Here is a 57,671-nt window from a genome sequence, read left to right as displayed (position 1 = left end):
CTTGGTTGATTTGACAGTGTCGGCGTGCGGCTGAATGTGCTTGCCAGAACCCTGTGCCCGCGTTTCCATGCAGACAAAGTGCCTTGCCGCTTGATCACGACGTATGCTGGCAAAGGAACGGAGTGGCTGGATAAAGCCATCGATCGTGTTATGCTTGCAGGAAGGAGATAGCATGATTCATCGTTCACTGGCGCTTAATACGAATGAAACGCGACGACTGCTTACTTTAGACTTTGCTTGAATCGGCTATGAATACTGCTTAATCGTTGATTAAGTCACAGGAAATGATGAGAAATGTCCGTCGATATTGACCCTATCATCCAGAAATCACAAGAGGCGTGCGCATCGGCCGGCGTCAAACTAACCAAGCGCAAAAATGTACTCGTCGTGTTGCTGCGTTCCTCGATCCCTCTTTCTGCCTATGAAATTGCGGAAAGATATAAAACGCAATTTAATGAATCATTGCCGGTGATGTCGGTTTATCGCATGCTGGACTTTCTGATTCAGGAAAAACTGGTCCACAAGCTTGAAACAGCCAGTCTGTATATAGCATGCGCCCATATTGCCTGTGATCATCAACACGAAACCCCGCAATTCCTGATTTGTGACTGCTGCCATAGCGTCAAAGAGATCGGCATCAAACAGCACATCATGACGGAACTCGCGCGCAGCATTCAAAACACCGGCTTTACGCTGGCTCATCAGCAACTCGAACTGCATGGGCTTTGTGAGCGCTGCCAAAGTGACTCGATGTAATGGCCATGCTTTTGAATGCGTGAAAGAGGTGAGGGATTATTTTGGATTGCATTATTCACGGACCAGTCAAATTTCTTAGAGACTTGGCAGATTCAAGATTAAAGACTATTTTATGGTAGTACCAACAAAGTATTTTACCGGAAAGCGAGGTAAGTAATATGCGAGCAGCAAAACAGGAAGCATTGAAAACGATTGACCAATTGCCTGACGATGCAGATATGAATGAAATTATGTATCGGCTTTATGTGTTGGATAAGATCAGGAAGGGACAAGAAGCTGCGGAGCAGGGGAAAACTGTGACCAGCGAACAACTTAAACGAGAAATAGAGGCGTGGTAATCTGGACTGAGCCAGCGAAGGCCGATTTACGTGCTATCCATGATTTTATCGTCCATGATTCCCGTTATTACGCCAAGAAAGTTGTTCAGAATATCCGCGAGGAAATGGAGGGGCTAGCCCGAATATTTCATAAATTGGCAGAATAGTCCCGAGCTCAACGATGATAATGTGAGGGAATTGCCCCTGTATTCTTATCGAATTATTTATGAGATCAGTAATCAGGCTATATTTATACTCGCTGTGGTACATCAAAGAAGAAAACTAATAAGCGACGATATTTTAAGGGAAGCAAAAGACTAGACCCTTTGATGATATCCCCCAATAGGGCAGGGCTAGTCCGTGCATTTTACGAACGTTCACTTGAGTCTTTTGTTAGACCAGTTGATGCCCGAGCCAGCTTAATCAATGACATTAACGCCTCATTTACGGCCTTCTCGCTAGGAAATGCCTTTGCAACTTCCGGTTCGAGCACAGAAATTGAGGTCGGGTCGCGAATCAAGAATTTTTTATTTTTGCGAACAATAACCCTAATCGCCGTTCTTATTTTTCTTGATTCGCGACCTGACCCCAAATTCCAAATTCTGCACGACCTAACGTTTAAATTAAGGCAGCGGCGTGTCAGTTTCGTCCGCCTTCAACGAGTTGTTAGCTACTAAAAGCACTTGCACCTTTTCGATTTGAGTTCCATGGCGGCAAGTGATGATAGCGTTCCTGATAGCCAATTATGAGTTCTAACTCATTTAGTTCAGGACCACCTTGCACCAAGTCTAGCTCGCAATCATTGATACTGAAGCCGATGCTAAGTAGTGAGGTTGTAAGGCAACTTGCCACAGGATGAGAATGCCTTTTATCGTTTTCGGCGTTACCCGACTGTGCAAACAGACGCTCCGCTTGGCGACAGCTACGCAACATTGCATTAAAGCGCCCAGTGCTTTTTCCGGACTCATGCCCACCAATATAAAGAATTTCTAATGGGTCATTCCGATTTGGGATAGATAGGATTGACGGATGCCTCGCGCCAGCGAGACCAAGCCGGAGAATGTAGATGCACCGATCCCATTCAGGAACCTGCAACTCGGTAGCTGGCACGTATTCGGAAAGCTTGTAGTTCTTAATGAGAAGGTTGCCAGCGCAATAGGCAGCGAACACTTCTACGCTAAGATCTCTATGACGTTCTTCCCGCATATTTTGATGGCTAACTAGAATTAAGCCCTCGAAATAACGCAATCTATTGCGTCAATCATGAAATCTAATACGCCAAGCTTCATACTATCTCCTTATTTTTTATGGCAATAGATCGATTTAGCTTTCATCATAATAGATTTTGTTATACCCACTTACGAGCAATTGGGCTATATAGGCGGCCCTTTTCCTTGCTTTGACTACTTCCAGACTGATCAACATACCTGCCGGCCGGTAAGATGCGCATAAGGCGGCAGCGTGCGCAGGCGCGGGTCGTCCCGCGGGCCGCCGACGGTGAAGTGATAGAGCGATTGCCACGCATGGTCGGATAAGCCGAGCAGGGCGTGCAGCATATCATCGAAATAGCAGCCGATGCCGGTGCCGCGCAGGCCTGCGGCTTCTGCTTCCAGGTAGAGCGCCTGACCGAGCATGCCCGCTTCATGAAACAACTCGCAATAACGCCAGGCTCCCTCGTTTAACGCAGCCTTGAATTCGGCCAGCATGCCGAGCGAGAAGCAGCTATCGGCGGCGATGTCCTGGTGACAACTGATCAGGCGCGCCGCATCTCGGGCATCGGTAGAGAATAATCGAAACAAGCCAAGATGCCGGGGTGCGCCGGGTACTTCGGCCCATTCAGCATCCTCGCGTATTGCTTGACGTAACGCGGGCGCGACGGAGTGATCCCGCAGAAGCAGGTAGATACCCGGCGTTATCCCTGCGACACGATGCACGAACAGGATGAGATGCACCCGCGGCGGTCGTTGCCAGATCTCCCAGGGCGGTAGCTCAGGACGAGGCAGCAGGGCATCGAGCATTGTGAACCAGCGTTCTGTTGGCATGGCAGTCACGCCATCGAAACCGACAGCACTTCGGCGCTGGCGAATCAGCGCCCCTGCATCTTGCGAACAATCAATCGGCGCCAGGGGCGGCCATTGCGTTGGCGGGATCAACGATGAAGCAGGAGGGACAGGCCGTTCGGCAGCAAGATGCACCGTATCGATTCCCGCCCAATGGACATGCTGAGCGCTGAGGCGATTGGCCTGCCCGACAAAATTCAATCTGCTGGCCAGGGCTGCGGCTGCCTGAGCCGAATCCAACGACTCGGGCACATTTCCGCAGCCAATCCAGAGCGCGACCTCTACCGCCTCGCTTTCATGCTCTGCAAAATCGCCCATGCGCGCCACGCCAGTCAGCGCAGCAAGCGCCGCATCATGCCAATTCTCCAAGACCTGCGCGCGCCAGCCAAGCGTGGCGGCAGCATAGCTGACCGCAGCCAGAGCATGGCCGCAGTCATGTTGGCAGTAGCGGTAAGCGCGCAGGCCATACTTCCAGGCTTCGCGCCAATGAATAGACGTGAGGATCAGCACGCAGCCGCCAGCCAGCTCACTGCCCCAATCGGGATCAGCCTCGGCGCGCCGCTCCAGGCTGTGGTCATAGCTGACATAGTGATGCACGCCGCTCGCAAGGCCATCGCGTGCAGCGGCGAGCACATAGCATTCAGTAGGATGCAAATTTCCACTGGAAGGATTGCAGCGCAACGCCCAGCGCGAGCCCCCGTATTCTTTCCATGCAGACAAGCCGAAGCTCAGCTCCAGCAGCGTCGCCAAATTGGCCAGATTGATCGCTGCCGGTGTTTGCCGCCGGCCGCTGCGGACTTCGGCAAATGGCATCTGCAAGGGAGTGGCCCGTAAAGGCAACTCGCAGCGTTGCGTCCCCGCATAACGGCGAAACGGATCCGGTTGATTAGCCCAGTCCAAGCCACGGGGTCCCGGTGCATAGCCGTCCAAACGGTGTTTACTGGCTTCGTGATAGGTGATAACGGTTGATAATGCGTTGTTACTCATAGTTCGCCCACAAAAAATTACATTTATCGGTGCTTGCCGCCCCCCATTTTCCTGGGTTGGCTTCTATTGTTTTTCGTTGCGCCATCTTCTTCGCCCATCTCGGTAAGGGTCTGCTCCAAACCTTGCAAATCGGTTTCCGTTAACGGCTGATTGCTGCGCAGCCGATGAATCACGAGGTGGTCCAGATGGCTACGCAGGTAATCCCGGATCTTTTTCTCATACTGCGCGCCGGCCATCTTCGGCCCTCCGCTTCGTACGTCACTTCCTGGTAGCGGTTGATGGATAGGTCGTCATCGTTGGCGGCAATCTCGGCCTTGGTGTCTTGGTCGGCCATACCGATAGCGTCGAGCTGATCAACCACGTTGGCCAGCCAGCCGCTTGATGAACAGCAGATAGGTCAATTGCTCGATAACCGACAGCGGATGGGAAATGCCGCCGGAGCACATCGTGTCCCAGATGCGGTCGACTTTGGATTTGAGTTCACCAGTGATCATTGTTTTCCTTCATTCATTGTATCCGCCGCCAAGCCCGGCACAGGATCGAGAGGGTGTTTTTGCGCTCAACCCATGATTATATCGTTTCTGTATTTCATCGTTGATACCTGGCGATCGCGCGCAGAGACCTCATCGTGGGAACATTGCCGGGTAAGCTTGATGCATAATTCCTCCCTGAATATATTATTTATCCAGGGAGGAACTATGGTAAACAGACACTTATTGATAGGATGGCTATGGATCCTGCTTGGCAGCAGTCCACAAGTTTTTTCGTCAGGAGCCCATTTAACCCAGGGCGCGCATGTTCATGGTGAAGCGATGCTTAATATCGTGCTGGAGGGCAATGCTTTATCCATCGAATTCGATTCTCCCGCAGTCAATCTCATTGGATTTGAGCACGCACCCAGCAATGAGGAGCAAGCAGCCGCCTTCTCCAATGCGAAACAGATGCTGGCTTCCGCTGATCGCCTGTTTGATTTTTCAGCCACGACATGCCTGTTAGAGAATGCGGAAATTGAGACGCCTTACATGGAAAACCATGAGTCCGCGGATCATCAACATCACCATGAAGTCCAGCAGGAGCATGCTGATTTCCATGCCAGTTATACTTTTCACTGCGAGCAGGCTAAAGATTTAACCGCCATTTCGATAAAGCTTTTTGCGCTTTTTCCGGGTATCCAGGCCATCAAAGTACAATGGATTTTTCAGGGCAAGCAGGGTTCCGCTTCATTGACAGTGAACAATGCGACGCTTAGCGCTAACTAAGCAGCGACTGACTTATTCGGTATATGCCTCTACTTCCGCCACCTCCATCGCATAAGCAGAGGTGGCGACATCATTTTCCGTCAGGGTCGTTTTCAATAGACCTGTCACCCAGACAGGTTCATACAAAGCCTCAAGCTTGAGCCCTTTTTCAAAGACGCCATAGACAATCTGGTTGGGCGGTGGGGGGGGAACATGGATACACGCTCCGAAGAATGGCACTAAAAAGAAACGCGTGACAGTTTGTTGCTCACCAAACTCCAGTGGTACGATAAAGCCTGGTAATCTGATCCTTTGATTATCAAATTCTGGCTTGATTCGTGTCGATATGAGCGCCTGCTGGTATCGGTCGTCACTTGCCTGGGTTATCGCCAACATGAACTGACTGCTTAACTTATCTTCCTCAGAGCCATCTTCGATCTCATCCAGATAGGCCGGAGGATTCAATAAAGCATCCAGATCATCCGCTGGCATCAGATCGGTCCACTGAATGGTTTTATAAGGCTCAGTGTGAAGCACCTGCGGTTTAGCCAGCGTTTCATTGCCAGATGCCACTTCTAAACGTGCATTCGGCTCATTTGGGGAGCAAGCGATGAGCAAAGTAGCCAGGAGGCTGATGAATAGAGCTGATTTATTAATCAAGAAACTGAGTCTCATAAAAAGCAGTATCGATACCATAAAGTTGACGCCGTGCTACAGTATAGTACATTAGATCTAGAATAAAACCGACGAGGAGATTTTATCTTGCATTCAAACTCTCCGGGAAATTCACCATCAGGCGTTCCGGCCACAATACCTGATGCAGTAAGAATCAACGGCCTGCACTTTTCCTATCCTGGCAAAGTACACACGGTTGTTCTGGCTATTCCTGAATGGCGCGTTGCCAGAGGCGACCGAGTATTTCTCAAAGGCCCTTCGGGCTCGGGAAAATCAACCCTGTTGAATTTGCTGGCAGGTATCCTGGTCGCAAATAAAGGCACTATAGAAATACTGGGCCAAAACTTGGGCGCATTATCCGCCCGCGCGCGCGATCGCTTTAGAGCAGCGCATATCGGTATCGTGTTCCAGCAATTCAATCTCATTCCGTATTTGAGCGTGCTGGACAACATCCGGCTAGCCGCCCATTTTGGCAAAAAGGATAGGACCGATCTTGATTTAACCGCGAGGCAGCTTTTTGATATGCTGGAACTGGATAACACCGTAATCACTAAAAAAGCCAGCGACCTCAGCGTAGGCCAGCAACAGCGCGTCGCGATTGCCCGGGCGCTGGTGAATGCTCCGGAGATTCTGATTGCGGATGAGCCTACTTCCGCATTGGATAGCGATACCCGAGATGCTTTTATGCAAATGCTTCTGGAAATCAGCAAAACCCAGGGCAACACCTTAATTTTCGTAAGCCATGACACGGCGCTGGCCCCACATTTTCACCATGTGGTTAATTTGGCTGAAATCAACCAGGCAGGAGGCAGTCAACATGTTTGTTAAGGTCGCCTGGCATAGCCTGCTCAATCGAAAATACACGGTATTACTTGCCTTGATTTCGGTGGCGATCAGTACCTTTGTGTTGCTGGGGGTAGAGCATATCCGGCACGAAGCAAAAGAAAGTTTCAGTAAAACGGTTTCCGGCGTGGATCTCATCGTGGGAGCCCGTACCGGCCAGTTAAACTTGTTGTTGTACTCTATTTTCCGCATCGGGAATGCCACCAATAACATCTCGTGGCAAAGTTATCGTGAGCTCGCAGCCGATCCTAAAGTGGCCTGGACGATACCGATCTCATTGGGCGACTCCCATCGCGGTTACCGGGTGATGGGCACCACGCAAGACTACTTCACGCATTTTCGCTTTGGCCAGAATACCCCCTTATCCTTTGCGCAAGGCGGCCCTTTTTCACAGCTATTTGATGTGGTGATCGGCGCCGAGGTCGCCAAGAAGCTCGGTTATCGTCTGCATGACAGCATCGTGCTGGCGCATGGCCTTGGGCAGGCCAGTTTCAGTATCCATGATGATAATCCTTTTCGAGTCACCGGTATTTTGCGGGCGACCGGAACGCCCGTCGATCACGCCTTGTACGTCAGCTTGGCAGGGATGGAAGCTATCCACCTGAACTGGAAAGATGGCGTAAAAATACCGGGCAGGCAAATGGCTGCCCATGAGCTGGCAGCGCGCGACCTCACGCCCAAAAGCATCACTGCTTTCATGGTGGGACTTAAATCAAAAATGGCCACCTTTCATGTCCAACGACAAGTCAATCATTATCAGAAAGAACCGCTGCTCGCCATGTTACCGGGCATCGCGCTTACCGAGCTGTGGCAAATGATGAGTGTGATGGAAAATACGCTCAGATTAATTTCTATCCTGGTGCTGTTTTCATCGCTATTGGGATTAAGCACCATGCTGCTTTCCTCCATACGCGAAAGGCAGCGGGAAATTGCGGTCCTGCGCGCTATCGGCGCCCCCCCCTTTTTCGTATTTCTGATCATTCAAAGCGAGGCGCTGTTGATTTCCCTAGGCGGCATCATCGTCGCCATGTTTGCGCTAGCAATGGGGATCTTATTTGCTCAGACGTTTCTCGCAGAAAATTATGGGATCTTCATTAATCACTTTGCTGTTAACCATCAGACGCTCGGTATTTTGGGTACGATTGTGGTAAGTACTGGGGTGCTCGGGCTGATTCCCTCGCTCAGTGCATACCGCATGTCCTTACATCATGGTCTTGCCGTAAGGGGTTGAATGAGGCCATTTAGCCAACGCGAGGGAAGACCGTAACTTTCTTTGCCATACGCTGGGCCCTGCGCTGCTCCACTGCATTCGCCAATTGATACAACACCTGCTCGGTTGTTTCAAAACTGATGCAGCCATCGGTAATGCTTTTTCCGTAAACCAGTTGTTCGCGTTTCATGCCCTCCACTTTCTGATTACCTTCAACCAGATGGCTTTCGATCATCACGCCACAGATGGCATGGCTTCCGCTGGCGATCTGTTCGGCCACATTGGCAGCCACCTCCGGCTGGCGGCGATAGTCCTTATGGCTGTTAGCATGGCTAAAATCGATCATCAGGCAGGGTGGCAGCTTGACTTTGGATAGTTCTTCAATGGCCGAGGCTACACTGACTGCATCGTAGTTAGGCTTGCGTCCTCCTCGCAGGATGATGTGACAATCTTCATTGCCCTTGGTCGCAAAAATGGCTGTGTGCCCCTCTTTGGTCACTGAAAGAAAATGGTGCGGGCGGGAAGCCGCGCCAATCGCATCAATGGCGATGTTCAGGTTGCCATAAGTGCCATTCTTAAATCCAATGGGGCAGGAAGCGCCAGATGCCAATTCGCGGTGCGCCTGGCTCTCGGTGGTGCGCGCGCCAATGGCTGCCCAGCTGATCAGATCAGCCAGATATTGCGGGCTGATCAAGTCAAGGTATTCTGTTGCCGCAGGGATTCCCAGATTGTTCAAATCCAGCAGCAGTTTGCGCGCCATGCGTAAACCCTTATTGATATGGAAGCTGTTATCCAGATCAGGGTCGTTGATCAATCCTTTCCAGCCGATGGTGGTCCGTGGTTTTTCAAAGTACACTCGCATCACAATGTGCAACTGCTCCTTGAAAACATCGCGCAGATGCTTCAAGCGGGCTGCATATTCCAGCGCTGCATCCACATCATGGATGGAGCAAGGGCCGACCACTGCCAGCAAGCGATCCTCTTCACCATGCAAAATACGGTGAATGGCCTGCCGTGCTGCGTAAACCGTTTCGGTCGTGGTCTCGGTCACAGGATATTCGCGATGCAATTCCACCGGTGGGGTGAGTTCGTGCATGCCGATAATGCGTAAATCATCGGTCTGAAATTTCATAAGGGTTCCTTTATTTAATTGCTTACTGACCTAGGGTCAAAGATATTCATCCGCAGGCAATATAAAAGCAAGCGAAAAGCACAGAGGCTATTTTAACCTAGCCAGAACATACATTTCCTCAGTTTAGGCAATTTAGAGTAAAAAGCGGGGATGTCCAGGTCACGGATGAGGAGGTAGCTGCCTCGATGCCGCTCAAAGCCGATCAATCCGCCCAGCAGGGAAACACCGTAGCGAGACTGACCAGCGTATCGGACAAAGCGGTCAGATTGATGTTGTAGATTACTCCCTGCCCATCTCCTTACTGCCAGCCGTAGCGGCGCGTGTAGAAGCCCTTCATGAGCTGCGTCAGCGCCATGTAACCCAGCAGGATCATCACCAGGATCGGGAAATAGCTCAGCGGCAACGCCTGCAGCTTGAAGTAGTGCGCCAGCGGTCCCATCGGCAGGAAGATGCCGACGGCCATCATGGCACCTGTCATGACCAGAAGTGGCGCCGCCGCACGGCTTTGGATGAACGGCAGCTTGGGCGTGCGGATCATGTGCACGATCAGGGTTTGGGTCAGCAACCCGACGACGAACCAGCCGGACTGGAACAAGGTCTGTTCTTCCGGGGTATTGGCTGAGAACACGAACCACATCACGCCATAGCAGGTGATATCGAAAATGGAGCTGATCGGCCCGAAAAACACCATGAAACGGCCGATGTCGCTTGGCTGCCAGTGCTGTGGCTTTTTGATCATTTCTTCATCCACGTGATCGAACGGGATCGCGATCTGCGAGATGTCATAGAGCAGGTTCTGCACCAGCAAATGCATTGGCAACATCGGCAGGAACGGAATGAAGGCGCTGGCCACCAGCACCGAGAATACGTTGCCGAAATTTGAACTGGCCGTCATCTTGATGTACTTAAGCATGTTGGCAAAGGTCTTGCGGCCCTCCACCACGCCTTCTTTCAGCACCATCAGACTCTTCTCCAGCAGGATGATATCCGCTGCCTCCTTGGCGATGTCCACCGCGGTGTCCACTGAAATGCCGATGTCCGCCGCGTGCAGCGCCGGGGCGTCGTTGATGCCGTCCCCCAGGAAGCCGACTACATGGCCGTTGGTTTTGAGCAGCCGCACGATGCGCGCCTTGTGCGCCGGGGTAAGCTTGGCGAAGACATCGTGGGTCTCCACCGCTTGCGCCAGCTCGGCATCGCTCATGCGCTCCACGTCCGAGCCGAGCAGCACGCCGTTGGGCTCCAACCCCACCTCCTTGCAGATCTTGGCGGTGACCAACTCGTTGTCGCCGGTCAGCACCTTGACCGCCACACCATACTCGGCCAGCGCCTGGAGCGCCGGCGCGGTGGATTCCTTCGGCGGATCGAGGAAGGCGACATAGCCGACCAGAATCAGCGCGTGCTCGTCGGTCACCCCATAGATTTCCTGCGTGGGCGGCAGTTCCTTGGCTGCCACAGCCACCACCCGCAGCCCTTGCTCGTTGAGGCCTGCTGTCATCGCGTGGATGTGCGTCAGTAGGTCGGGCGTCAGCGGCTCGCTGGCATCGCCGTGGCGCACCTGTGTACAAACGGACAAGATCTCCTCGACCGCACCTTTGGTAATGAGCAGATGGTGCTTGTCGCGCTCGGCTACCACCACTGACATGCGGCGGCGGGTGAAGTCGAACGGGATCTCATCAATTTTGCGGAAGGCCGTGGCGACTTCTAGCTTGCGGTGAACGTCGGCGTGCTCCAGCACGGCCACGTCCAGTACATTCTTGAGGCCGGTTTGGTAGTAACTGTTGAGGTAGGCCATCTCCAGGACGTCATCGGAATCCTTGCCCCAGACATCAATGTGCCGTGTCAGAAAAATCTTGTCCTGGGTTAGCGTGCCGGTCTTGTCGGTGCACAGCACGTCCATCGCACCGAAGTTCTGGATCGCATCGAGCCGCTTGACGATAACCTTTTTGCGCGACAGAAACACTGCGCCCTTGGCCAATGTTGACGTGACGATCATCGGCAGCATTTCCGGTGTCAGCCCCACGGCAATGGACAGCGCGAACAAAAGCGCCTCCATCCAGTCGCCCTTGGTAAAGCCGTTGATGAACAAAACGAGGGGAACCATCACGAACATGAAGCGGATCAGCAGCCAGCTCACCTTGTTTACGCCTGCCTGGAATGAGGTCGGCGCGCGGTCGGTGGCGGTGACGCGGCTGGCCAGTGCACCGAAGTAAGTACCGTTGCCGGTGCTGAGCACGACGGCCGTGGCCGCGCCGGACACCACGTTGGTGCCCATGAACAGGATGTTGTCCAGCTCCAGCGGGTTGATCGCCTTGGCATCGTGTTGCACGGCAAACTTCTCCACCGGCATCGACTCACCGGTCATCGCCGCCTGTGACACGAACAGGTCCTTCGCGGTCAATACTCGGCAGTCCGCGGGAATCATGTCGCCTGCCGACAGGACGATCACATCGCCGGGCACCAGCAGTTTGATTGGCAGTTCGATTCTCTGGGCGGCTCTAACGTGCAAGTGTACACCGTAATACTGTTCGAACACTGGCGCAGCATCCTCGGACAGGTCGCGGCGGACCACGGTGGCCGTATTGCTGACCATTGCTTTCAAGGCGTCGGCAGCCTTGTTGGACTTGGCCTCCTGCCAGAAGCGCAACAGAGTCGAGAGCGCCACCATCGAGCCGATCACGATGGTAGCCTTGATATCCTCAGTCAGGTAGGAAATGACGGCCAGCAGCGTCAGCAGCAGGCTAAACGGGTTCTTATAGCAGTGCCACAGGTGAATCCACCACGGCAGCGGCTTCTCGTGCTCGACTTCGTTGAGGCCCATATGCTTGCGGATGGTCTCAGCCTGTGCTTCGGATAGTCCGTCGCTGTGGCTATCGAGCTGCTTGAACACGGCCCCCACATCACTGATGGCAGCGCTGACCAGGGCCTTGGTGAGGCTGGGCGGCGCCTCGCGGCTGACACCGGTGCCAGCTAAGCTCTCCAACAGCGCGCGTCGGCGGAAATGACGGGCAATATGGCGGGTGCGAAGGAACCTCGCGAAGAATTCTTTCAGGATGTTGAGCTTCATTTTCTTCTCCGGCGCCGCCCGCTGTCACCCTGATCCAGGAAGGTCAACGAACGAGTGTCAATCTAGGATTAGATATGATTCTATTCGTTTCTGTGTTAGTCCATATACCTTTCTTTCGCGGCAGAAAGGAACGGACAGCGGTCGATGATGACAAGCGATGTTTGTGGCTGAAAACCTATGGGGCAATCAGCCTTCCGTATCTTTAGGGGAAACGCAAGCGCGATGCAAGGTCGCAATATTTGACGCCGCCTCTTGCAGTCGGCAAGACAGCGGGGCAGGGAGAAGCCTATTCGACCTTGGTAGTAAAAAAAACCAAAAAGTAACATCATGGGGAAACTATGTGGCTCAAATAATTGCCCTCCTGACTACTTGATATCACAGGGTTTAAAGGTCCTTCTCCTAAGAAAGTAAAATTTCCAGAAAGCCCCGTGATGTCTGTCCAAGTGCCATTGAGTGATTCCGTGTTCATAGACACAAAAAATTGCCCGAGGAACCCACCACTTAAATGGGAGGTAAACCCAACATGGAATCGATTAGATAGACGGTCAAAATTAGCTGCGCCATGCGAGGGGACTTCATAAGCGGAGGTTTTTTGGGTGCCTGTAAGCTCAAAAACAAATCCTTTGCTTGCGATATCAAAACACAAAACATCGGAAAAAGGATTAATTCTCCAGCAAAACACTCCCATGCTTTGGGCATGGAGCGTAAAGGGTAACAATAGTCCAATGAAACTACCTAAAACAATCAGCTTTTTCATCTTTTCCCCCTCCTGATATTGATAATCAAGTTGATGCCTCCAGGAACTAACTCACCATTTTTTAGATGGGTCGCATAGACGGGTATACGAAAAATAAACAACTTCCTGCAAAGAAGCAAAGAACCGACTCAACGTCAAAAACGGTGACAAGCGATCAAGAACCCGATTATCTCTGCCGATTAACCCGAATATTTCATAAATTGGCACGTGCCAATTTATGAAATATTCGGGTTAAAGTGTTCTATTGCGTCGAAGGAATACACCTATTTGAATGTAAAAGTGAGAAAAAATTCCACCCAACTAATTGTTGGTAGTGAATTCCTCGGCAATCGAGCAGTTCGAGAGCAAGGTGGGCTGAACACAGTGCGTTTTAGCGAAACTTGGTTTTTACAAGCTCTCAACTAAAACCGCAGTCCCGCTAACGGAAACCATCAACATGCCATTTTCCTTGCCGAGCACTTCATAATCGATATCGATGCCAATCACCGCGTTTGCACCGAGCTCCCGGGCGCGTTCCTGTAGTTCTTCCAGGGCTATAGCTCGCGCGCGCTGAAGTTCTTTCTCGTAGGTTCCGGAACGCCCGCCGACAAAATCCCGGATTCCTGCAAAAAGATCCTTTAACACATTGGCGCCCAGCACGGCTTCGCCAGCAACGATACCGCAGTATTTCGTGATGCGTTTGCCATCGATATTGGGGGTTGTTATGAGTAACATGATGATCTCCAATGAAAAGGTTAGCTTACGAACAGCTATTCTTGCTGATTAGTAACGATCCTGCATTCCTCGCGTTTATCCAGAACGTCCCCTTTATGTTAGCCGGTGAGGCAACCAAAGCCGATGCCTCAATAGGGTAGGTGCGCTATTTTGCCGAAAAATTGGCAATGTTGTCATTTCCCGATGCAAAATCTGGAAAAAATCTCGCCTAGTAAATCATCTGCGGTGAACTCTCCGGTAATCGAGGACAATGCAAGTTGAGCAAGCCGTAATTCCTCCGCCAATAACTCCAATTGCCCACCACTTTCCACCCACGCGGTTGCATTGTCAAGGTGTGTTCTGGCTTTGCTCAGCGCCTGCAGATGTCGCTGCCGCGCCATAAACATGCCTTCTCCTGCAATATTGGACTGCCAACCGATCATCTCGAGCATTTTTGCACGCAGTAGCGCTAAGCCAGCACCTGTTCTAGCAGAAAGATAAACCATAGGCTTGCCTGGTTCTTCCTCGATCCGGGCACTTTCACTCACCAAATCAATTTTGTTAGAAACAGTAAGTAGCGGTAGCCCGGCCGGCAAGCTTTGCAGTACCTGCTGATCGGCATCGGTCAGGCCATAACGGCTGTCGATTAGCAACAATACCAGATCTGCTTTCCTGATGGCTGCGTGGGTGCGTGCAATACCACTTTTTTCAACAATATCCGTAGTTTCTCTCAAGCCGGCGGTATCAATAATGTGCAGCGGTATACCCTCGATCTGAATTAATTGCTGTATGGTATCGCGTGTCGTTCCGGGTACTTCCGTCACAATGGCGACATCATCACCCGCCAATCGGTTCATCAGACTGGATTTACCGACATTAGGCTGTCCTACCAACACGACGTTCACTCCTTCTTGTAACAGGTTGCCTTGGCGAGACGAACGCAAGACGTGCTCCAGCTTTTTACGGATATCCTGTAATTGGGTTGCCGCACGCGCCGATTCCAGGAAATCGATTTCTTCCTCTGGAAAATCCAAGGTGGCTTCGACCAGCATCCGTAAATCGATCAACGCACGTACCAGCGCCTGAATCGTTGCAGAAAACTCCCCTTGCAACGAGCGCATGGCGCAGCGTGCTGCGCCTGTTGTACTCGCATCGATCAGATCCGCCACGCTTTCAGCCTGTATCAAATCGAGTTTATTGTTGAGAAAGGCACGCAGGGTAAATTCGCCTGGTTCGGCGAATCTGGCACCTAGGTGAAGGCAGCGTGATAATAATAGATTGATTACCGCCGGACCGCCATGACCTTGTAATTCAAGCACATCTTCGCCAGTGTAAGAATGGGGGGAAGGGTAGTAAATGGCAATTCCTTGATCGATTGATTGATCATTTTCATCAAGAAAATGACTTAAATGTGCACTACGCGGAGAAGGGATCGAGCCAAGAATGGCTTCAATGATGGTTTGTAGATTTCTGCCGGAAATCCGGACGATCCCAATGCCACCTCGTCCGGGTGGAGTGGCGATGGCAGCAATGATGTCATTGCTTTGCATACGATTCTTGAGCGTAAGGTTTTAAGCCTTACTATTTAAAGGAATTGATAGAACGTAATACTTAATGCTTGTGACAGTGAGGTTTCTTCTCTAAAAATATCAGTGAGCATCTATGAATCAAAAGATGCTCACCCAGACAGAACAACATTTAAGATTTTCTTTTTTCTTTTACGATCTTTTTGCTGACTGTTTCCGCAGCAGGTTGTCCATACAACCGTGTTATTTGCCACTGCTGCAAAATAGATAGCACATTGTTCACCAACGAATACAATACGAGACCCGCTGGGAAGAAGAAGAAAAATGCACTGAACATGAGCGGCATAATCTGCATGACCTTTGCCTGTATTGGATCAGTCGGTTTGGGATTCAATCTATGTTGAATGAACATTGAAATCCCCATGAGAACAGGCAATACGTAGTAAGGGTCAGGAGAAGACAAATCCGTGATCCACATTGCGAACGGCGCATAACGTAGCTCAACTGCAGCCAGCAGTGTCCAGAATAGCGCGATGAACACGGGGATTTGAACCAGGATAGGAAGACACCCGCCCATCGGATTGATTTTTTCATCTTTGTAAAGCTGCATCATCGCTTGATGCATCTGTTGGCGATCGCCTTTGTACTGTTCCTGTATACGTTGTAGCTTAGGCGTCACCAAGCGCAGTCTTGCCATGGATCGATAACCTGCTGCTGACAACGGGAAAAATAAAATCTTGACCGTCATCGTGAGAAGAATGATGGCGATACCCCAATTACCAACCCACTCGTGATAAAACGAGAGCAGCCAAAATAATGGCACCGCAATCACCGTAAGCCATCCATAATCGACTGTAAGCTCGAGACCTGGCGCTAACGCTGCAAGCTTATCTTGCTCCTGTGGTCCTTCATAGAGCGGCATCGTCACACTCGCAGTTTGACCCGGCGCAATTGAGCCAACCGGAGCGATCACACCCGCAGCATACAGATTCTCACTTATCCGTTTTGTAAAATACTCCCGGGGTGTTTTCTGCTCGGGAAGCCAGGCTGAAACAAAATAATGCTCCAGCATGGCAATCCAGCCGTTATCTGCATTTTGTGGATAATCTGTCTTATTTTTGTCCAGATCAGAAAACTGTATTTTCTGAAACTTCCCTTCCTCGGTATAAATGGCAGCACCTAGGTAAGTAGGAATCATCATGGTCGCGCCAGCAGGCGCAACGTTATCGCGCAATATCTGGAAATAAGCAAACGGTCGAACGGTTGCTTCTCCAAGATTTTTTACCTCAAATTGAACGTCGATGACGTAGCTTCCACGATGGAAAGTATAGATTTTAGCAACCTGTACGCCGTTTACTTCCGGAGCGACAAGACGAACCACAACTTTGTCCTGGCCAGCCGCCAAGTTATAACTATGCGTATCCGAATCTAGCTTGTATTCCGTTTTATGGTTAGGAAATCCATCTCCAATCAACCCGGATTGCGCTACGCTAATGTGAGAAGCCTGGCTTTGCAATAATGCATAAGGGACATTTTTACTTTCACTGGATGGATGGTGGAGTAATTCAAGGCGACGCAGATCTCCGCCTACGGTATCAATCTCGGCTACCACCATATCAGTAACAACTTTAACTTGCTCGCCTGTTGCCAGCAAACGTGGCGTTACCATTGATGGTGCCTCTTCTATCCCGGGCACCTGAGCGTTATCTGACTGTGAAGAAATCAGCGCATCGCCCGGAACAGGGGGCGCATTACGACTCTGCTGAGACGGTACATTTTCTGTGCTGACCGGTGAGTCAGCAGCCGATTTGTCTAGTTTCTCCCGCTCATTTATCCAGGAATTCCAAAGAAATAACAGCGATGTGCTAAAAATGATGATCAGTACAATTTTTTTTGTTTCCATCTTGATCCGGCCAAACGAGTTATAGCGATAATCTTGTTTAAAAAAGGTCTTTAGGGGACAGGGTCGTATCCACCCCGATTCCACGGATGACAACGTAAAATACGGCCTATGCTCAATATCGTTCCTTTGATAAACCCATATTTTATCAGTGCCTCTCTTGCATAACTTGAGCAAGTTGGGCTAAAACGACAGGAGGGTGGAAAAAAAGGACTAATGCAGTATTGATATAGCTTGATAAGACCTATCATCAATCGCGACATTGTTTCATCCTAAGTCTAAGTATCAGCATCTCGGCCTCCCGCCTAATACGAACGGAATCAATCTGAGTTAATGAGCGCTGTAGCCGAAAAACACAGTCCATTTTATCCAGTTCTTGCTGATGCATACGAAATACTTCTCTCAACAAACGTTTCAATCGATTTCGCCTTACTGCATGTCGCTCCAGCTTTTTTGCAACGATCAACCCCAGTCGGGGATAATCTAAACTACTCGGTTTTACATAGAACTGGAGAAATTCACCACTCACCGTGCACCTAAAACGAATAATAGACTGAAACTCCGTCGCTTTATGCAACCGATGTTTCTTAGATAGTGAATAATTCCTCACCTAACCATTCGATGGTAGCGATTGTTTTATGTTACTTAGCCATCTTCTAGACACCCAAACGTGTTCGGCCTTTGGCTCTGCGCGCGCGAATGACTGCTGCGCCACCGCGAGTTCTCATGCGTACAAGGAAGCCGTGTGTACGTTTCCTGCGAATAACAGATGGTTGGTATGTGCGTTTCATTTTTATATATAAATTTAATTAATTGATAATACTCACCCAATAGAACCGCGTATTACAACCTGTTATGGGCATTGATGTCAACCTTATTTTCACAGTATAGGCAAGATAGGACTGAGGAAGTGCTCATTAGCGAGAACACGAGCTTTGCGAATTTCGGCGTTGTCACCTATCCGACAGATAGGCGAATTCCTGAGCATCAATACAGAAATTTGCTTGTGCAGACAATTAATCAGCGGCCTTCCTGACAGAAGGCCTCAATTCATTGCAATACCTGTACACCAGTACACTTGAACTCACTAAATCTTAAACAAATAATCACGACTCGAAATCATTTTGCTACAGTTTTAATCATTGATGGCAATGAGTATCGTTTTGCATTCATTTTTTAGGAGCATCCATGATGACTAATATGAGTACCACCATTGAGCAGCGATCTCAGGATCGTCGATCAGCCATACCTTTTTTCTGCCCTTATCAATTGGGAATCAAGAAAGGAAGGCGTATTCACAAGCGACGCTCGGGCACAGGGCCCGCATATGTTGATATTTATGCAAACCATCTCATGCTATGCACGATTGCAATCATTCTGTTCAGCGCAATGGATGCCTTATTGACACTTAATATTCTAGCCAGGGGAGGGGTAGAGCTTAACAGCTTCATGGCAAGCTTGATTGAAGATAGCACAGAAAAGTTTGTTCATTTCAAATTAGCGCTTTCTTCGCTGGCACTGATTTTCCTCGTTATTCACCATAATGTCGAACTGACTGCAAAACTCCAAGTCAGGCATTTGCTCTATCTAATATTGTTTGGCTACATCACGCTGATCAGCTACGAAGTTGCGCTGCTTGCAATGAGTAACGCTTGATAAACAACGCATTCCAAACTGCGGGTCAAGCTGACAAGGTTATGATGATTAATTTTTTGCAACGAAATAGGTGGCAACCTTTTCTAGGTCATCAAGAATCAGCGTGCCCGCCACTAACCGTAATCGTAGATAGGCAAGCAGATAATTATACCGGGCTTCCGCCAGATCAACCTGTGCGGAAAAAAGCTGGCTTTGCGCATCCAGCAAATCAAGATTGATACGTATGCCTCCCTGAATGCTTTTCTCGGTGGCTTGCACCAGCAGAAACGCTGAGTCGACCGCTAGTTCCAGTGACTCTATTCGTTTAATGCTGCTTTGCAGTAGCTGATATTGTCTGCGCAATTCCACAAGAACTTTATCACTCATTGCATCCAAATCAGCTTGGGCACGTGCATGATTCGCTTGCGCCTGATGGGTGGTGGCAACGACTCTCCCGCCTGCATATAAGGGCAAGCTGACTTCTACGCCAACGCTGGCAAAAGTTGCATCACGATTTGGCACAATAAAAGATGCAGAATTCTGTTTGTTCAGGCTTGCGACCAAATCAACGCGAGGGGTATGACCAGCGCGACTTTTTTTCACATCAAGTTGACTGGATGTCACGATATGCCGCTGGGTCACCAGTTCAGCATTGCGTTCAAGCGCCATCTCTCGCCAACTCTCAAAATCAGGTGGATGAATCGGTTGTGCTTTAAAAGAGCTGGATAATGAATCAAGTTGCGCCACCTCATGCCCTACTATTTTTTCTAAGGCTAAGCGGGCAACATCCAGTTCATCTTGCGTCTCAATCACTTGAGCTTCTGACAAAGCATGCCTGGATTGTGTCTCAAGCACATCCGTCTGAGTACCTTCGCCTCGCTTCAGCATGTTTTCATTGACCCGTTTTAATTCTTCTAACGCATTATTCTGTGCTTTTGCCAGGCTCAGGCGATCTTGAGCAAGCAGCGTTTTCGCATAGGCCTCCACCAATCGCACGACAAGCTCATAGCTTTGGCCCATAAATTTGGCTTGGCTGGAATTGGCCCGTGCATAGCCTTGATTATAAGCAGCCGCTGCTTCCATATTCAAAAGCGGTTGTCGCAATGTAAGGGTCGTCACTTGGCTATTAAAATCGAGATCTGATTTATCGGGAGTAAGCCGATTGTCATCATCAATCTTTTGTGTACCCCGGCTCATCCCCTGCATATGACTAACGGATAAGGTTGGCAACAGGCCCGCCCGGCCAAGCGCAATCGCTTGCTGACCCGCTTCATTTTCATGAATAGCCGAGCGAAATGTCGGGTCATTCCTCAATGCGGCTTCATAAGCCTCTAATAAGCCTATTGCCTGAATGCCCCCCGCCTGCCACAGCAAGGCAAGAGTGAATACGGATAACAGGGATGGCTTAAACAAGCGCAGTGACACGGCTAATCTTCCACAAGCGAGGTATGAATTCGATCAAGAATGGGTTTTAACAGGTAATTCATCAGCGAACGTTCGCCGGTTTTTACAAAAATTTCCACGGGCATTCCTGCGCGTATTTGAAATTCAGTAAGCGATTTCATGCCTTCCGGTGTTACCTTGGCTTTCAACTGGTAATAAGGGATGCCCGTTTGCTCATCGATCAAACGATCAGCCGACACATGCGTCACAAACCCGGATATGCGCGGGATTTTATTTTGATTAAAGGCTGTAAATATGAAATCCACGTCAAGACCCGCATGTACTTTGTCAATAAGGTGAACCGGCACTTGCCCTTCAATGACCAGTAAATCTTCTGTTGGAACAATATCCATTATACGAAACCCCGGTCCAATGACTCCGCCGCGCGTGAAGATATTTATCCCCACCACGATACCATCAACCGGCGCTTTTACCAAAACGTTAGCCAATTCAAAATCCTGCGCCAATAGTCGACTATTAAGCGCTTCCGCCTCTCGCTGCACATCCGTCAATTGTTGCCGGACCTCTTTCTGATGCTCCTCCAGGCGCTGGATTCGGCGCAGATTAAGCTCTGAAATCTGCCGCTGGATACGACCGATATTGCCGGTATCCGCAAACATATCGCCATTTAATTGGGCATGCGTACGCTCTAGCTCGAGCACACGATTTCGCGGTACATAACCTTCTCGTGCTAATTCCCGCATATTCTCAAGCTGCTCTTTCAGAAACTGCAGTTGCTGCTCCTTACTCCCGCGAGAAGATTCCAAGCCACGCAACTGAGCGCTCAGGCCCGCAATATTTTCATCCAGCGCGGCTAATTCATGTTTCAACACCGCGTTCCGTGAAATGAACAATTGTTTCTGCAACGCGACACTACCGATAGCGCGGGAATCATCTACTGAAGAAAGCAGAAAAGGGGGGAAATCAATGTCAGGTTTATTATCCCGCTCGGCAATCAACCTCGCTTCGACAGCTCTGGCAGTAATGAGCTGACCGCGCGTTACTTCTGCCAGTGCCTTAACCTGAATATCATTCATCTTCACGAGCACCTGACCGGCCTTGACCCTATCCCCTTCCTTCACCAGAATATCATCCACAATGCCGCCCGTTTGATGTTGCACTGCTTTACGATTAGTCGCCACCATCACCGATCCGGATAGCGGCACCCCCTTGTCTAACGGTGCCAAGGTTGCCCATAGCAAAAAGCCACCGACACCAACCAGAACGATCCACCAGCCGAAACGAGCATGGGTTGTTTCATCCGTCTGGACCGGACTTACGGCATCTATGACCGCAGCCTCAGTCGCTGTCGAATCTTTTTGACTTATGAGCTTCATATATTTCTATTCTATCCCTGCACGGTTACGTACTTAAGAAATCATTAAACATATACGTGGCGGCTTTATACACCTCTCTGTTTGCCAGTCATGTGAATGATGCCAAACCGGAACCTGCCTCTTTGCGCGTGGATTCACTGCTGATCAAGCAGTCTGTTCCTTAGCCTGCCGTTGTGCTAATTGCGCTTGTTGCGCCTGCTGCTGTTGTTTACCTAATTCAGCCAGAACTTGATTAGTTGGCCCAAACATCTGAAGCACACCTTCGCGCAATAACAGCAGCTTGTTGGTCCCAGCAATAATACTGGTGCGATGGGTGATCACTACGATCGTTTTACCCCGCTTGCGCAAATCAATAATTGCCGCCAATAAAGCTTGCTCACCCACATCATCGAGATTGGAATTGGGCTCATCCAGCACAATCAGTGAGGGATCTCCATACAAAGCGCGCGCCAGACCAATACGCTGCTTCTGTCCACCGGAAAGGCCGCCGCCGCTATCTCCCAGCAACGTATCATAGCCTTTAGGCATGCTCAGAATCATTTCATGAACCCCTGCTCGCTTAGTTGCCAGAATCACCTTTTCAGAGTCGATCTCACCAAAACGCGCGATATTTTCACTAATGGTGCCAGCAAACAACTCGATATCCTGAGGCAAATAACCAATGTGGGGCCCCAGCTCATCCTTATTCCACTGGTATACATCTGCGCCATCGAGCCGCACCTTACCCGCGGTAGCAGGCCATACCCCAACCAGCAAGCGCGCAAGCGTAGATTTGCCTGAGCCGCTTGGCCCAATGACACCCAATACTTCTCCGGCCGCAAGAGCAAATGTCAATCCCTTGATAACGGGTACTTTTGAGCCGGGCGGGGCTGCTATGACATTTTCAACCGACACTATGCCCTTCGGTTTGGGCAAGGCCATACCAGGCTGACGGTCAGGATTTTCTTCGAGTAATTTTGTCAGCCGCTCATAGGCGCTGCGAGTATTTCCAAATTGCCGCCAGACGCTGATTAGCAACTGTACCGGACCAATCGCCTTACCCAGCAAAATTGAACCCGCAATCATCATGCCAGGAGAGATACTGTCATCGAGTACCAGCAGTGCACCCAGTCCCAGCATCAGTGATTGCAATGCAACCGAAGTCGCTTTGCTAAGCGCGCTGACCACCCCTGATTTTTCGCTTGCCTCTGCCTGTAAATTCAAAAATTTACCATGGAGTTTGTACCAACGCGCTTGCAAATTGGGCAGCATGCCCATGGCTTCGATCACCTCAGCATTACGCAAATTATTGGTAGCCAGCGTCGTCGAGGCCACTGCCATGGCATTGGCCTCAGCAAGCGGTTTATGTGATACTTTTTCGTTGATATAGGCAAGCAACACCAAGGCTACCGTGCCTAACAAAGCAAACACACCCAGCCAGACATTAAACAGAAAAATGACCAGAAGATAGATCGGAAACCAAGGTGCATCAAAAAAAGCAAATAAAGCGTTACCCGTCAGAAATTGGCGTAGATTAGTCAAATCTTGCAAAGCCTGGCCCGCATTACTATTACCTTGCCGCAAACTTTGCTCGAAAGCTGCGGTATACACACGCTTGTTCATTTTCAGATCAAACTGCGCACCCACCCGTATCAAAACAAAACTGCGAACATACTCCAGGGCGCCCATGAATACATAAGCGCCTAACATGATCAACGTCAGCATCAACAATGTCATTTCGTTGCGGCTTGTCAATACGCTGTCATAGAGCTGCAGCATGTATAAAGCTGGCATCAGCATCAGCAAATTAATGACTGCGCTGAAAACACCAACAGTACGAAATGCGCGCCTAAAACTGATTAATATCTCTGCAAGTTCGCTATAAGGCGTATTTTTTGCTTTCATGTAAAAATGTTAATGTGCAACAGAATTTCCGGGACACCCAATATGCCAGAAAAATCAGTTGCCCTGTCATGTAAAAATCTATCCGTTGCGGAATATTACTTGGCTTGACTATAAAATCAAGTTTACTTTTGCTTTTATAGCAGAGAAGTTATTAGGCTATGGGTAATGTTTCTCGCCCGGGAAAATATTTTTCTAAATAACCATCAAGGCAGGTCCTCTTTCACCAACAGAAATGGCCTGGATGTATAGCCGAAATCACGTGATGCCTCCGAGCAATCAAACACCAGATCACGATTCATTCGCTCGGCCATCGCCACTGTCCAGTGGCGATAACGGGGTAATCGCCGCAATATATTGACTGCCAATCGAAAAGTCCAGCGAGGTATCGTTAACAAACAGGTCGGCTGATCCAATGCCTTGAAGATCCGTTTGATCATTTCACAATAACTAACTATCTCCCCGCCGCTGATATTATAAGCCCGATTGGCTACATTACTTGCTAAAAATGCTGCAACGCAAGCGGCGGCCACATCTTCTACATGAACCGGCTGACGCAAGCCTTGCGCGTCCCCAAGCAAGGGAAAAAATTTAAAGCGACGAATAAATCGGACTATTTCAGTAATATTTTTATCCCGACCTTGTCCGTAAATGAGTGTCGGGCGCAGAATAATCCAGGTGATACCGCGCTGTTCGGCCCATGCGCGTAAATTTGCTTCTCCTTCAGCGAGGCGTTGCGCCACCTTTTTTTCCCCACTGTCAGAAGAATCATCTTTGGTGAAAATACTTGTTGAAGACAATGCCACAATCCGTCGTGCCCCTTGTGCTGCCAGAAAATCGAAGTAAGCCGGCAATGTCCAGATCGGCGCTAAATATAACCATGAAGTTATTTCTTTATCACCCTTTTCCATAGAGAACCCGTACGCTAGCTGATGCCAGGCCACGGTCGGGCTCTGTAGCATGATTTCCGCTTCAATCTGCTGGCGGGAAAATGCTGCGGCCTGCCAGCCATGCTGTGCTAACAACGATAACACGCACTTTCCAACAGAACTGGTCGCGCCAAATACCCCCATGCATCGGTCAGCCACGTCGTAATCCCGATAGACTGCCAAGATGACTGATCGTGTGAAAGGCCACAACTGCCCCAAAACGTACCCATATGCCCACAGTAACGAGCCACATCAAAATACCGGGATATTGATCGCGAAAAAATTTCTGGTAAAAACGCACCATCCCCCGGTGTTTATGCCACGCAACAAAAATAGGGCGGGCCTGGCTGCACACGCCCTTGTAGTGCAATACCTGCACTTCGGGGGCAAACAATATCTTCCAGCCTTTCTGTCGAAAACGCATGCACCAGTCGAGATCTTCGCAGTGAAGAAAATAGCCCTCATCCCAGGCGCCAACCTCTTCGATGGCTTCCCGGCGCACCAGCATTAGCGCACCTGAGATCGCTTCGACTTCAATCGGTTTCTCCGGCAACGGCTGATGATGTAAATGAAAATCAAAAAAAAGGCGTGGCCAATATTTAGCCAAGCGATGCAATCCTATTGCTCGCACCAGTGAACGCCAGGGAGTCGGGATTGCGCGCCGGCTACCGCCTTGCTCACTCCCATCTGAATTGAGTAACTGCCCACCGACCATACCCACTCGGCTATCTGCCTCCATCACTTGCATCAGGCGCACCACAGCGCCGGGTGTCAACATACAATCTGGATTCAAAAACAAGATAAAGGGGGTTGTGGCTGCTTTCAGGCCAATATTACAACCCGCAGCAAATCCCACATTTTTATCGAGACGAATGATTTGCAAACGATGCTCCGCTGGAAACCTTTTTTCTAGCTCAACCAGACTTGAATCGGAGGAAGCATTGTCGACCACAATCACGTGCCGGGCTTGCTCTAGCGCCGCTTGAAGGCAATCCGTTAAGAATAATCCTGCATTGTAATTTACAGTCACTACAGAAATCTGCGACCTAACATTCGCTTGATGGCCTAACATAGCTAATTCTCATAAAAGGTAACTTCCTATAATATAGATCAGCTAATCGAGTACACCCGGAAAACGTTCGCGTTTTTTATCATAAAACTCAAATATAGAAATTTCCTCGTTTCCTGAGTAGTTATCCTCAACATGGAGAGCAGGTGTGTGGATACCTAGTTTCCAGCGATATTCCATCGTCTGGCGTATCGGAAGATTAGCTGCTCCATAGTGATGCCCAAGACTTTCAAAAAGATCTCCTGATATATCAAGCGCATCCTTCAAAAAATCTAATGCACCCTTGTGAATTTCCTCTAGGTCAGAAAAATGTTGTTGTGCTAAGCCAAGGGCTTTGAAGTGCGGCACAGCATTTCCCGCTACGTCCCTAAAACCCAGCAATTGACCCTGCGGGGCCGTTAAGACTGCCTCAAGCAGTAATGAAAATTGATAAATGGGTAAATCAGCGTGAAAAGCATTAATACGATGACCGAAGCATCCTTTGGCAAATTGCTCAAACCGATCAACCTCCGCTGATTGTTCCACCGTCACAAAATAATAACCTCCAGCAATACCCTTCATAAAGGTAGCTAGTGCACGCTGCATCGTGGCACTATAGCCAATATCAACCAGTGCTGAGCGCCGCCCCTTTATGAGGGGCTCTGCATAACGCTGATAGAGTATTCGTTCAGACAAAGCTTCATTCGTAAGTAAGTCTAAACACTCCAAGAGCTGGGTGCGATAAATCGCTGAATCTTCCGGCAGCGTTCCGGGACGCATCATGCGTTCTAATCCCAATCGCTCTAAGAACGGAATCGTGTTCTCGATACCCAGCCGTTTTTGCAGCAGATCAGCAAATGATCCTTTAAAGTGAGCCTTAAGCAATGGACCAATTGAAGTTTCATCACGCAAGGCAGCGATCATCGCCACTCGTCTGGAACAAAGGAAATACTGACCCTCAGGAATATGTTGACGCATAGCGATCAGATCATGGGCTTGTTTTAACAAATGGCCTTCACGACTCGCATAAAGTAATAGGTCAATTTTATCCTGACGAGCTTGTCCAATCAGCCAAGCCATGAAGACAGTTAATACTGGTCCGATAACGAGATAACCGAAATCACTTAAGCTGTTGATTTCAATGCTGCGCTCATCTGCATTAATAGAAATTGGAACATGAGCGTAGCCTGGTAGAAAGATCCGGTTCGCCATTAATCCAAGCAATAACCCTTCCTGCCAGATATTGGGTTGAAGCCAACGTTGCATCTCCTCGTTAAAAAGAAAGAATTGATCAGCAGCACGCATCACATGGGCTGGGTGGGCATAACCAAAATCAAGCGGAACTTGTAAATCAGAATGCTCATTATCACCGACATGCAACCATCGCTGAGGCGCCACATTTTCTTTCTGAGCAACGGCAGCCCACAGATCACCTCGATCCTTTCTCAAACCGGTTACGCAAGAAAGATAGAGCGAATCATACATGCCGATACCATGTTGAGCGAGGACGCTGCGTAGAAAATCTTCTGGTAAATACATATCAGAAACCAGTACGACACGTTTGCCTCTTGCTTTCAACTGCTGTACTGCCTCTCTGACATCTACGCGAGGTCTTAATGCGGTGAGCTCTGCTGATTCTTCCATGGCTCGTATAGCTGGCACATCTTCAGGTCGCCCACACAATTTACCAAAAGCAGTATAAATAGCGTCTATATCGACATCTCCTCCAGAACACTCAAGGCGCGCCAACCGCTCAGCCTGTTTACGTAAACGCGCAAAATCAGTAATACCGAAGCGGGTTTTAACCATTTCATCCAGATATGCAAATAAATTATCCGGAAAAAACCACTGACGTACCAGGAGGGTGTCAAAAATATCAAAAGAAACAATATCCATACTCGCAGCAGCCGATAGAATTCTACTTTTCGTGCTAACCGCATAATAATGATGCAAATTTTTTCGGCCAGGACTGAAGAATAAAGTTGTATTATCTTCGGCTGCAAGCATGACGCGCTGACTAAAACCAGCTGCATGAGCTACTGGAACAAATAGACGTTCGATCGTATGCTGAAGCGTACCGTCGGTTTGACCTTGTTCCTCAGGGAAATCAGCATAGCTCAGATTAAGGTCAAGCAAGGGGCGCAACGCTTCTACCCGCGCCCAGAACATTGATCCCATTGGAGCATCAACATAACTGCAATGCTCAATATCAATTGCTAATTGCTGAGCCAACGTGAGTGCAATGCCACGATTTTGCAGCCAAGTATGTGCCCAATAGGGTACACCTTCGAAAGTATCCGGATAAATCAAACCAATCCCTGGATTACTGATGAATTGTTGAAAAATATGCCTTATTCTTCGTTCACTTCCTAACAAATTCTCAAACAGATAATCACGCCACTCGACTCGTTCACGCCCTGAATACAATGATTTTTTACTGTGTATATGTAAAACATAGCGATATTGCCGGATCACCTTAGAAAATTCGACTAATAATGGCGCTATATCACGACCACGGTTGGGTACAACACGAACCTCCAGTTTGCCTATTCGTACAATCTGGCGAGCACGTGCAAGAACAACTTTGCGTGCAGTATCGTTAGTTACCGATAAATAGCAATCGGAAGTCCAGGGAATATTTTCAAGTGCGATGGCCATCTGATCGAACAATTCAGGGTAGTATACATGCGCGATAACTGCGATTCCGCCATTTGGGCGCAAATCAGTCAATTCGCCACTGACTAAATCACGCGCAAGATAGGTATTCTTGCGAAAACGTGCTGCTGCAAGTGCCTGTTGTCGTCTCAATGGAAGTCTGCGTAACAGACCACCATGACCTTCCATACGGTAAATTGCCCATGCCTTGCGGGCTAGTCCAGTCACTCCTCCATGGCTACGCGTTGCATGATAAACAAAGTTCGCAAGATAGCTGTATTTCTTCAACATGGTAAACTCTCGAATGTAACGAATGATTATAAACTTCTCAACCATTGCACCAATTTGCGCAGTGGAGCAGTGATTCGCCACGAGGAAGACTCGTAAACAGAAACCAGTTCTGCTTGTTTATGCATCAAATTATCATTGATTCTGGCAAGCTCACCACTTACTCCGGCAAGCTCACTACTTACTCTGGCAAGCTCACCACTTACTCTGGCAAGCTCACTGCTTACTCCGGCAAGATTGTGTTTAAGTAATTCTGTTTCACGATAAGAAATATGAAGCGCTCGATTACGATCATGATAGAGACGAGATAGCTGCCACAATTCCAAGGAAGTTAGACGCGGCAGCCATTTCTCATAGAGGGTAAGAGTTGCCTGGCGCATTCTCTCTTCATCTACTGTAATTGGATTAACACCAGAACCACCATTTATGAAGTAGGTAGCCGTCACCTGATCAGCCAAGGTAAAACGATAGTATCTGGCAATTTGTAGCCAGAAATCCCAATCTTCATAAACATCTAACGATTCATCAAAAAAAATTCCCCTTTGTAGAAACTTGCTAGGTACTAGCGGTGCGTGAATAGGTATAAAGTTACCTGCCAGCAATTTACCCTCTTCATAGCGTTCAGCAAATAAATTGAGGATCTTGCGTTCAGAATCACTCCGATCTATACAGCGTACCCCTGCATAGATCAAGATTTCTTGGTCGCTTGCTTTAAGCGCAGCAACCAAGCGACTGAAATGATCAGGGTCAAACGTATCGTCGTCATCTAGGAAGCTAAAATATGCGCCTTGCACAGCGACTAATCCAATATTTCCAGCTTGGCTTCTTCCTAGAGGCAACCCACCCTGATTAATCAGTCGCAGAGGAGAAACCCCACAAGTTGTGCCAATCTCAGAGTGATGCTCTCCCTTAGCATTCACCACCAACACCTCTAAATTAGAATAGGTTTGTAAAGCAACCGAATCTAACGCATCTGACAGCGTCGGACGATCCATACTGCGGATGATAATGCTCACCAGAGGAAGAGTAACATTGTCTTTCTCGTACATTTTTGAATGCAGCATCAGTTAAAAAGGTTTAAGAAAATGGCTAAATCAACCCCTCAAAAATCCTTCAAGGTAGAAGCGCAAGCTTAGCATTGCTTGTAGTAGCCCTTTCCACATTACCCTCTTTTCGGCTTCAACAAATGCTTCCGCATAGTTAGGTCTTTCCTTTTTAGGAAGATAAAGACCACGATAGCTGGCCAGCCCAATGCTAGCGGAGAGGTAATCACAATGTGCGAGTCGCAGTGCATACTTGGAGATTGCTTGTTTCTTAAGATGGATCACACTACCAATGTCTACCACCAGGGTAGCGGGAAGTGGGCTCCAAATTTCATAGATGAATGCCCGTGCAGCACCTCCCCAACGCTGCCAGCATGACAGAATAGCCTGGCCGATGGACACATGGTCTCGATGGTAATCGAGCACAGATGGTAAGAAAAGCCAATCTGGATCAAATTGTCGCAACAAGCTATGAATCTTTTTTTCGAAATGGGTCGAATTGCGAAAGTTACCATCAGGTTCGTCGAGAAATTCTAAGTCGTCTATGCCGAGCACTGAGAGCGCTGCTTTTGCTTCCAGGCGGCGAACTGCTGGAGCATCCGCACCAAGATTGTCGGTGCCAGTACTATTGGTAACGTAGACGACCTTGATTGCACACTTATTCTGCCGGAGTAGCGCCAGTGTACCTCCACAACCCAATACTTCATCATCTGGGTGGGGTGCAAAAACCAGTATTTTTCCGTTCTCAATTGGAATCAGTGGAGTCGGTAACGGGCAAAGCCTTAGCTGGGCTATCCTGGCTTGCTGCCGCTTGTCGATAAATCGCTTCATAAGCATCTGTAATCTCGATGATATTAGGCCAAATTTCGGCTCTTGCATGTCCTTTTTGTGCGATTGCTTTGCGAAGTTCGTCATCATCTAATAAGCATTGTATGGTCCTGGTCAGCGACTCCAGAGTTGGTTCAGCCAAGAGCGCGCCACCACCTACTACCTCGGGTACACCACCGACTGCAGTACAAACTGCTGCCGTACCTGCTACCAAGGCTTCTAGATTGGCTAAACCGAAGGATTCAGAAGCTGAGGCACTGACGTACAAGTCGGCGGCACAAAGGTATAGACCCATGTTCTCGGTGGTAGCAAACATGATTTCTCGGCTAAGTCCGAGCCGCCGCGCCAGTTCCTGCAGACTCCCGCTGTCTCCTTCACCGAGGATAACCAATTGAAGATCTTTTTTTATTTTTAACCTGGAACAGGCTTCGACCAGCAGCGGGAACTGTTTGACCGGCGCGATGCGGCCTACCCCCAGCATATAAACCGCGTCATCCCAGCCAAGTTGGTTTCGCGCTGCCTCCTTGCTATAGTGGTTAAGCACGGGACGTGCGTGGACCACGGAGTGCCAGCTTGCAGGTGCCGGAGAAATCCCCAAATCGCCAGCAAGCTGGGCAATACCACTACGGGTTGGTGCGATTACCCAAGAAGCGGCAAGCAACGTACTGGCTTCCCAATTGCGCATCACGCGCATTATCTGTCGGCCAAGTCGAGCACCATCTTCGTGAATGGCCTGAGCGTAGCAGCCAAACCCATGCTCAGTGACTCCCCATATGGCGCGGCATCCTGAATTAAATCTGGCAAAAAAACGGAAACCCGCGGCAATGATAGGATCGTGACAATGTACATGAGTGTGTCCATACTTTGCCGCCTGCTTGGCAGCAAGCCGACCCATGTTAAAACGTTCAAGAATGCCATAAAGAAGAGACAAAAAATCAGTATCAGTCTTGCTAATCCGGGTCAGGCTAACGAGTAAGCGGTGAAGCCGATGCTGCCACAAAATTGACCGTACCCCTAAGTCAGTTTGGCAAATATAATCTACCATAATGCCACGGAGCCGAAATTCCTCAATTAAGGGCATCAGACTTTGCCCCAGGCCGTAACGTTTATCAGCCTGGGATTCACGCGTAACCATGAGAATTTTCATAGCTTCACTGCCAAAACCTAATTATGAGTACCATTAACAATAAAAATAAACATGTTTCAGAAATTTAAGCTGGGAGCAAGCCTAATCAACGAAAGTCAGTGTCTCCACTCATCAGCCACCAGCGATTATGTAGCATCTCTGCTGCTGGGGCATCACTCCAGATAGGAGCAGGAATAGCCATTTCCAGTTCTTTCCTTATGCCACCGGTGGTGATAAAACAGGGTGCAAAGTTTTCCGTAATGCGACAAAACACCTTACTGCAACCATTGATTTTAGCCAGTCTTCTTGCGTGCACTATTAATAGCGGAATTTCTCGTAATGGCGCAACTAAATCCATGATTTCACTACTTTCCGAATCATGCCGCATTACAAGCAAACCCCGTTTCTTTCCATCAAAACGGTTGATTATCAATACGATCTGGTAACGTTGATGGGGGTGATCGAGATAACGATACCGTAAATAACGCCAATCGCGCACCCCGACCAATGCTTCTCTTAAATCTTCCGCCATTTTCTGCCAGCATTCATCAATAGCTGTAACGATCCGGGCTTCCTCAATGTTTGAGCTATCCACTGCCTGTAATCGAGTCAGCCATCGTGGAGTTCCTTTCAACGCGGGCCATTCGAATTCCGACATATCTCCAACATTCGTATACAAACGTAGGCGCTCTGCAACGCGCATAGCACGTTCATTCGGAAAACCATAACCGGTTAAAATGGATTTGCCGTAGCCAACAAAATATTCCTGAAAGGTAGCCGCCATAAGAAAAAAAGGGCCTCTTTTTGTGAGTACACTCCGCTCTTTGCTATCCACCATGACATCGCCAATTTGTACTGCCGTTTGTGGCTGGCCAAAAAACAGGATTTTTCGGGTCATACCTCCATAATGCGCAACCAACTGGTTTTGACGCCATACCCCTATGGCACGGCCTCGCCCGCCACCATATTTCCATTGCCACATCGCAGACGACATGCTATGGCCAAAAATCCGCTCAAACAGAGCAAGCATGTCAGGCGCCCGATTTTCTTCGAGCAAACGCAAACGCCACGTAGGATTCGATTTTTTTTTGAAATGCAACAATGCATAACCCCATCGCCCACACGCATATTTTTCTTGGCATTTCCGATTAAATTCATCCAATTGTGCAAGGTACTCAGCATTCAAGGAAAGATCATTCATCAATCGTTCCCGCTGGAGCGTTGTCACGCGAAGCCAATAAGCCAGCGTGGGTGCCGCCATATCAGCTAAGTCTAGCTGCTCGACCAGCTCAAATCCCAGGCGATTGGCTAATGCCAGCAGATCACTGAGCAGATGCAATCCCTCCGCACTAGCCTCGACTCGACCTAAGGCAAATTCGTCGACTATTAGCAAACTCCCGCCATCAGGCAGCAAATCGAGCCCTTTGTTAAAAATGACCAAGGGCTCGATATCTTGGCTGGACTCCTGAAATAGCAGGACATCAAAACTGCCCGAAGGTGCTTCAAAATCCTGCAATCGCTGACAGGTTACTTGTGCTTGGATACCGAGACGCTTATGTATCTGTGCAATCTGTTGAGCATCCTGGACGATACCGCGGACCTGATAGCCTTTTTGGGTGAATAAAGAAAAAATCGTTCCCAAGTCCACCTCTACTTCCAGGATACGACAAGGCGCGGAAGGTAAGCGGCTCAAAAGCAAATTCGTCAAATATTGCTGCGCCATCCCGAGATTTGTTTGGCCCTCCTGAAACAATCCGTAATGCAGATAATCCACTCGCCCTTCTTGTAACAGTAAAGCGTGCGCATAAACATTGAGAGGAAAGGTCAGATCTTTATAAGGAGATGTTGCCTCAGGCTGCAAATCGATGCCATCGTTAGTTTTTGTGGATGATGTTTCAGGTGTATCTGAAACTAACGCCTGTGCCAACTGGAGAATATTACTTTTCATTAATTGGCTTGCCATGTATGTGGTACTGCGAAATAGCCTTGTAACCTGCCTTCCTGCTGTACACGTAAGGTAGCTACACCATTTGCTGAATCATAGAGGTGTATGCCCTGCTCGCAAAGCAAATAGACGCTGATTAAATACTCCCCTTTGAGTAAAGGCAATTGTTCAAAAGCAATACTAATCTGCCCCGATCCATTCAGGGTACGCTGCAACGTGACATGATCTTCCCAGGTAGCGGCACTTGTCAGCATCCGCCCATCCATGGCATGGAGGGTAACCGCAACTGTTGGGCAGGGAACCGCGGGATCGGAAACAAACGATACTTTCACCCCAACTGTTGATTGACCACTTTTGACTATAGCGTTACTGTCCGTTCCCCCATCTATCTGAATATCTATTTTATCTAGACGCGCATGCCCGTACACATATCCGCCAGTATGGGGCAAATTAGCCGACACAGCCTCCTCTTCGGGGGCAGAGGCTTGCTCGGTTGTCTCCAGCACACTTCTGTCTAAAAACGTCTGATAAGCTGACACGACATTCTTTGCATCTCCTTCTGCCATAAGCTTGCCCTGATTGATCCAAAGCACCCGAGAACACAGCGACTCGATTTGAAAAAGCGAATGGGAACAAAACAAGATCGTCTTGCCACTTTCCTTCAACTGCATGATGCGATTAAACGACTTCCGTGCAAATGAACCATCTCCAACTGAAAGTGCTTCATCAATGATCAGAATGTCAGGGTCAATGCTCACCGCTACTGAAAACGCCAATCGCACATACATTCCACTCGAATAGGTTTTGACCGGCTGATCAATAAAATCCCTGATTTCTGAAAAATCGATAATTTGTTCAATCCGATCTGCGATTTCTTCTTGGGTCAACCCCATAATGGCAGCATTCAACCAGATATTTTCACGCCCGGTAAACTCTGAATTGAATCCAGCTCCTAGCTCCAGTAAGGCTGCTAAACGCCCATTTACCCGTACCTCGCCACAGGTTGGTGTTAATGTGCCGCAGATGAGCTGTAACAGAGTTGATTTACCTGAACCGTTGCGACCAATGATTCCTATTACTTCGCCCGGCATGATCTCCAGATTGATTCCTTGTAGTGCCCATAATTCCCGAAAATATCGGCGTCTTCCCCGCCATAGGAACTGCTTTAGACGATCTTTAGGTTGTGCATATAGCTGATAACATTTACCCAGTCCATGTGCATGGACGGCAGGTTGTAAGGATATTGATATTGGGTTGACATCCAAGCTCATCAACAATTCCTTATATGTTTTCTTAAATCAGAATTTCGTTCAGCTGTCATGAGCACTGGCAGCAAGACTCGAGAAGCGGTTTCGTTTTTGATCAACAAGGTATTGATAACAGGGGAGGCAAACTGATTACCACATGAAAAAAGACTAAATCAATAGTCCTCTATTATACTATTGTTATCCACAAAACAGTGACCTCCCAGAAATCTGGTATCCATTTTCATCTTTATAAGTGGAAATACCCTGATTTTATTTCTAATTATCAATCTGTTATTGATAATTAGAAATGAGGTTTCGGCGCGTCTTCAAACAACAGTGTAGAATACCCCATGAAAAAATTGCAGTTTAAAATAAATTTCAGATTAACTAGAATCTTCCACCTATGCAGGCAATAGAAACTTTCTGGTACTCCTGTCTTAAGCACTTCAAGAAAGAGCTCAATGCTCAGCAATTCAATACCTGGATTAAACCATTACAATTAGACACTTCCGAGGGTTGTGACGATCAACCAGTATTGATTGCGCCAAATGGATTCGTGCTGCAGTGGGTTAAAGACAATTTCATACCTCATATTGAGGTAATGGCTCAGCAACATTTTTCCAAGAAAATTCACTTTCAATTAATACTTGGAAACACCGCTGAAGCAAAAACCTCTAATGATGAAAACCTACACAATGTAAATGTAAGCAACCGTTCTGTCCAAACCATTGCTGCCAAGCCTGCATCGAAAAAAAGAAACGCCAGTCATCTTAATCCAAATTTTACTTTTGATAGCTTTGTTACCGGCAAAGCTAACCAACTTGCCCGTGCGGGTGCCATTCAGGTTGCTGAACGCCCCGGGATCGCATACAACCCGTTATTCATCTATGGTGGCGTTGGTTTAGGTAAAACGCATTTAATTCAAGCTATTGGTAATTATGTTTTAGCAAACGATCCCGAAGCAAAGGTACGCTACGTTCATGCCGAAAAATATGTTTCTGATGTGGTCAGCGCCTACCAGCATAAATCATTTGATAAATTCAAGCTGTATTATCACTCGCTAGATGTTTTGCTTGTTGATGATGTGCAATTTTTTGGTGGCAAGAATCGCACACAAGAAGAATTTTTCTATGCTTTCAATACACTCGTCGAAGCCCATAAACAAGTCATCATCACCTGTGATAGCTATCCAAAAGAAATTTCGGGGCTAGAGGAACGTCTTGTATCAAGGTTTGGCTGGGGCTTAACGGTTGCGGTTGAGCCACCAGAACTAGAAATGCGTGTAGCTATTCTATTAAAGAAAGCATCAATAGAAAAAATTGCTCTGGATGAAAACGTCGCTTTTTTTGTTGCTAAACATATCCGCTCAAATGTTCGTGAACTGGAAGGTGCTCTGAAGCGAATACTGGCTTATTCACGCTTTATAGGCCAACCTATATCCTTGGAGCTGGCAAAAGAAGCATTGAAGGATTTGTTAGCTGTCCAGAACCGCCAAATCTCCATCGAGAATATCCAAAAAACCGTTGCTGATTACTACAAAATCAAAGTAGCTGAAATGTACTCTAAAAAACGTACGCGCATCGTGGCAAGGCCCAGGCAGATTGCCATGGCCGTTGCCAAAGAACTTACGCAATTAAGCTTGCCAGATATTGGTGAAGCTTTTGGCGGAAGAGACCATACGACTGTACTGCATGCCTACCGGAAAATTACGGAATTACGGGCTTCTGATCCCACTATAAGTCGTGATTATAATGCTTTATTACACATCCTTCGCGGTTGATGCCGATATCTTGTGAGAAAAATCTGAATAATTTGTGGATAACTTGAAATAAAAGTAATTGCTTAATTTTATCCACAAATTATCCAAGTCAAGTCGTTATCTTATACCGGGCAGAAATTTTATTCAGATGATTGATATTTAATCTATTTTTAGAGATATACCGGAATTGACCTGCATTTATATACTATTATTAAAGTTTAAAATATGAATTTAATAAAAGCCAACCGGGATCTTTTGCTCAAACCTTTGCAAGCAGTTAGTGGAATTGTCGAACGGCGTCATACCTTGCCAATACTTTCCAACGTGCTAATCAAGGAAGAGAGTGGAAAAATTATTTTTGTAACCACTGATCTTGAAATAGAAATCGAAACGTATTCAACTTCACAAGGTACTGAAACATTAGTCGCTCAGGAATTCTGCGCAGTCACCGTTTCAGCAAAAAAGCTGTTAGATATCCTGCGTACTTTTCCTTCCAATACTGAAGTTACCTTAACAAAACGCGAAAATCGACTACAAATAAACGCGGGGAAAAGCCGCTTCAGTCTGCAAATACTTCCTGCAGATGATTTTCCGAGAATGGCTAAAGAGGACGTGCCTGAGATCACACTGACACTTCAGCAACAAGAATTTAAAAATCTTCTGCACTTAGTCCAATATGCAGTGGCACAACAGGATATTCGCTATTATCTAAATGGCTTATTACTGTTAGTCGAAGGCAAGCACCTAAAAGTGATCGCCACCGATGGTCATCGTCTTGGCTATGCTTCTATTGAATTGGAAGATCAATGGGAGAGAAAGGAAACAATCATCCCCCGGAAAACAGTGCTGGAACTTTCAAAGTTACTTGTTGATAGTGAAAAACCTATTGTCATAGAAATCTTTCAAAAAAAAGTACGCTTTGCCTTTTCTGATACGGTATTGTTTTCCAAAGTCATTGAAGGGAAATTTCCCGATTTCAATCGCGCTATTCCTGAAAATAATACTAAGCAATTCAATATAAATCGCTTGAATTTTCTGCAAGGATTGCAACGAGTTGCCATCCTCTCCAATGCGAGTGAAAAGTTTCGTGGTGTAAGATTGATTATTTCAAACGGTACATTGAGTATTGTTTGCAAGAATAGTGAACAAGAAGAAGCTCAAGATGATCTCGAAATCGAATATAACCAGGATACTATTGATATCAGTTTTAATATTACTTATCTATTGGATGTACTAAATAATCTCAATAGTGATAGCGTTCAATGTGCTTTTGAAAATGCCAATAGCAGTACTTTGATTACCATTCCAGGGAATGATCATTTTAAATATGTCGTAATGCCGATGCGACTATAAAAAATTTCAAAATTATTCGGCAAAAAATTTTTTCAACAAGCATTACTAAAAGTGATCAAGCACAATGAGCGAAAACCCCCTCAGCAAATCTCGTGAATATGATTCAGATAGCATCAAAATTCTAAAAGGACTTGATGCTGTTCGTAAACGCCCTGGTATGTATATCGGCGATACCAGTGACGGCACTGGGTTACACCACATGGTATTTGAGGTCGTCGACAATGCGATCGACGAAGCATTGGCAGGCTACTGTGACGAAATCACCGTGATTATCCATTCTGATAACTCTGTCAGTGTGCACGACAATGGCCGAGGTATTCCCACTGGAATAAAGCGGGATGATGAACTAAAACGATCGGCTGCAGAAATCGTGATGACTGAATTACATGCAGGCGGAAAGTTTGATGATAATTCTTACAAAGTATCTGGAGGATTGCATGGTGTCGGCGTATCGGTAGTGAATGCGTTATCTGAGTGGCTGCGTCTGACAATTCGCCGAGAAGGGAAAATTCATCATATAGAATTTCATGAAGGTGTGCCGCTTTCACCCCTCGCGATTACCGGTGAAACTGAAAAGCATGGAACTGAAGTTCATTTCTTGGCAAATAAGGAAATTTTCAGTGATATAACTTTTCACTATGACATCTTCGCAAAGCGATTACGTGAGCTTTCTTTTCTTAATAATGGCATCAAAATTAAACTGATTGATCAACGTAACGATAAGGAAGAAGTATTTGCTTTTGCAGGTGGTATTCGTAATTTTGTCGAATACATCAATCGAACCAAAACTGTCTTGCATCCTGCCATCTTTTATGCCAAGGGCGTGAAGGAAAATATTGCAGTGGAAGTCTCGATGCAATGGAATGATAGCTACACCGAACAAGTTTTGTGTTTTACCAATAATATTCCCCAAAAGGATGGTGGCACTCACCTGACTGGTTTGCGTGCTGCGATGACGCGTACGCTTAATAGCTATATTGAAAAAAACGAATTGGCCAAGAAAGCCAAGGTTGATACCACAGGTGACGATATGCGTGAAGGCTTGACCTGTGTGTTATCAGTTAAGTTATTCGAACCTAAGTTTTCTTCACAAACCAAAGAGAAGCTAGTGTCATCTGAAGTGCGCCCTGTCGTAGAAGAAATCGTGGCACAAAAACTGTCGGAGTTTTTGCTGGAATACCCGAGCGATGCTAAAACAATCTGTAACAAGATCATTGATGCAGCGAGAGCCCGCGAAGCTGCCAGAAAAGCACGAGAATTAACCCGGCGAAAAGGAGTGTTAGATGGCATGGGGTTACCTGGAAAGCTTGCTGATTGCCAGGAGAAAGATCCAGCGCTCTGTGAGCTCTATCTGGTGGAGGGGGATTCTGCTGGTGGTTCGGCAAAACAAGGGCGGGACCGGAAATTTCAAGCGATCATGCCGCTCAAAGGTAAAATACTGAACGTCGAAAAATCTCGCTTTGACAAATTGATTTCCTCACAGGAAATCGTTGCGCTGATTACAGCCCTCGGAACAGGTATTGGTAAAGATGAATATAATCCGGACAAGCTGCGTTATCATCGTATCATTATCATGACTGACGCAGATGTCGACGGCTCGCATATCCGTACACTGTTACTGACATTTTTCTATCGGCAAATGCCTGAATTGATTGAACGTGGACATATCTATATTGCTCAGCCACCACTTTACAAAATAAAATATGGGAAACAGGAGCGTTATGTCAAGGATAATTATGAGCTGAAACAATACATGCTAGGGTTAGCGTTAACGAATGCTGAACTTTATACTCATGAAAGCAAACCTCCTCTTACAGGAGAAACTCTGGCAAATATTGCTCGTGAGTATTTGCTGGCGGAAGCGGTTATCGAGCGGATGAGCCGGCTTATTGACAGTGCCGTATTGTACGCCTTGCTAAAGCAACCAGATATCGATTTAAGTAATGAGATGTCAACAGTGGATAGCGCAGCCAAGCTCACTTCATTACTTCATGATGTTGAAATCGTTGCAGAATTCGATGATGTATTTGAGCAATTCCGCCTTAAGATAACTCGCGTATATCATGGTAATGTTCAGATCAGCTATCTTGATCAGGATTTTCTCCAAAGTAGTGATTTCTCACAAATAAAAAAAGCAGCGCAAGTTCTTGGCGGTTTAATAGAGGATCATGCAATAGTCAAGCGCGGAGAGGAAAAGCAGTCGATTAGTGAATTTAAGGAAGCGCTTGATTGGTTGTTGGAAGAAGCAAAAAAAGGGGTAAATATTCAGCGTTACAAAGGATTAGGCGAAATGAATCCAGAACAATTATGGGAGACCACCATGGATCCCGCTAACCGCTGTTTGTTACGTGCTCAAATTGAAGACAGTATTCTCACTGATGAAATTTTTACAACGCTCATGGGTGATATAGTAGAGCCACGTAGAGAGTTCATTGAAAAAAATGCATTGCGAGTAACTAATCTTGACGTGTAGAGGAAGCTCGTTTTAATGGCATACTTCTTCTACTTTCTTTCAGAAAAAGAATTATATATAACTGATTTTTTTATTGACATTGCCATATTTCTTTCAACCACTTTGTGGTTGAAAGTCGATTACTGCGCTTGAAATGAAAAATGCTTGATCTATTCCGCTAAACATTTTGGAATCTATCAGATGATCTCTGCTTATTTCATATTAATAGTACGAAATTGAATCATTCTGCGTTGACTGATGAGGCCTAGCAGGGTAGAATCCGCGTTCTTTTATATGAGCGTGTAGCTGCATACTTTTTCGGTTCTGAGCGAGGGTAATAATAATTTATATGCCTTGGATAAGAAATAGATCACTGCACGTAGTGATCCGCTGGCAAGTGCTGTTAACAGCATTTATGGCGCTAGTATTTGGGTGGATATTAGGGTTACATGGTGCTGTTTCAGGATTCCTTGGAGGAATGGTCAGTGTAATATCTTCTACAATTTATGCACTCATAATCTCGAGTCATAAAGGATATACAGCAGGTGGCGCGATACGCACGGCTTTAAGAGCAGAAGCAGTAAAAATCATTGTAATAATAGCTTCTCTTTGGGCTGTATTTGCAGCGTATAAAGAAGTTAATCCAACCGCGTTTATCGGGGTATTTATCATGACAGTAATTATCTTTAGCATGGCTTTATTTGTAACAAATGATTCTAAAGATATTAAATGACAAAATTAGATAACAGATAATTCAATAATGGCATCAGATCTTGAGCTTACTCCAACCTCGTATATAACCCATCATCTTACTAATTTAACTAAATCAGTAGGAGAAGAACCCTTTTGGACATTACATGTAGATACATTGGTAATGTCAGTAATTCTCGGTGTGCTGGGAATGGGTTTCTTATGGCTAATCGTTCGCCGAGCAACCCCTGGCGTGCCTACTAAACGACAGGCTTTTGTAGAGCTACTCGTTGAATTTGTTGATTTCGAGGTAAAAAATACATTTCATGGAAATAGGCATACATTCATAGCGCCGGCAGCATTAACTATTTTTGTTTGGGTATTGTTGCTTAATATGATGGATTTTTTACCTATCGATATTATGGCCTGGATATATGAGCACGTGTTTGGGTTGCATAATTGGCGTAGTGTTCCAACCACGGATGTCAACACCACTTTTGCATTAGCGCTCTCAATATGGTTACTAATGATATTCTTTAACATTCAGGTTAAAGGATTAGGTGGTTGGATGCATGAGCTATTTTGCACGCCATTTGGTAAAAATCCCATACTGTGGCCACTGAATTTACTGTTTAACATGATTGAATATGTGTCTAAACCGCTATCCCATTCTTTGCGGCTTTTCGGAAATATATACGCAGGAGAGATTATTTTTCTACTACTAGGTATGTGGGCTGCGACTGGTGTTACGGGATCCTTTTTTAGCGTGATTCTGAGTGTAGGATGGCTAATTTTTCATATACTTATAGTTGCGCTACAAGCATTTATCTTTATGATGCTAGCAGTGGTTTATCTTTCAATGGCGCATGAATCACATTAAATAGATTAGACACAAGATTTTTTTACATAAATTTTTTTAAGGAAGGGAAAAATATGGAAAACTTGCAATTTCTCGCAATGATACAAGCTTACACCGGTATCGGCATTGGTTTGATGATTGGGCTCGGTGCAGCGGGTGCATGTATTGGTGTGGGCATTATGTGTAGTCGATTTCTTGAGGGTGCTGCACGCCAGCCAGAAATGATTCCAACCTTGCAAGGTAAAGTGTTTTTATTATTAGGTTTGACGGATGCTTCATTCATTATTGCTGTTGGTTTGGCAATGCTATTTGCTTTTGGTAATCCCCTATTAGCGGTAGTTCAATAATACTCATTCGTATTTAATAAAAAACTTACACGAAGCTGGCTATGAATATTAATTTTACACTCATATCACAAGCAGTAGCCTTTTCGGTATTTATATGGTTTACGATCAAATTCGTGTGGCCACCACTATTGCGTGCAATTGAGGAACGTCAAAAGCAAATTGCTGATGGCTTAGCTGCTGGTGAGCGTGGTAAAAAAGAACTAGAACTTGCAAGTCAGAGATCTTCAGAAGTATTGAAAGAAGCCAAGCAACGCGCAGCAGAAATTGTCACGCAAGCTGAGAAGCGAGCAGCAGAAGTTGTTGAAGAAGCCAAGCAAAATGCGAAGATCGAAGGCGAGCGAATATTGACTGGTGCCAAGGCTGAAATTGAGCATGAAGTATTTGCAGCAAAAGAGGCGTTGCGTCAACAAATTGCGGACTTGGCGTTAGCAGGAGCGACAAAAATATTGCGTCGCGAGGTGAATGCCAGAGTGCATGCTGATCTACTTGCATCTATAAAAGAAGAGTTGAAGTAATGGCTGAGGAAATAACAATTGCTAGACCTTATGCTGAGGCAGTATTTAAGTTAGCAAAAGAAAAGAATACATTATCGTCTTGGTCAGATATGCTGAAAGTTATTACAGATGTCACCTCTGTAAAACAAATACAAGCCCTTGTGACTAATCCAAGCATAGCAACAGATAAGCTATCAGAAATAATTTTAGAAATCTGTGGAGATGAGCTCGATAATGAAGGGAGAAATTTAGTTACTCTATTGATTGAAAATAATCGTTTAGAAGTGCTTCCGCAATTGAGTGGCTTGTATGAACTACTAAAGGCTCAATATGAAGGGATACTAGAGGCAAACATTATTTCAGCGTACGCTATTTCAGATGATCAATTAGAGAAATTAGTTTCGGTGCTTGAAAATAAATTCAAATGTAAAATCAAAGCAGAAGTAAACATAGATCCAGAGTTAATAGGCGGAGTAAAGATAGTAATTGGCGATGAAGTTATTGATAGCTCCGTACGCGGTAAACTCGAAACCATGTCTGTTGCCCTCAAAAGCTAGGAGTTATTAAAATGCAGTTAAATCCAGCAGAAATCAGCGAGCTGATTAAAAATAGGATTGAAGGACTTTCAATTTCTTCGGAGGTTCGCACTCAAGGTACCATTGTATCAATAACGGATGGAATCGTCCGAATTCATGGACTCACAGATGTAATGCAAGGTGAAATGCTTGAGTTCCCAGGCAATACCTTCGGTTTGGCACTTAATTTAGAAAGGGATTCAGTCGGTGCGGTTATTCTGGGTGCATATGAGCACCTCACTGAAGGCGATACAGTCAAATGTACAGGGCGGATATTAGAAGTTCCAGTTGGTGAAGGCTTGTTAGGGCGGGTAGTTAATGCATTAGGACAACCCATAGATGGGAAAGGACCTATCACTGCACAGGGAACAGAGCCCATAGAGAAAATTGCACCAGGTGTTATATGGCGTCAATCTGTAGATCAGCCGGTTCAAACTGGACTTAAAGCTATTGATTCCATGGTGCCAGTTGGGCGGGGGCAGCGCGAATTAATTATTGGGGATCGCCAGACCGGAAAAACGGCTGTTGCAATAGATGCAATCATCAATCAGAAAGGTGAGAACATGATTTGCATCTATGTGGCAATTGGGCAAAAAGCTTCATCAATTGCTAACGTCGTTCGCAAGCTAGAAGAACATGGCGCAATGGAATACACAATTGTCGTCGTGGCATCGGCGTCCGAGTCAGCTGCAATGCAATTTATAGCCCCCTACTCAGGCTGCACAATGGGTGAATATTTTCGTGATAGAGGACAAGATGCGCTCATCGTATATGATGATCTAACTAAGCAAGCTTGGGCTTATCGCCAAATATCTTTATTACTCCGCCGACCTCCAGGTCGGGAGGCCTATCCAGGGGACGTATTTTATTTACATTCTCGTCTCCTTGAACGTGCAGCCAGAGTGAGTGCTGCTTATGTTGAAAAATATACTAATGGCACAGTTAAAGGAAAAACAGGTTCGTTAACAGCATTGCCAATTATTGAAACACAAGCAGGTGACGTAACTGCATTCGTGCCTACGAACGTAATTTCCATTACTGACGGACAGATATTTCTTGAAACAGACTTGTTCAATGCAGGTATTCGTCCTGCTATTAATGCAGGTATCTCAGTATCACGTGTAGGCGGTGCGGCACAAACCAAAGTAATTAAAAAACTTGGCGGAGGGATACGATTAGCGTTAGCGCAGTATCGAGAACTGGCTGCCTTTGCACAGTTTGCATCAGATTTGGATGAAGCAACACGTAAGCAGCTTGAGCGAGGAAAGATGGCAACCGAGCTGATGAAGCAATCACAATTTGCTACATTGAGTGTATCAGAGATGGCATTGACTCTATTTGCACTGAATAAAGGATATCTTGATGATGTCGAAGTCAAGCGAGGTTTGGCATTTGAATCTGCTTTGAGAAGCTATATGCGTAGTCAGCACGCTGGAATCATGGATAAGATTGAAACAACCAAAAATATGGATGAAGCGACTGAGCAAGCATTATCAGAAGCAATTGAAGAATTCAAGAAAAACGGGACATATTAACCGATGGCTGGAAGCAGGGAGATACGCAATAAGATCCGAAGCGTTAAGAATACGCAGAAGATTACTCGTGCTATGGAGATGGTTGCTGCATCAAAAATGCGTAAAGCTCAGGAGCGTATGAGAAAAGCACGACCATATGGGGAGAAAATTCGCAATGTGGCGGCTCACATGAGTCGTGCGAGTACGGAATATCGTCATCCTTTTTTGATAGAGCGCGATACGGTAAAACGTATTGGCATTATTGTAGTAACCTCAGATAAAGGTTTGTGCGGCGGGCTTAATACTAATGTTTTGCGTAAAGTTGTAAATCAAATGCGTACCTGGGAAGCTGAAGGCGAGCAAATAGAAGTATGTTGCATTGGCAACAAAGGTCTGGGTTTTATGGGACGCATTGGAGCAAACATTATTTCTCAGATAATAGGTCTTGGCGATACACCAAATATCGAGAAATTGATAGGTGCTATAAAGATTGTACTTGATGGGTATACTGCAGATCGTTTTGATAGAGTCTATATTTTCTATAATCGTTTTGTTAATACGATGAAGCAAGAGCCCATGATGGAGCAGTTATTGCCATTATCCGATGAGCGCATTGGCGAAGGTGTGAAGGAAACCAACCATAAACAATTATGGGATTATTTATATGAGCCTGAAGCGAAGCCGATAATAGATGATATTATGGTCAGATATGTTGAAGCATTAATCTATCAGGCAGTTACAGAAAATATGGCATCAGAGCAATCTGCTAGAATGGTTGCTATGAAGGCTGCTTCAGATAATGCAGGTAATTTAATTAATGAATTGACATTGATTTACAATAAATCTCGTCAGGCCGCAATTACTAAAGAATTATCAGAAATTGTTGGCGGTGCAGCCGCTGTTTAATCAATATTTTAGTTTTAGGGAACAATAATGAGCCAGGGTAAAATTGTTCAATGTATCGGTGCAGTCATTGATGTTGAATTTCAGAGGGAAAGTGTTCCTAATGTTTATGACGCACTGATAATGGAAGGCACAGAATTAACACTTGAAGTACAGCAACAGTTGGGCGATGGAATCGTAAGAACGATTGCACTCGGATCTTCAGAAGGATTGCGGCGGGGGATGATTGTTGTAAATACGGAAAAGCAGATAACCGTTCCTGTGGGTACGAAAACGCTTGGTCGTATTATGGATGTGTTGGGTAGACCTATTGATGAAATGGGTGACATAGGTGCTGATAAAAGTATGCCCATCCATCGTGCTGCACCGGCATTTGATCAACTTTCGGCATCAACTGAGTTATTAGAAACGGGCATTAAAGTAATTGATTTAATCTGTCCGTTTGCTAAAGGCGGGAAAATTGGTTTGTTTGGCGGGGCAGGTGTAGGAAAAACAGTGAATATGATGGAGTTGATCCGTAATATTGCGATAGAGCACAGTGGTTACTCAGTATTCGCGGGTGTTGGAGAAAGAACCAGGGAAGGTAATGACTTTTACCATGAGATGAAAGATTCCAATGTATTGGATAAGGTCGCTCTGGTTTATGGTCAAATGAATGAACCCCCTGGAAATCGCTTGCGTGTGGCATTAACTGGGTTAACCATGGCGGAGTCTTTCCGTGATGAGGGACGTGACGTTTTGTTTTTTGTAGATAATATCTACCGTTACACACTTGCTGGAACAGAAGTATCTGCGTTATTAGGACGAATGCCTTCTGCTGTAGGTTATCAACCTACGCTAGCAGAAGAAATGGGGCGTTTGCAAGAACGTATTACATCTTCTAAAGCTGGCTCTATTACATCCATACAGGCTGTCTATGTTCCAGCGGACGATTTAACTGATCCTTCGCCTGCTACAACATTCGGACATCTTGATGCTACGGTTGTATTGTCGCGTGATATTGCCTCGTTGGGGATTTATCCTGCAGTTGATCCACTTGATTCTACTTCCCGACAATTAGATCCTATGATCGTTGGAGAAGATCATTACAATACTGCTCGTGCAGTACAGCAAACATTGCAACGATATAAGGAGTTGCGCGATATTATTGCAATTCTTGGTATGGATGAACTTTCACCAGAAGATAAGCTAACTGTGAGCAGAGCAAGAAAGATTCAGAGATTCTTATCACAGCCATTCTTCGTTGCAGAAGTATTCACTGGTTCATCAGGAAAATATGTATCGTTGAAGGAAACAATCAAAGGATTTAAAGGAATTGTTAATGGTGATTTTGATGATATACCAGAGCAAGCCTTTTATATGGTTGGTGGAATCGAAGAAGTGATTGAGAAAGCCAAAACGATTCAATAATTAAAGTTAGATAAACCAAATGGGCACGATATTTCATCTGGATATAGTAAGCGCTGAGGAATCAATATATTCTGGACCAGCAGAGTTTATGGTTGTTCCTGCACTTATGGGAGAAGTCGGTATTTTTCCTAATCACACGCCTATGCTTACTCGTATTAGATCTGGTATGGTACGAGTTAAAGCTCCTTTAAAAGATGAGGAGGCAGTTTACGTATCAGGTGGCATGTTAGAAGTCCAGCCAGACGTGATAACAATATTAGCCGATACTGCAATACGTGGCAAAGATCTAGATGAAGCCAAAGCCTTAGAAGCTAAGAGAAGAGCTGAAGAGGCTATGAAAAATAAAACATCTGAGATTGAATATGCACGTGCGCAAGCAGAGCTAATTGAAGCTGCAGCTCAGCTTACTGCCATCCAGAAACTTAGAAGTCGAGGTCATTAGGACAACTTAGCAGTAATCTAAAATGTACTAATACTTAATTGAATTATTTCGTTATATACTTTTTGAGTAAGAATTTCATTCAGAACAAATAGTTAATCATCAAAATAAAATTATCTATTTTTGTGATTAAACCCTAGACTGACAGTACATGATGTCATTGAATCTGTCAGCCTAGTTTGGCTATTCGGTAGTGAAAATAGCTATTTAATTACTTGTCTTTTGCGAGCTGAGCATATCAGCTAGACCATCTTGTTCTTGGCCGGATGGAATGCCCATTCCGATAAAGCAGCGATGCAAATCGCTGCGCAACTTCAGACTTGAATGAACGACGCTGTGGGCAGTTGAAGATCGCTACCATTTGTGCATAGCCTTAAGCACATACTCGCAGTCGGTCCGTCCCGATTCAACTGTTATTGATATCCTCCCCTGCCTGAATGCGGGAGATTCCTACGCGCTATACGCTGACCTGTATAGTCGCTTTGATGGGTTCTTGGGCTGTGAGTGCCTTGCTGCGTGACTCATATCTCCGCAAGCGTTATTTTCCGCCTATCCGACGGTAGCCCTCGTGAGAGGGAAACTTATATGTATTACACGCTATCATTGGAGCACAATTGCTCACTGGTAGCAAGAAGGAAGATACAATAAATGCGAGTAAAAAACAAGGCAGCTCTCGCTGCCGCACAACTGATCAACCCAATCTCACTGGGTAACTGTAGTTTTGATTATTGACATTGCCGAAGCTTGATTCGAGAGATTCTATAATTATCATTGATTTGAAGTATCTAGTGTTCTTTGAACGCTGATCTCCTGAGCTCAGGCAATAGTGCCCCATCTCTATGTAGAGTCTACTCAAAAAGTATTTCTCATAATCGCGTTTAAATTTATAATTCATAACATATTGTTTTATAAAGAATATTGTTTATTCTATTTCGCGTTATAAGATGTAATAATAAGTCGTCTAGGCTCACGTAAATGGATGACAATTATGGCAAGACCAAAGTGGTGAAGAGCATCTTGAATTGGCCCGAAATGCGGTACGGATCGCTAAAACAGTCGATGAACTGCGTAGCGCACAGGCTTTACTGCTGCCACTCGAATTGGGTCTGAGTCTGCTCCAGACGGCCATTACTATTTGTCGATCAAAAGGCAAGACCTGCACACTGCATACAAATTACTGCAAACGAACCACTGGAAGAATGGCTGCGCCCGTTGCCAAGCGTAATCTGCGTAATCGGGCGAACCGATCGCTTGAAGAAGAGAGGGCGCTGTTGCAGGAGGTATTTGACAGTGCCGGCGTTGGTGGAGTATTGGTCGTTCCGCCGTTTGCCGATAAGTTGCGCCAGAAGATGGGTGTCCCGCTTTCGCTTTACCGATCTGTGGCTCATAGCCTCGGAATTACCCATCGCCCCGTCAATCTCTCTGCTGGGATTCGAGTCATTGCTGGTATTTACCATATCCAGAACGTTAATGCCTACGACAGCCGACTCAAGCAGTGGATGAAAAGATTTCATGGGGTCGCCCAAGTATTTAAAAAATTATCTGGGCTGCGTAGATGGTTGGAACGCTGGGGTGAGCACAACTCGCCAATCGTTGGGCTCCAGGCCGCTCTCGGACGAGAAAATCAGTTTCAACTATTAATGCAGACATAGCCTTTTTAATTGCAAGCTAGCGAGGCATTCCCAGGATTAGCTATAGGAAAAATAAATTTCCAGCTCCGATTTTGTTGTTGCCCGTCTAACGTACCACCTGCCCATTTAATATAGCATTTAGGTTTTGAGGATGCTATGACCAACTCTAATGGCGTATGAGCATGTAGGTGGAAATTAACTCCTTCTGCAGTCTCCTGCCATTTTTTGATCTCTCCATTGCTATGCAGGAGATAGGTGGATAATGGGAATTTAGGGGCTGTATACAACAGAACTTGTCCATGATTAGGCAGAAGATGCACATAGCGCCCCTGTTTTATGTCACGCACTCCAATTACCCCTTTGGATCTCTTTAAATCAGGCCATCCTACTGATACTGGCAAGCGTAATGTGCGTAATGTATTCAGTCCTCTAATATCCCAAATGCCATCTATACTGCGAGACAGGCTAATGCTCTGGAATTCATTAACCTTCTGCGCATACTCACTCACCCAAATAGCCCTGGATTCCTGTTTAATGGTCCAATCGTAAACAGACTTTAGTGCATTGATGGATGCTATTTTACTTCCCGAATAAAAGTGATAGTGAATATGCAGTGGCTTTAGGCGAAGCGGGCTATCGGTGAGCTGCATAGTTTCAATGACCCGATTAAATCCATAAAAAGGACCTTGCCAACTGTTTGTATAAACATGATCACTTGCAATTGGAGCATATACTTGAAGTTGATTATTAATCACATAACCAAGAGGGGGGACGCGTGTAGTCGTTTTTTCATCTTTGCTTATAGTCGCACCACCCCCATTCATATTTTCTAATCCAAGCGAGCGCGTCAGAGCTAAAGCCTCTGTATTTGCCAACCCATCACCGGTCCAGAAAAAAGCACGAGCTTGCTTCTTCTCAGGCGCTAAATTTTTATTAATATATTTTACTGAACCGGTGATTTCCCGTTCCAAGTTAAATTCATATCCAGGAATAGGAAGGTGAAAATCATCACCCCTAGCATCAATATAGTTCTTTTGAAACCATGCTGATGGATGACTATAGGAATGGCTGGCTATCTCAACATTTTTCAGTTTAAAAATATCCCTTGCCACTTTCTCGGTTTCAGTAAGCTTACCTGATGAGTCGCCATTTGCTGCTTCTCCTTCAATTATGGAAACTGTGGATGGTAGGTTATATTTTTTTAAAAAATAATCCTGAATGACTTTTATCGCCAGCGGTGTTCCCGGAATCTCGGCTTTATTGCTAGCCCCATCACCATCAACCTGCACCAATAATAAGCGTCGGCCATTCTCAGTGGTGACATCGACAACAGGTATTTCTGGTAGATCAAGAGCTCTAGATAAAAATTTAAACGGGTCGATAATCCACCGTTGACGTCCCTCATAGCCAATTTCTATTACATAGGGATGCAAGGCAACTCCACCCCAATGCCCAGTAAATACAGCGACCAAAGACTGTTTCATTTGATCCATTAGGCCTAAATGTATTTCAATATTTCCTAGAGCTTGCCATGCAGTGAACCCGCGTGCTTTAGGATGAGGTTTTGCCTCATAGCCAATAATTTTATCGCTCAATCCAATTTTGAGCGGTTCCTTTATAGCTGACTGACTTAATTTGACCTCCAGGTGCCGCAAAAAGGTATTATCAGCTTTAAAACCTAAATTTCCCAGAATAGCAACTTTAACTCCAGAATCTATCTGTCGCAGCAGCCAATCTCTATAAACCATCGGACTTAATAAAGCATCGCTGTTAAACCAAGTGACAATTCCGGCATATTGTCCTGTCAATGAATTTGCTGGTAATCCAGTATTTACATCCAAGTAATCGACTGTATAACCCAAGTATTCCAATGGCATGGCCAGTAATTTATGTACATCAGTCCGTTGCATCCCTTCTGGATATTCCCGTCCATCATAGAGCGCTAAAACTCGTCTGGGAAAAATTTCTAACAGTCCGACACCAAGAGTATCTAATCCAGGATTTGCCACCCAAGGCGTAAAGCCCAAGTCAGATATTTGCTTAGCCGTCTTTCGCGCCAACTCTTTCTGCCTTGGGTCAACGTAATCAATAACAATTATTTGCAATCCATATTGATCTTGTGCTTGTCTTAACTTATCTAACAACCAGTTATGATCTGGCTCTGTAACTTGCGTGTAATTTTGTTTGGACTGGTCCCAGCTTTCAAAAAGCGATTCAGCAGCCAATGCGACAGCATATTGACCAACTTCTGGCAGAATCTCAAACCCGCGATTAAGAATAAGGTTAACCCCAGGAAAATGTTGATGTATACGTTTAATTAGGCTTGATAATGCTTTTTCCTGAATCAACCGATCCTCAGGTTTAGCGACAGCCTTTTGATAACTATCTAGTGTATCCAAAAAAAAACCGCGATATCCTTCTTTCCATAACTTAGCTAGATACTTATTAATTAGATAGTCATGCCACCCTTGTTGAGCCAGGTCAATAATGCTGCTTCCCCATGTTACATTACTACCCATAAACCAATTTTTGGGAATTTCTGAATACCATGAGCGCGTTGGATGGATTTCTCCGATACTTATATAGGCGAACACCTTTGTTCCCTTAGCATGGAGATAATCCAGATTATTCATATTCTCAGGCTCCACTACCACTTGCTTATAATGAGAAAGTAAATTCACCGGGGCAGATTGACCATAGAAAAATGCAATACTAGGATTAGCATATATGGGAAGGCAGACACCCAACAAAAGCATGCTATGAATGAGTATTACAATCGGTCGGTAGTTCAAGAAGACTAATTTCATATTTTCCTCTGTGATTCTTTGAGAAAAGCATTGAGCCAAATACCTTTAGCAAAGCCGAGAGACTTACCTCTTTGAGGTATTTTATAACCAATTTTTAATTGCTGGTTTTATTACGCAGCATGAATGTTTCATAAACCAGCTGGTTAAGTTTTTTTGAGACAATGACCATTCCAATAATCGTAGTTAATGCGACTGACAAGGCAAAACCATAGCCATAAAACGCAGGTCCCAGATATTGACTCAGAAGAGTAAATACAATATTTGAGGTGGCAAATAATAAACAGAGATACAGAGCATCTTTACGATAATCAAAATAAAATAACAGGTTGAGAACGGCCAGCAATAACACCTGAATACCCACCGCAACCAAGTCAATATTTAATAGCACTTTATAAAAAGGAGATATCCCTACCCATGCTAGTAGTTTATCTCCTATTGCCAGCAATAAGACAGTGGTCATTCCCTGTACCTTAACGATTTCGATAAATCCTCTTCGAATGGTTATGACCATCTCTTGATAGATTTGTAAAATACGCTTCAAGGAGGAGCCGGCATTAATAGCACCATAAAATCTTGTATATTGCTCTACAAAATCCGTTTCCATTCGCAATAAAAATACCGCCATACCGGGTATGATCGATAAATATGCAAGAAATATCGGAAGATCATAAAGTTCCGATCCTCTTAAAGGTAAAATGGCAGCAGTGCTTGTTTCGGGATTAAACCAGAAAATAAATTTATCAGCCCAAATAGCCAAGTTATAGAGGAGGCCAGTAATCGCTAAACTTGGGAATATTTGGCTTCGCCGTAGAAAGTCAAAGGAAATCAATTTATTACCTGAATAGGAGCTAAAAACTACAACCAAGAGCATGAATAATAAGACACTATGTCCTACAATAAACCCAGAAAGTAAGCCTTCCAGCCCAAACGTTCCCAACTCTTTAGAAGCCCATACTGTTATCCCATAACCTACCAGAAAAGCTAATAAAATTTCACGATATGCCTTAAGCCCCGATAAAATAATCACGACAATCCAAATCGTGGAAAGAATAACCAGACCACTCAGCATCAATAAACGATATAAAATTGATCCGGCAAACAAATAAACTAAACAAAAAACCGCAAGTGTTCCGCTAACAGCAATTACAACACATAGGGCGCCTGTCAGATTTGGTAGGACTTGCTCATCATGTTTTTCATATAACCTGTCAGCAATAAAACGCGTGAGCATGAGTTGTAATGGACCGGTCAGGATTAAAGAAGTCGCCATCAGGTAAGTTACAGATATTTGAAACTGTCCGACAAAATTAGGTGTAGATGAGTTTTCCGTGTGAATGAAACCAATTAACAATATACCAACAATCGACAACACCCATGGACCAGAGCCAATAATTCCCGCAAAACCATATGCTAGCAGTAGCCCTGAAAGAGAGTTTTCTTTCATCAGTTCACGTAGTTTGAACCCAATGCCTGCCATTATTGTGTCAACACCTGATCATAAATTGTTTTATAATCGTCCAGCATGCGAGACTGTGTATAATAGTTTTCAACTCGTTGAATACCAGCCTTTTTTGCTAAATGCCAACGATTCTTGTCGGTTAATAGTGTAATCACAGCTTCTGCAATTGCCTCTGGATTCGCAATGGGAACTACTATTCCTGCACATCCCAAAGCACGGTCTTCGTCGCTTTTACCTTCGATGATTTCTCGACAGGCACCCACATCAGTTGCCACGATTGGTAAACCACTTGCATAGGCTTCAAGTATTACCAACGGAAAAGCTTCACTGATTGATGTCAATACCAGCACCCCTATACGAGGAAGCACATCACTTATTTTTTGAAACCCTAAGAAATGTACATTTTCTTCCAACGCTAGCTCCAGCACCAAATCTCTACATTCTTGCGCGTATTCTTTATCTTCATCATCTGGACCAATCAGCCAACCTTCAGCTCCAGGTAATTGGCTCAGAATAGTGGGCATAGCCCGAATAAAAGTTTTAATATCCTTTATTGGTACAATCCTTCCAATTAACCCAATTACCAGAGGAATTTTTTCTGGCCTTTGTGCACGTATAGTAAGAAAACGCTCAACTTCCATTCCGTTTGGTATAACTTTTGTTCGGTCATGATCTGCACCATCAGTAATTTGACGTTCCCTATTTTTCTCATAGAGACTAATAATAGGATTCGATGCTTTATAAATAAGGCGGCCTAATGACTCAAAATATCTTACCCATAATATTTCCTGATATTGCATTCCCATATATTGAGCATCGCTTAATAAATCATGATGCTCCTTAATAAAAAGAGACTGCAAGTCTATTTTTCTTTCTTTAGTGTAAATGCCATGTTCAGTTAAAATTAATGGTCGAGTGGTTATATAATGCAATAATGTTCCAAGAAAACCTGCAAAGCCTGTAGATAGCGTATGGAATGTTCCGGTACGATAAGTAAACTGGTGAGCAATACTGGCAAGCCTAAACAATGGAGCATGCATGGCTTTGATAGCCCATATATAGTCAATGAATGAATTATCCGCATCATATTCATCGTAACACTCACAGATGTGTTGCCATGTCGCTACACTATAAAAAAACTCCTCCATAGTGAAGCCAGATAGTTGCCCTAAAGAAACTAAAAGTTTTCTTACTTCTGCTTCATCGAAGCTCGAACATGGATTGCGAAACCAATCATGGAGTTTCCTTGATTTAAGAATATATTCATTATTGCCTTTGCAGGCTTTTGGTTCAGATAAAGAAAATGGATCCCACAAATAATGGCATTCCAGATGAACAACGTTATCAGGCAAGACATATTTGGGTTTGTCATAATCCCTTTTTCTGGATCCTAGGAAAATCAAAGCAAATGTGTACTGTGGAAGTCCTTCTATTAACTGGTGTACCCAACCTGAAACTCCGCCTCTAACAAAAGGATAAGTACCTTCTAACAAGAGTGTAATATCAGCGTAATTCTGCTCCTGTTGCATTAATTCTTTTTCTGCCAAAATTGCACTACCGATGATAATTGAGGAAAAGCTGCAGGAAAATCTATCGCTGCCATTAATTGCTTTACTTTGTGATAATGGTGTTTATGAAAAGCCAATTCGGCATAGTAAATCAGTAATTTTTTATGTTCAATTCCAAGATTCTCAGCTTTCTTAATTTGTTCAGAAGCTTTCTCATAATTTCCCAGTTTTAGTAAAATTTGTGCATACTGGAAACAAAATCCTGAATCTTCGGGATAATGTTTAAGACCTAATTCAAGATATTTGCAGGCCATATTAAGCACATAGTTTCGCATTTCCCCTTGAGCTAAACCGAGATTTGCCAATTCCCAATAGTCATTTGCAATCTGTCGGAACAATTGTTTATTTCTTGAATTTTCTATTTTTTCAAGTTTTTGCTTCGATTTTTTAATTCGCTCGCTGAGATTATGTTCTTTCCGTTCCAATAAAGCGTAGGCAAGTAATCTGATATCATCAACTGGGTCGCCAAGCGCCATACGCAATATTGGAACCGCATCTTGATCCTTTATTTTTAATGTAGCATATATAGCCTGGAGCCTTTTATCAGGATTTCTGGATCTATATAAACTATGTAAATCGGCAGAGTTATCATCTGTAGCTGGAGCTGGCATATCAGGAAGATTCCTAATTTTACTTAAGCTCACAGGAAAATTTGTTTTTTTTAGTTTAGAAGAGAGGTGCTTTATGAAGGGTAATGCCAAAGTCAATCCCATCAATCCTAGCACCGGTAAATAAAAAGTAACCACAAAGAACAAAATATAAACCCTCAATTGGGGCTCAGTTTGATTAGATACTATGATTTTAGAAAAAAGATAGGCAGCCACAATACTCGCAATAAAATGAGAAAAAAGGGCTGTTATTAGAATTTGCTCAGATACAGGTTCATTGGAAATTAACTTCAGACTATATATTTCAAATCCCAATGCCAGAGTAAGTAGAATTAAATTAAACAGAATTAGAAATAATCGCATTCCAATTTCTTGTCTTTTGGATATCAAAATAAGCTGTTCTTATTAAATTGAGAAATTTCCAATACAACTTTTTTTAGTAAAGTTTTATTATTTAAGTTCCACATACAAATACTCACATCACCATCGTGATAGCTAAAGACCTTACTATCCAAATTATTGCAAACTTTTTCTGCCATCAATTCCGATAATCCAACGCGATTTAAAAATTCATTAGCGCCATTTTCATCCGTATAGGGCATTAGCATTAAATAAGTTTTATGATTTTGTTCATTTTTAAAAACCCAAATTTTATCAACTCCTCGTAAGTTAGCCTGAAATCTAGCGAGATATTTACTCTGCCATTCTTCAGAATTGATAATTGCACCAATCAGCATAGCTGATGTAGCTGATGTCTTTAAGAGTTTAATTTCATTTAAAACCCGACGCAATTTAAGTTCAAAATCTTTTCCTTTGTCGTCTATATAACTATAAGCCTCTGCACGTCGTTTAATTAGATCACCAATATTTCCACCCAGAATAGCAAATAAATCCATGGTGCTTTCCTGTAATGCGAAAAATGGCATCTCATTCACAACAACCAATCCCCAAATTTTCTGATAAACATCAATTAAAGGAATAACGGCAAGTGTTCCAACAGCACTCATAGCACTGTCATCTTCCAACTTAATGCTCGCAACTTGCCCTGTTCTCAGAGCTTCTCTTACGAAGGGATCTAAAGATAATAAAGGAGAAGCATGCCCTAAACAGGCCACAGGCTCAGGGTTGATTTTTTTTTGCTCATCGCCCGCTACCGCGTAAATCGCAGCTATCTGCACACTTGCAAAATCACTAAAAAGTTTAAGAATACTCTCACCGATGCCTGCTAGGGGCTCTCCTCCATTTTTCTCTAAAGATAAAATTTGTTGTTCCAAATCAACTAAAAAAGAGCGTAAGCTTTTCACCTGACTTGCTACATGTAATTCTAGTTGATGGTGTGAACCTTTAAGCAGGTGATACGCGCGGGTAAACTTATCCATCCTCGCGTTAATATGATTATTTTTATTCTCTAGAAGTTTTATTTTGCGAATCCAAATACCATAAAATTCAGCAGAAATTATTGTGACCAGTAACAAGCCAACGATCATTTCTTTTGGAAAAAAAGGAGCCCCCATCCACCCAAAGAAGAAACCCGTCGTAACCATGCTTATAAGCAATGAAGCAGTCATTATTCCAAATGCAAACCCATATTGGAGACTGATTAATAAAGGAGCAAGAACCAGCCAGGGAAACTGATAATTTATAAAGAAAGGATCCGATGGATCAATGGCATAGCCAATTAGTGGAAGTAATATTGAAATACCAATGGACTCCATCCATTTAGTTATTTCTCCCTTTTCTAGCAGCATTGCCTTATTCAATTTTTAAGTATGAAAGTAATTATTCTTCAGATGGAAAATTTATTTACAGTATTCAGGTAAGCACTGTAAAAGAACAGACATAAATAAACTTGGTTAACGCCGTCAGTACACTTCCAAAAATTTGGCTCATTGGTAAATCGAGCTAGCCCCCCTTATTCAATTTTTACAATATCATGAAATCTCATAAGTCTTTCAACAAAGTTTCAGAGTTGGAAGAAATAAATAACACATTGATAGCTAAGGAGCAGAAGCGCTATCCAGATACGATCTTAGAGAATATTTTTCTATCTTGCCACAAAGCACATAACGCTGCCAATCTTAATCAAAGTCTCGCGATTGAATATAAGAACCTGTTCAAAGTCTTTTCGTTTGACAGAAAAAGTGCGATATTTGCAGGATGAGAACAAGTTATCCAAGTGATATCAGTCGCGAACAGTTCGAGCAGATCCGCCCACTGCTGGAAAGTGCGCGCAAGAAGAC

General features: G+C 45.4%; 52 protein-coding genes and 2 pseudogenes. 24 read left to right on the top strand and 30 right to left on the bottom strand.

Translation table 11 applies throughout. The features are described from left to right. Positions 1 to 24 precede the first annotated feature (24 nt). The 5 genes from BLW34_RS17295 to BLW34_RS17290 all read left to right on the top strand — a co-directional run bounded on the left by BLW34_RS17295 (position 25) and on the right by BLW34_RS17290 (position 1,394). Positions 25 to 171 carry a DUF1826 domain-containing protein gene (locus BLW34_RS17295; RefSeq protein ID WP_090574891.1) on the top strand — a complete coding sequence of 49 codons (147 nt, stop codon included), beginning with the start codon at positions 25 to 27 and terminating at the stop codon, positions 169 to 171. Positions 172 to 294: 123 nt separating this feature from the next. Beyond that, positions 295 to 756, top strand: coding sequence for a Fur family transcriptional regulator (locus BLW34_RS01935; protein WP_090574888.1), 462 nt, complete (start codon positions 295 to 297; stop codon positions 754 to 756). A 158-nt stretch (positions 757 to 914) separates the two neighbouring features. Next, positions 915 to 1,094, top strand: a complete 180-nt coding sequence (locus tag BLW34_RS01930; RefSeq protein ID WP_090574885.1) for a hypothetical protein — start codon at positions 915 to 917, stop codon at positions 1,092 to 1,094. Further along, positions 1,088 to 1,240, top strand: coding sequence for a type II toxin-antitoxin system RelE/ParE family toxin (locus tag BLW34_RS01925; RefSeq protein ID WP_090574882.1), 153 nt, complete (start codon positions 1,088 to 1,090; stop codon positions 1,238 to 1,240). Before BLW34_RS01930 ends, BLW34_RS01925 begins: the two co-directional genes overlap by 7 nt. Next, positions 1,224 to 1,394: a type II toxin-antitoxin system RelE/ParE family toxin gene (locus BLW34_RS17290; RefSeq protein WP_090574879.1), complete on the top strand. Its 171-nt coding sequence runs from the start codon at positions 1,224 to 1,226 to the stop codon at positions 1,392 to 1,394. The genes BLW34_RS01925 and BLW34_RS17290 overlap by 17 nt, the downstream gene beginning before the upstream one ends. 345 nt (positions 1,395 to 1,739) lie before the next feature. Here the strand turns inward: BLW34_RS17290 and BLW34_RS01910 are convergent, their stop codons facing one another. From BLW34_RS01910 to BLW34_RS15405, 4 genes are all read right to left on the bottom strand, one after another. After that, positions 1,740 to 2,279 (bottom strand): hypothetical protein, encoded by a 540-nt coding sequence (locus tag BLW34_RS01910; protein ID WP_090574873.1) that lies wholly within the window; start codon positions 2,277 to 2,279, stop codon positions 1,740 to 1,742. Between the two features lie 212 nt (positions 2,280 to 2,491). After that, positions 2,492 to 4,120 (bottom strand): SagB/ThcOx family dehydrogenase, encoded by a 1,629-nt coding sequence (locus BLW34_RS01905; protein WP_090574870.1) that lies wholly within the window; start codon positions 4,118 to 4,120, stop codon positions 2,492 to 2,494. A 23-nt stretch (positions 4,121 to 4,143) separates the two neighbouring features. Next, positions 4,144 to 4,356 carry a hypothetical protein gene (locus BLW34_RS01900; RefSeq protein ID WP_090574867.1) on the bottom strand — a complete coding sequence of 71 codons (213 nt, stop codon included), beginning with the start codon at positions 4,354 to 4,356 and terminating at the stop codon, positions 4,144 to 4,146. A 117-nt stretch (positions 4,357 to 4,473) separates the two neighbouring features. After that, on the bottom strand, positions 4,474 to 4,614 hold the full coding sequence (locus BLW34_RS15405; protein ID WP_218138731.1) for a type I restriction-modification system subunit M N-terminal domain-containing protein: 141 nt from the start codon (positions 4,612 to 4,614) through the stop codon (positions 4,474 to 4,476). A gap of 204 nt (positions 4,615 to 4,818) precedes the next feature. Between BLW34_RS15405 and BLW34_RS01895 the strand changes: the two genes are divergently transcribed. Continuing rightward, the gene (locus tag BLW34_RS01895) at positions 4,819 to 5,379 is read left to right on the top strand and encodes a DUF2796 domain-containing protein (protein WP_177165919.1); all 561 of its coding nucleotides are present in this window, start codon (positions 4,819 to 4,821) and stop codon (positions 5,377 to 5,379) included. Positions 5,380 to 5,391: 12 nt separating this feature from the next. Here BLW34_RS01895 and BLW34_RS01890 read toward each other — a convergent pair whose 3' ends face one another. Beyond that, positions 5,392 to 6,018: a DUF3299 domain-containing protein gene (locus BLW34_RS01890; protein ID WP_256203533.1), complete on the bottom strand. Its 627-nt coding sequence runs from the start codon at positions 6,016 to 6,018 to the stop codon at positions 5,392 to 5,394. A 102-nt stretch (positions 6,019 to 6,120) separates the two neighbouring features. Between BLW34_RS01890 and BLW34_RS01885 the strand changes: the two genes are divergently transcribed. Together BLW34_RS01885 and BLW34_RS01880 are read left to right on the top strand one after the other, a co-directional pair. Continuing rightward, positions 6,121 to 6,861 (top strand): ABC transporter ATP-binding protein, encoded by a 741-nt coding sequence (locus tag BLW34_RS01885; RefSeq protein ID WP_218138730.1) that lies wholly within the window; start codon positions 6,121 to 6,123, stop codon positions 6,859 to 6,861. Then, positions 6,851 to 8,107 carry an ABC transporter permease gene (locus BLW34_RS01880; RefSeq protein ID WP_090574861.1) on the top strand — a complete coding sequence of 419 codons (1,257 nt, stop codon included), beginning with the start codon at positions 6,851 to 6,853 and terminating at the stop codon, positions 8,105 to 8,107. Before BLW34_RS01885 ends, BLW34_RS01880 begins: the two co-directional genes overlap by 11 nt. 10 nt (positions 8,108 to 8,117) lie before the next feature. Here BLW34_RS01880 and aroG read toward each other — a convergent pair whose 3' ends face one another. The 4 genes from aroG to BLW34_RS01855 all read right to left on the bottom strand — a co-directional run bounded on the left by aroG (position 8,118) and on the right by BLW34_RS01855 (position 13,753). Next, positions 8,118 to 9,218, bottom strand: a complete 1,101-nt coding sequence (aroG, locus tag BLW34_RS01875) for a 3-deoxy-7-phosphoheptulonate synthase AroG (RefSeq protein WP_090574858.1) — start codon at positions 9,216 to 9,218, stop codon at positions 8,118 to 8,120. A gap of 298 nt (positions 9,219 to 9,516) precedes the next feature. Then, positions 9,517 to 12,282: a magnesium-translocating P-type ATPase gene (gene mgtA / locus BLW34_RS01870; protein ID WP_090574855.1), complete on the bottom strand. Its 2,766-nt coding sequence runs from the start codon at positions 12,280 to 12,282 to the stop codon at positions 9,517 to 9,519. Positions 12,283 to 12,607: 325 nt separating this feature from the next. Beyond that, a complete protein-coding gene (locus BLW34_RS01860) occupies positions 12,608 to 13,039 on the bottom strand; it encodes a hypothetical protein (protein WP_090574849.1) in 432 nt (143 codons plus the stop codon). A gap of 387 nt (positions 13,040 to 13,426) precedes the next feature. Next, positions 13,427 to 13,753, bottom strand: coding sequence for a heavy metal-binding domain-containing protein (locus tag BLW34_RS01855; protein ID WP_090574846.1), 327 nt, complete (start codon positions 13,751 to 13,753; stop codon positions 13,427 to 13,429). Positions 13,754 to 13,764: 11 nt separating this feature from the next. On the opposite strand from BLW34_RS01855, the gene BLW34_RS16720 reads away from it, so the two are divergent. Next, positions 13,765 to 13,893 carry a hypothetical protein gene (locus tag BLW34_RS16720; RefSeq protein WP_256203532.1) on the top strand — a complete coding sequence of 43 codons (129 nt, stop codon included), beginning with the start codon at positions 13,765 to 13,767 and terminating at the stop codon, positions 13,891 to 13,893. 33 nt (positions 13,894 to 13,926) lie between these two features. On the opposite strand, the gene mnmE is transcribed toward BLW34_RS16720, so the two are convergent. The 5 genes from mnmE to rpmH all read right to left on the bottom strand — a co-directional run bounded on the left by mnmE (position 13,927) and on the right by rpmH (position 17,949). After that, positions 13,927 to 15,282 carry a tRNA uridine-5-carboxymethylaminomethyl(34) synthesis GTPase MnmE gene (gene mnmE / locus BLW34_RS01850; RefSeq protein ID WP_090574843.1) on the bottom strand — a complete coding sequence of 452 codons (1,356 nt, stop codon included), beginning with the start codon at positions 15,280 to 15,282 and terminating at the stop codon, positions 13,927 to 13,929. 148 nt (positions 15,283 to 15,430) lie between these two features. Further along, on the bottom strand, positions 15,431 to 17,161 hold the full coding sequence (yidC, locus tag BLW34_RS01845; RefSeq protein WP_090574841.1) for a membrane protein insertase YidC: 1,731 nt from the start codon (positions 17,159 to 17,161) through the stop codon (positions 15,431 to 15,433). A 50-nt stretch (positions 17,162 to 17,211) separates the two neighbouring features. After that, positions 17,212 to 17,421 (bottom strand): membrane protein insertion efficiency factor YidD, encoded by a 210-nt coding sequence (gene yidD, locus BLW34_RS01840; RefSeq protein WP_090539873.1) that lies wholly within the window; start codon positions 17,419 to 17,421, stop codon positions 17,212 to 17,214. Continuing rightward, on the bottom strand, positions 17,409 to 17,768 hold the full coding sequence (rnpA, locus tag BLW34_RS01835) for a ribonuclease P protein component (protein WP_090574838.1): 360 nt from the start codon (positions 17,766 to 17,768) through the stop codon (positions 17,409 to 17,411). The genes yidD and rnpA overlap by 13 nt, the downstream gene beginning before the upstream one ends. Positions 17,769 to 17,814: 46 nt before the next feature. Beyond that, complete coding sequence (gene rpmH / locus BLW34_RS01830) at positions 17,815 to 17,949, bottom strand: 50S ribosomal protein L34 (RefSeq protein ID WP_090539870.1); 135 nt, start codon at positions 17,947 to 17,949, stop codon at positions 17,815 to 17,817. 397 nt (positions 17,950 to 18,346) lie between these two features. Here rpmH and BLW34_RS01825 point away from each other — a divergent pair, with 397 nt between their 5' ends. After that, complete coding sequence (locus tag BLW34_RS01825) at positions 18,347 to 18,814, top strand: DUF5658 family protein (RefSeq protein ID WP_256203531.1); 468 nt, start codon at positions 18,347 to 18,349, stop codon at positions 18,812 to 18,814. 48 nt (positions 18,815 to 18,862) lie between these two features. Here the strand turns inward: BLW34_RS01825 and BLW34_RS01820 are convergent, their stop codons facing one another. The 11 genes from BLW34_RS01820 to BLW34_RS01770 form a co-directional block, all read right to left on the bottom strand. Continuing rightward, positions 18,863 to 20,218 (bottom strand): TolC family outer membrane protein, encoded by a 1,356-nt coding sequence (locus tag BLW34_RS01820; protein WP_256203530.1) that lies wholly within the window; start codon positions 20,216 to 20,218, stop codon positions 18,863 to 18,865. Between the two features lie 2 nt (positions 20,219 to 20,220). Beyond that, positions 20,221 to 21,573: an HlyD family type I secretion periplasmic adaptor subunit gene (locus BLW34_RS01815; protein WP_090574835.1), complete on the bottom strand. Its 1,353-nt coding sequence runs from the start codon at positions 21,571 to 21,573 to the stop codon at positions 20,221 to 20,223. A 144-nt stretch (positions 21,574 to 21,717) separates the two neighbouring features. Next, positions 21,718 to 23,457 (bottom strand): type I secretion system permease/ATPase, encoded by a 1,740-nt coding sequence (locus tag BLW34_RS01810; RefSeq protein ID WP_090574832.1) that lies wholly within the window; start codon positions 23,455 to 23,457, stop codon positions 21,718 to 21,720. 203 nt (positions 23,458 to 23,660) lie between these two features. Beyond that, entirely contained in the window at positions 23,661 to 24,566 is a 906-nt protein-coding gene (locus BLW34_RS01805; RefSeq protein ID WP_256203529.1) for an NAD-dependent epimerase/dehydratase family protein, read from the bottom strand. Beyond that, complete coding sequence (locus BLW34_RS01800; protein WP_256203528.1) at positions 24,535 to 25,413, bottom strand: glycosyltransferase family 2 protein; 879 nt, start codon at positions 25,411 to 25,413, stop codon at positions 24,535 to 24,537. Before BLW34_RS01800 ends, BLW34_RS01805 begins: the two co-directional genes overlap by 32 nt. An 84-nt stretch (positions 25,414 to 25,497) precedes the next feature. Further along, positions 25,498 to 28,377, bottom strand: a complete 2,880-nt coding sequence (locus BLW34_RS01795; protein ID WP_177165918.1) for a rhamnan synthesis F family protein — start codon at positions 28,375 to 28,377, stop codon at positions 25,498 to 25,500. Between the two features lie 26 nt (positions 28,378 to 28,403). Next, on the bottom strand, positions 28,404 to 29,423 hold the full coding sequence (locus BLW34_RS01790) for a glycosyltransferase (protein WP_177165917.1): 1,020 nt from the start codon (positions 29,421 to 29,423) through the stop codon (positions 28,404 to 28,406). 45 nt (positions 29,424 to 29,468) lie between these two features. Continuing rightward, positions 29,469 to 30,248 carry a PIG-L deacetylase family protein gene (locus BLW34_RS01785; protein WP_177165916.1) on the bottom strand — a complete coding sequence of 260 codons (780 nt, stop codon included), beginning with the start codon at positions 30,246 to 30,248 and terminating at the stop codon, positions 29,469 to 29,471. Then, complete coding sequence (locus BLW34_RS01780; protein ID WP_090574818.1) at positions 30,163 to 31,392, bottom strand: glycosyltransferase family 4 protein; 1,230 nt, start codon at positions 31,390 to 31,392, stop codon at positions 30,163 to 30,165. Before BLW34_RS01780 ends, BLW34_RS01785 begins: the two co-directional genes overlap by 86 nt. Before the next feature lie 85 nt (positions 31,393 to 31,477). Beyond that, the gene (locus BLW34_RS01775) at positions 31,478 to 33,319 is read right to left on the bottom strand and encodes a GNAT family N-acetyltransferase (RefSeq protein WP_090575115.1); all 1,842 of its coding nucleotides are present in this window, start codon (positions 33,317 to 33,319) and stop codon (positions 31,478 to 31,480) included. Further along, on the bottom strand, positions 33,319 to 34,587 hold the full coding sequence (locus BLW34_RS01770) for an ABC transporter ATP-binding protein (protein WP_090574815.1): 1,269 nt from the start codon (positions 34,585 to 34,587) through the stop codon (positions 33,319 to 33,321). Before BLW34_RS01770 ends, BLW34_RS01775 begins: the two co-directional genes overlap by 1 nt. A 379-nt stretch (positions 34,588 to 34,966) precedes the next feature. Here BLW34_RS01770 and dnaA point away from each other — a divergent pair, with 379 nt between their 5' ends. The 13 genes and pseudogenes from dnaA to BLW34_RS01705 all read left to right on the top strand — a co-directional run. Further along, on the top strand, positions 34,967 to 36,343 hold the full coding sequence (gene dnaA / locus BLW34_RS01765) for a chromosomal replication initiator protein DnaA (RefSeq protein ID WP_090539850.1): 1,377 nt from the start codon (positions 34,967 to 34,969) through the stop codon (positions 36,341 to 36,343). Positions 36,344 to 36,547: 204 nt separating this feature from the next. Beyond that, positions 36,548 to 37,675, top strand: a complete 1,128-nt coding sequence (dnaN, locus tag BLW34_RS01760) for a DNA polymerase III subunit beta (protein ID WP_090574812.1) — start codon at positions 36,548 to 36,550, stop codon at positions 37,673 to 37,675. Positions 37,676 to 37,739: 64 nt separating this feature from the next. Then, positions 37,740 to 40,148 (top strand): DNA topoisomerase (ATP-hydrolyzing) subunit B, encoded by a 2,409-nt coding sequence (gyrB, locus tag BLW34_RS01755; protein WP_090574809.1) that lies wholly within the window; start codon positions 37,740 to 37,742, stop codon positions 40,146 to 40,148. Positions 40,149 to 40,476: 328 nt separating this feature from the next. After that, complete coding sequence (locus tag BLW34_RS01750) at positions 40,477 to 40,860, top strand: ATP synthase subunit I (protein WP_090574806.1); 384 nt, start codon at positions 40,477 to 40,479, stop codon at positions 40,858 to 40,860. Between the two features lie 27 nt (positions 40,861 to 40,887). After that, positions 40,888 to 41,697: a F0F1 ATP synthase subunit A gene (gene atpB / locus BLW34_RS01745; RefSeq protein WP_090574803.1), complete on the top strand. Its 810-nt coding sequence runs from the start codon at positions 40,888 to 40,890 to the stop codon at positions 41,695 to 41,697. A 53-nt stretch (positions 41,698 to 41,750) separates the two neighbouring features. Continuing rightward, complete coding sequence (gene atpE, locus BLW34_RS01740) at positions 41,751 to 42,023, top strand: F0F1 ATP synthase subunit C (protein ID WP_090539839.1); 273 nt, start codon at positions 41,751 to 41,753, stop codon at positions 42,021 to 42,023. Between the two features lie 41 nt (positions 42,024 to 42,064). Further along, positions 42,065 to 42,538, top strand: coding sequence for a F0F1 ATP synthase subunit B (locus BLW34_RS01735; protein ID WP_090539836.1), 474 nt, complete (start codon positions 42,065 to 42,067; stop codon positions 42,536 to 42,538). Then, positions 42,538 to 43,074 carry a F0F1 ATP synthase subunit delta gene (locus BLW34_RS01730; RefSeq protein WP_090574800.1) on the top strand — a complete coding sequence of 179 codons (537 nt, stop codon included), beginning with the start codon at positions 42,538 to 42,540 and terminating at the stop codon, positions 43,072 to 43,074. The genes BLW34_RS01735 and BLW34_RS01730 overlap by 1 nt, the downstream gene beginning before the upstream one ends. 11 nt (positions 43,075 to 43,085) lie before the next feature. After that, a complete protein-coding gene (gene atpA, locus BLW34_RS01725) occupies positions 43,086 to 44,627 on the top strand; it encodes a F0F1 ATP synthase subunit alpha (RefSeq protein WP_090539833.1) in 1,542 nt (513 codons plus the stop codon). Positions 44,628 to 44,630: 3 nt separating this feature from the next. After that, a complete protein-coding gene (gene atpG, locus BLW34_RS01720) occupies positions 44,631 to 45,512 on the top strand; it encodes a F0F1 ATP synthase subunit gamma (RefSeq protein ID WP_090539831.1) in 882 nt (293 codons plus the stop codon). Between the two features lie 27 nt (positions 45,513 to 45,539). Further along, positions 45,540 to 46,919 (top strand): F0F1 ATP synthase subunit beta, encoded by a 1,380-nt coding sequence (gene atpD, locus BLW34_RS01715; RefSeq protein WP_090539829.1) that lies wholly within the window; start codon positions 45,540 to 45,542, stop codon positions 46,917 to 46,919. A 19-nt stretch (positions 46,920 to 46,938) separates the two neighbouring features. Continuing rightward, positions 46,939 to 47,361, top strand: coding sequence for a F0F1 ATP synthase subunit epsilon (locus BLW34_RS01710; RefSeq protein WP_090539827.1), 423 nt, complete (start codon positions 46,939 to 46,941; stop codon positions 47,359 to 47,361). Between the two features lie 1,361 nt (positions 47,362 to 48,722). Next, positions 48,723 to 49,010, top strand: a pseudogene (locus BLW34_RS01705) (IS1595 family transposase); the annotation flags it as partial. A 5-nt stretch (positions 49,011 to 49,015) separates the two neighbouring features. Here BLW34_RS01705 and BLW34_RS01700 read toward each other — a convergent pair. From BLW34_RS01700 to BLW34_RS01680, 5 genes are all read right to left on the bottom strand, one after another. Then, positions 49,016 to 51,796 (bottom strand): bifunctional glycoside hydrolase/polysaccharide deacetylase family protein, encoded by a 2,781-nt coding sequence (locus tag BLW34_RS01700; RefSeq protein WP_090574797.1) that lies wholly within the window; start codon positions 51,794 to 51,796, stop codon positions 49,016 to 49,018. A 94-nt stretch (positions 51,797 to 51,890) separates the two neighbouring features. After that, positions 51,891 to 53,273 carry an exopolysaccharide Pel transporter PelG gene (gene pelG / locus BLW34_RS01695; protein ID WP_090574794.1) on the bottom strand — a complete coding sequence of 461 codons (1,383 nt, stop codon included), beginning with the start codon at positions 53,271 to 53,273 and terminating at the stop codon, positions 51,891 to 51,893. Continuing rightward, positions 53,273 to 54,802 (bottom strand): GT4 family glycosyltransferase PelF, encoded by a 1,530-nt coding sequence (pelF, locus tag BLW34_RS01690; RefSeq protein ID WP_256203526.1) that lies wholly within the window; start codon positions 54,800 to 54,802, stop codon positions 53,273 to 53,275. Before pelF ends, pelG begins: the two co-directional genes overlap by 1 nt. Then, the gene (locus BLW34_RS01685) at positions 54,784 to 55,794 is read right to left on the bottom strand and encodes a tetratricopeptide repeat protein (protein ID WP_090574790.1); all 1,011 of its coding nucleotides are present in this window, start codon (positions 55,792 to 55,794) and stop codon (positions 54,784 to 54,786) included. The genes pelF and BLW34_RS01685 overlap by 19 nt, the downstream gene beginning before the upstream one ends. 23 nt (positions 55,795 to 55,817) lie before the next feature. Then, positions 55,818 to 57,179 carry a hypothetical protein gene (locus tag BLW34_RS01680; RefSeq protein WP_090574787.1) on the bottom strand — a complete coding sequence of 454 codons (1,362 nt, stop codon included), beginning with the start codon at positions 57,177 to 57,179 and terminating at the stop codon, positions 55,818 to 55,820. 409 nt (positions 57,180 to 57,588) lie between these two features. On the opposite strand from BLW34_RS01680, the pseudogene BLW34_RS15400 reads away from it, so the two are divergent. Further along, positions 57,589 to 57,671, top strand: a pseudogene (locus tag BLW34_RS15400) (IS5/IS1182 family transposase); the annotation flags it as partial.

It is taken from the genome of Nitrosomonas sp. Nm58 (genome assembly GCF_900107335.1).
GTDB lineage: Bacteria > Pseudomonadota > Gammaproteobacteria > Burkholderiales > Nitrosomonadaceae > Nitrosomonas.
This window is presented reverse-complemented; position numbering and strand designations above follow the sequence as displayed.

Coding starts and splice junctions, on each gene's coding strand:
- atpG (WP_090539831.1), top strand. CDS start 44,631: ATGGCTGGAAGCAGGGAGATACGCAATAAGATCCGAAGCGTTAAGAAT.
- dnaN (WP_090574812.1), top strand. CDS start 36,548: ATGAATTTAATAAAAGCCAACCGGGATCTTTTGCTCAAACCTTTGCAA.
- BLW34_RS01910 (WP_090574873.1), bottom strand. CDS start 2,279: ATGCGGGAAGAACGTCATAGAGATCTTAGCGTAGAAGTGTTCGCTGCC.
- BLW34_RS01770 (WP_090574815.1), bottom strand. CDS start 34,587: ATGAGCTTGGATGTCAACCCAATATCAATATCCTTACAACCTGCCGTC.
- atpA (WP_090539833.1), top strand. CDS start 43,086: ATGCAGTTAAATCCAGCAGAAATCAGCGAGCTGATTAAAAATAGGATT.
- BLW34_RS01880 (WP_090574861.1), top strand. CDS start 6,851: ATGTTTGTTAAGGTCGCCTGGCATAGCCTGCTCAATCGAAAATACACG.
- BLW34_RS01700 (WP_090574797.1), bottom strand. CDS start 51,796: ATGAAATTAGTCTTCTTGAACTACCGACCGATTGTAATACTCATTCAT.
- BLW34_RS01685 (WP_090574790.1), bottom strand. CDS start 55,794: ATGCGATTATTTCTAATTCTGTTTAATTTAATTCTACTTACTCTGGCA.
- BLW34_RS01895 (WP_177165919.1), top strand. CDS start 4,819: ATGGTAAACAGACACTTATTGATAGGATGGCTATGGATCCTGCTTGGC.
- mnmE (WP_090574843.1), bottom strand. CDS start 15,282: ATGCAAAGCAATGACATCATTGCTGCCATCGCCACTCCACCCGGACGA.
- atpE (WP_090539839.1), top strand. CDS start 41,751: ATGGAAAACTTGCAATTTCTCGCAATGATACAAGCTTACACCGGTATC.
- BLW34_RS01855 (WP_090574846.1), bottom strand. CDS start 13,753: ATGTTACTCATAACAACCCCCAATATCGATGGCAAACGCATCACGAAA.
- BLW34_RS01790 (WP_177165917.1), bottom strand. CDS start 29,423: ATGTACGAGAAAGACAATGTTACTCTTCCTCTGGTGAGCATTATCATC.
- BLW34_RS01785 (WP_177165916.1), bottom strand. CDS start 30,248: ATGAAGCGATTTATCGACAAGCGGCAGCAAGCCAGGATAGCCCAGCTA.
- atpD (WP_090539829.1), top strand. CDS start 45,540: ATGAGCCAGGGTAAAATTGTTCAATGTATCGGTGCAGTCATTGATGTT.
- BLW34_RS01935 (WP_090574888.1), top strand. CDS start 295: ATGTCCGTCGATATTGACCCTATCATCCAGAAATCACAAGAGGCGTGC.
- BLW34_RS15405 (WP_218138731.1), bottom strand. CDS start 4,614: ATGATCACTGGTGAACTCAAATCCAAAGTCGACCGCATCTGGGACACG.
- BLW34_RS01810 (WP_090574832.1), bottom strand. CDS start 23,457: ATGAAAGCAAAAAATACGCCTTATAGCGAACTTGCAGAGATATTAATC.
- BLW34_RS01825 (WP_256203531.1), top strand. CDS start 18,347: ATGATGACTAATATGAGTACCACCATTGAGCAGCGATCTCAGGATCGT.
- BLW34_RS01780 (WP_090574818.1), bottom strand. CDS start 31,392: ATGAAAATTCTCATGGTTACGCGTGAATCCCAGGCTGATAAACGTTAC.
- gyrB (WP_090574809.1), top strand. CDS start 37,740: ATGAGCGAAAACCCCCTCAGCAAATCTCGTGAATATGATTCAGATAGC.
- BLW34_RS01815 (WP_090574835.1), bottom strand. CDS start 21,573: ATGAAGCTCATAAGTCAAAAAGATTCGACAGCGACTGAGGCTGCGGTC.
- mgtA (WP_090574855.1), bottom strand. CDS start 12,282: ATGAAGCTCAACATCCTGAAAGAATTCTTCGCGAGGTTCCTTCGCACC.
- yidD (WP_090539873.1), bottom strand. CDS start 17,421: ATGTCGCGATTGATGATAGGTCTTATCAAGCTATATCAATACTGCATT.
- BLW34_RS01905 (WP_090574870.1), bottom strand. CDS start 4,120: ATGAGTAACAACGCATTATCAACCGTTATCACCTATCACGAAGCCAGT.
- BLW34_RS16720 (WP_256203532.1), top strand. CDS start 13,765: ATGAAAAGGTTAGCTTACGAACAGCTATTCTTGCTGATTAGTAACGAT.
- BLW34_RS01680 (WP_090574787.1), bottom strand. CDS start 57,179: ATGCTGCTAGAAAAGGGAGAAATAACTAAATGGATGGAGTCCATTGGT.
- BLW34_RS01750 (WP_090574806.1), top strand. CDS start 40,477: ATGCCTTGGATAAGAAATAGATCACTGCACGTAGTGATCCGCTGGCAA.
- aroG (WP_090574858.1), bottom strand. CDS start 9,218: ATGAAATTTCAGACCGATGATTTACGCATTATCGGCATGCACGAACTC.
- rpmH (WP_090539870.1), bottom strand. CDS start 17,949: ATGAAACGCACATACCAACCATCTGTTATTCGCAGGAAACGTACACAC.
- dnaA (WP_090539850.1), top strand. CDS start 34,967: ATGCAGGCAATAGAAACTTTCTGGTACTCCTGTCTTAAGCACTTCAAG.
- BLW34_RS01900 (WP_090574867.1), bottom strand. CDS start 4,356: ATGGCCGGCGCGCAGTATGAGAAAAAGATCCGGGATTACCTGCGTAGC.
- BLW34_RS01730 (WP_090574800.1), top strand. CDS start 42,538: ATGGCTGAGGAAATAACAATTGCTAGACCTTATGCTGAGGCAGTATTT.
- BLW34_RS01860 (WP_090574849.1), bottom strand. CDS start 13,039: ATGAAAAAGCTGATTGTTTTAGGTAGTTTCATTGGACTATTGTTACCC.
- BLW34_RS01710 (WP_090539827.1), top strand. CDS start 46,939: ATGGGCACGATATTTCATCTGGATATAGTAAGCGCTGAGGAATCAATA.
- BLW34_RS01775 (WP_090575115.1), bottom strand. CDS start 33,319: ATGAAAAGTAATATTCTCCAGTTGGCACAGGCGTTAGTTTCAGATACA.
- yidC (WP_090574841.1), bottom strand. CDS start 17,161: ATGGAAACAAAAAAAATTGTACTGATCATCATTTTTAGCACATCGCTG.
- atpB (WP_090574803.1), top strand. CDS start 40,888: ATGGCATCAGATCTTGAGCTTACTCCAACCTCGTATATAACCCATCAT.
- BLW34_RS01735 (WP_090539836.1), top strand. CDS start 42,065: ATGAATATTAATTTTACACTCATATCACAAGCAGTAGCCTTTTCGGTA.
- pelG (WP_090574794.1), bottom strand. CDS start 53,273: ATGGCAGGCATTGGGTTCAAACTACGTGAACTGATGAAAGAAAACTCT.
- BLW34_RS01795 (WP_177165918.1), bottom strand. CDS start 28,377: ATGTTGAAGAAATACAGCTATCTTGCGAACTTTGTTTATCATGCAACG.
- BLW34_RS01930 (WP_090574885.1), top strand. CDS start 915: ATGCGAGCAGCAAAACAGGAAGCATTGAAAACGATTGACCAATTGCCT.